This window comes from Paenibacillus psychroresistens (genome assembly GCF_009728935.1).
Taxonomy (GTDB): Bacteria; Bacillota; Bacilli; order Paenibacillales; family NBRC-103111; genus Paenibacillus_AC; species Paenibacillus_AC psychroresistens.
Genome location: NZ_CP034235.1, coordinates 7,332,844 through 7,390,514, shown reverse-complemented (window position 1 = coordinate 7,390,514; position 57,671 = coordinate 7,332,844). Strand labels below are relative to the sequence as shown.

Annotated in this window: 57 protein-coding genes (1 of these 57 running past the window's edge); 36 read left to right on the top strand and 21 right to left on the bottom strand. The window is 42.1% G+C overall.

Annotated features, from left to right (window positions below):
- On the bottom strand, positions 1-45 hold the start of the coding sequence (locus EHS13_RS33280) for a hypothetical protein (RefSeq protein WP_155704528.1). 597 nt of this gene lie to the left of the window's left edge; only the first 45 of its 642 coding nucleotides appear in the window; its start codon is at positions 43-45; its stop codon lies off the left edge, out of view.
- 17 nt (positions 46-62) lie between these two features.
- A complete protein-coding gene (locus EHS13_RS33275; protein WP_155704527.1) occupies positions 63-851 on the bottom strand; it encodes a hypothetical protein in 789 nt (262 codons plus the stop codon).
- 238 nt (positions 852-1,089) lie between these two features.
- Here EHS13_RS33275 and EHS13_RS33270 point away from each other — a divergent pair, with 238 nt between their 5' ends.
- Positions 1,090-2,838 (top strand): methyl-accepting chemotaxis protein, encoded by a 1,749-nt coding sequence (locus tag EHS13_RS33270; protein ID WP_155704526.1) that lies wholly within the window; start codon positions 1,090-1,092, stop codon positions 2,836-2,838.
- Positions 2,839-2,922: 84 nt separating this feature from the next.
- Complete coding sequence (locus EHS13_RS33265) at positions 2,923-3,804, top strand: sulfurtransferase (protein WP_155704525.1); 882 nt, start codon at positions 2,923-2,925, stop codon at positions 3,802-3,804.
- 351 nt (positions 3,805-4,155) lie between these two features.
- On the opposite strand, the gene EHS13_RS33260 is transcribed toward EHS13_RS33265, so the two are convergent.
- Positions 4,156-6,468, bottom strand: coding sequence for an AAA family ATPase (locus tag EHS13_RS33260; RefSeq protein WP_155704523.1), 2,313 nt, complete (start codon positions 6,466-6,468; stop codon positions 4,156-4,158).
- A 421-nt stretch (positions 6,469-6,889) separates the two neighbouring features.
- Here EHS13_RS33260 and EHS13_RS33255 point away from each other — a divergent pair, with 421 nt between their 5' ends.
- On the top strand, positions 6,890-7,345 hold the full coding sequence (locus tag EHS13_RS33255) for a hypothetical protein (RefSeq protein WP_155704522.1): 456 nt from the start codon (positions 6,890-6,892) through the stop codon (positions 7,343-7,345).
- Positions 7,346-7,976: 631 nt separating this feature from the next.
- Positions 7,977-11,462, top strand: a complete 3,486-nt coding sequence (locus EHS13_RS33250) for a beta strand repeat-containing protein (RefSeq protein ID WP_155704521.1) — start codon at positions 7,977-7,979, stop codon at positions 11,460-11,462.
- A gap of 623 nt (positions 11,463-12,085) precedes the next feature.
- Here EHS13_RS33250 and EHS13_RS33245 read toward each other — a convergent pair.
- Positions 12,086-12,784, bottom strand: a complete 699-nt coding sequence (locus tag EHS13_RS33245; RefSeq protein ID WP_155705611.1) for an ArsR/SmtB family transcription factor — start codon at positions 12,782-12,784, stop codon at positions 12,086-12,088.
- A 96-nt stretch (positions 12,785-12,880) separates the two neighbouring features.
- On the opposite strand from EHS13_RS33245, the gene EHS13_RS33240 reads away from it, so the two are divergent.
- Positions 12,881-13,744 carry a DMT family transporter gene (locus EHS13_RS33240; protein ID WP_155704519.1) on the top strand — a complete coding sequence of 288 codons (864 nt, stop codon included), beginning with the start codon at positions 12,881-12,883 and terminating at the stop codon, positions 13,742-13,744.
- 21 nt (positions 13,745-13,765) lie between these two features.
- Complete coding sequence (locus EHS13_RS33235) at positions 13,766-14,665, top strand: DMT family transporter (protein ID WP_155704517.1); 900 nt, start codon at positions 13,766-13,768, stop codon at positions 14,663-14,665.
- Positions 14,666-15,238: 573 nt separating this feature from the next.
- On the opposite strand, the gene EHS13_RS33230 is transcribed toward EHS13_RS33235, so the two are convergent.
- The 4 genes from EHS13_RS33230 to EHS13_RS33215 all read right to left on the bottom strand — a co-directional run bounded on the left by EHS13_RS33230 (position 15,239) and on the right by EHS13_RS33215 (position 17,931).
- On the bottom strand, positions 15,239-15,619 hold the full coding sequence (locus tag EHS13_RS33230) for a retropepsin-like aspartic protease (protein ID WP_155704515.1): 381 nt from the start codon (positions 15,617-15,619) through the stop codon (positions 15,239-15,241).
- The gene (locus tag EHS13_RS33225) at positions 15,620-15,862 is read right to left on the bottom strand and encodes a hypothetical protein (protein ID WP_155704514.1); all 243 of its coding nucleotides are present in this window, start codon (positions 15,860-15,862) and stop codon (positions 15,620-15,622) included.
- A gap of 541 nt (positions 15,863-16,403) precedes the next feature.
- The gene (locus tag EHS13_RS33220; protein WP_155704512.1) at positions 16,404-17,150 is read right to left on the bottom strand and encodes a VOC family protein; all 747 of its coding nucleotides are present in this window, start codon (positions 17,148-17,150) and stop codon (positions 16,404-16,406) included.
- Positions 17,151-17,166: 16 nt separating this feature from the next.
- Positions 17,167-17,931, bottom strand: coding sequence for a MerR family transcriptional regulator (locus EHS13_RS33215; RefSeq protein ID WP_162463378.1), 765 nt, complete (start codon positions 17,929-17,931; stop codon positions 17,167-17,169).
- An 88-nt stretch (positions 17,932-18,019) separates the two neighbouring features.
- On the opposite strand from EHS13_RS33215, the gene EHS13_RS33210 reads away from it, so the two are divergent.
- The 7 genes from EHS13_RS33210 (at position 18,020) to EHS13_RS33180 (ending at position 23,275) form a co-directional block, all read left to right on the top strand.
- The gene (locus EHS13_RS33210; RefSeq protein WP_155704509.1) at positions 18,020-18,352 is read left to right on the top strand and encodes a hypothetical protein; all 333 of its coding nucleotides are present in this window, start codon (positions 18,020-18,022) and stop codon (positions 18,350-18,352) included.
- A gap of 24 nt (positions 18,353-18,376) precedes the next feature.
- Positions 18,377-19,348 carry a right-handed parallel beta-helix repeat-containing protein gene (locus tag EHS13_RS33205; RefSeq protein WP_162463376.1) on the top strand — a complete coding sequence of 324 codons (972 nt, stop codon included), beginning with the start codon at positions 18,377-18,379 and terminating at the stop codon, positions 19,346-19,348.
- A 673-nt stretch (positions 19,349-20,021) separates the two neighbouring features.
- A complete protein-coding gene (locus tag EHS13_RS33200) occupies positions 20,022-21,623 on the top strand; it encodes an LTA synthase family protein (RefSeq protein WP_155704505.1) in 1,602 nt (533 codons plus the stop codon).
- Positions 21,624-21,764: 141 nt separating this feature from the next.
- Entirely contained in the window at positions 21,765-21,917 is a 153-nt protein-coding gene (locus EHS13_RS33195; protein WP_155704503.1) for a hypothetical protein, read from the top strand.
- 154 nt (positions 21,918-22,071) lie between these two features.
- On the top strand, positions 22,072-22,548 hold the full coding sequence (locus EHS13_RS33190) for a MarR family winged helix-turn-helix transcriptional regulator (protein WP_155704502.1): 477 nt from the start codon (positions 22,072-22,074) through the stop codon (positions 22,546-22,548).
- A 32-nt stretch (positions 22,549-22,580) separates the two neighbouring features.
- Positions 22,581-22,907 (top strand): luciferase domain-containing protein, encoded by a 327-nt coding sequence (locus EHS13_RS33185; RefSeq protein WP_155704500.1) that lies wholly within the window; start codon positions 22,581-22,583, stop codon positions 22,905-22,907.
- Entirely contained in the window at positions 22,904-23,275 is a 372-nt protein-coding gene (locus tag EHS13_RS33180; protein ID WP_155704498.1) for a VOC family protein, read from the top strand. The genes EHS13_RS33185 and EHS13_RS33180 overlap by 4 nt, the downstream gene beginning before the upstream one ends.
- A gap of 189 nt (positions 23,276-23,464) precedes the next feature.
- On the opposite strand, the gene EHS13_RS37660 is transcribed toward EHS13_RS33180, so the two are convergent.
- The 4 genes from EHS13_RS37660 to EHS13_RS33165 are packed head-to-tail and all read right to left on the bottom strand — an operon-like array spanning position 23,465 to position 25,736.
- Entirely contained in the window at positions 23,465-23,650 is a 186-nt protein-coding gene (locus EHS13_RS37660; RefSeq protein ID WP_227013661.1) for an SH3 domain-containing protein, read from the bottom strand.
- Positions 23,651-23,660: 10 nt separating this feature from the next.
- Complete coding sequence (locus tag EHS13_RS37655) at positions 23,661-23,921, bottom strand: MBL fold metallo-hydrolase (RefSeq protein WP_227013660.1); 261 nt, start codon at positions 23,919-23,921, stop codon at positions 23,661-23,663.
- A gap of 16 nt (positions 23,922-23,937) precedes the next feature.
- Positions 23,938-24,858 (bottom strand): alpha/beta hydrolase, encoded by a 921-nt coding sequence (locus tag EHS13_RS33170; RefSeq protein ID WP_155704496.1) that lies wholly within the window; start codon positions 24,856-24,858, stop codon positions 23,938-23,940.
- A 38-nt stretch (positions 24,859-24,896) separates the two neighbouring features.
- Positions 24,897-25,736, bottom strand: coding sequence for an SDR family oxidoreductase (locus EHS13_RS33165; protein WP_155704495.1), 840 nt, complete (start codon positions 25,734-25,736; stop codon positions 24,897-24,899).
- A gap of 182 nt (positions 25,737-25,918) precedes the next feature.
- Between EHS13_RS33165 and EHS13_RS33160 the strand changes: the two genes are divergently transcribed.
- The 5 genes from EHS13_RS33160 to EHS13_RS33140 all read left to right on the top strand — a co-directional run bounded on the left by EHS13_RS33160 (position 25,919) and on the right by EHS13_RS33140 (position 28,544).
- Complete coding sequence (locus EHS13_RS33160; RefSeq protein WP_155704493.1) at positions 25,919-26,296, top strand: MerR family transcriptional regulator; 378 nt, start codon at positions 25,919-25,921, stop codon at positions 26,294-26,296.
- Positions 26,297-26,317: 21 nt separating this feature from the next.
- Positions 26,318-26,797: a GAF domain-containing protein gene (locus tag EHS13_RS33155; RefSeq protein WP_155704492.1), complete on the top strand. Its 480-nt coding sequence runs from the start codon at positions 26,318-26,320 to the stop codon at positions 26,795-26,797.
- Between the two features lie 548 nt (positions 26,798-27,345).
- Positions 27,346-27,684, top strand: a complete 339-nt coding sequence (locus EHS13_RS33150) for a DUF1801 domain-containing protein (protein ID WP_155705610.1) — start codon at positions 27,346-27,348, stop codon at positions 27,682-27,684.
- A gap of 33 nt (positions 27,685-27,717) precedes the next feature.
- Positions 27,718-28,047, top strand: coding sequence for an ArsR/SmtB family transcription factor (locus EHS13_RS33145; protein WP_155704490.1), 330 nt, complete (start codon positions 27,718-27,720; stop codon positions 28,045-28,047).
- A 2-nt stretch (positions 28,048-28,049) separates the two neighbouring features.
- Entirely contained in the window at positions 28,050-28,544 is a 495-nt protein-coding gene (locus tag EHS13_RS33140; protein ID WP_405083534.1) for an SRPBCC family protein, read from the top strand.
- Positions 28,545-28,887: 343 nt separating this feature from the next.
- Here EHS13_RS33140 and EHS13_RS33135 read toward each other — a convergent pair whose 3' ends face one another.
- From EHS13_RS33135 to EHS13_RS33125, 3 genes are all read right to left on the bottom strand, one after another.
- Entirely contained in the window at positions 28,888-29,268 is a 381-nt protein-coding gene (locus EHS13_RS33135; protein ID WP_155704486.1) for a hypothetical protein, read from the bottom strand.
- Positions 29,269-29,646: 378 nt separating this feature from the next.
- Positions 29,647-31,260, bottom strand: coding sequence for a hypothetical protein (locus EHS13_RS33130; RefSeq protein ID WP_227013659.1), 1,614 nt, complete (start codon positions 31,258-31,260; stop codon positions 29,647-29,649).
- Positions 31,235-31,951 (bottom strand): ABC transporter ATP-binding protein, encoded by a 717-nt coding sequence (locus tag EHS13_RS33125; RefSeq protein WP_155704483.1) that lies wholly within the window; start codon positions 31,949-31,951, stop codon positions 31,235-31,237. The genes EHS13_RS33130 and EHS13_RS33125 overlap by 26 nt, the downstream gene beginning before the upstream one ends.
- Before the next feature lie 215 nt (positions 31,952-32,166).
- Between EHS13_RS33125 and EHS13_RS33120 the strand changes: the two genes are divergently transcribed.
- On the top strand, positions 32,167-32,517 hold the full coding sequence (locus tag EHS13_RS33120; protein ID WP_155704481.1) for a hypothetical protein: 351 nt from the start codon (positions 32,167-32,169) through the stop codon (positions 32,515-32,517).
- 42 nt (positions 32,518-32,559) lie between these two features.
- Here the strand turns inward: EHS13_RS33120 and EHS13_RS33115 are convergent, their stop codons facing one another.
- Positions 32,560-33,180, bottom strand: coding sequence for an NAD(P)H-dependent oxidoreductase (locus EHS13_RS33115; protein WP_155704480.1), 621 nt, complete (start codon positions 33,178-33,180; stop codon positions 32,560-32,562).
- 167 nt (positions 33,181-33,347) lie between these two features.
- Here EHS13_RS33115 and EHS13_RS33110 point away from each other — a divergent pair, with 167 nt between their 5' ends.
- The 3 genes from EHS13_RS33110 (at position 33,348) to EHS13_RS33100 (ending at position 35,818) form a co-directional block, all read left to right on the top strand.
- Positions 33,348-34,037 carry a helix-turn-helix domain-containing protein gene (locus EHS13_RS33110; RefSeq protein ID WP_155704479.1) on the top strand — a complete coding sequence of 230 codons (690 nt, stop codon included), beginning with the start codon at positions 33,348-33,350 and terminating at the stop codon, positions 34,035-34,037.
- A gap of 75 nt (positions 34,038-34,112) precedes the next feature.
- Positions 34,113-34,775: an HD domain-containing protein gene (locus EHS13_RS33105; protein WP_155704478.1), complete on the top strand. Its 663-nt coding sequence runs from the start codon at positions 34,113-34,115 to the stop codon at positions 34,773-34,775.
- Positions 34,776-34,921: 146 nt separating this feature from the next.
- On the top strand, positions 34,922-35,818 hold the full coding sequence (locus EHS13_RS33100) for a VOC family protein (protein ID WP_162463375.1): 897 nt from the start codon (positions 34,922-34,924) through the stop codon (positions 35,816-35,818).
- A 120-nt stretch (positions 35,819-35,938) separates the two neighbouring features.
- Here the strand turns inward: EHS13_RS33100 and EHS13_RS33095 are convergent, their stop codons facing one another.
- A complete protein-coding gene (locus EHS13_RS33095) occupies positions 35,939-37,291 on the bottom strand; it encodes an extracellular solute-binding protein (RefSeq protein ID WP_155704475.1) in 1,353 nt (450 codons plus the stop codon).
- A gap of 196 nt (positions 37,292-37,487) precedes the next feature.
- On the opposite strand from EHS13_RS33095, the gene EHS13_RS33090 reads away from it, so the two are divergent.
- The 8 genes from EHS13_RS33090 (at position 37,488) to EHS13_RS33055 (ending at position 44,144) form a co-directional block, all read left to right on the top strand.
- A complete protein-coding gene (locus EHS13_RS33090) occupies positions 37,488-37,931 on the top strand; it encodes an NUDIX domain-containing protein (RefSeq protein WP_155704474.1) in 444 nt (147 codons plus the stop codon).
- Between the two features lie 76 nt (positions 37,932-38,007).
- Complete coding sequence (locus EHS13_RS33085) at positions 38,008-38,127, top strand: helix-turn-helix domain-containing protein (protein WP_155705609.1); 120 nt, start codon at positions 38,008-38,010, stop codon at positions 38,125-38,127.
- Positions 38,128-38,309: 182 nt separating this feature from the next.
- Positions 38,310-38,843, top strand: a complete 534-nt coding sequence (locus EHS13_RS33080; protein ID WP_155704472.1) for a sigma-70 family RNA polymerase sigma factor — start codon at positions 38,310-38,312, stop codon at positions 38,841-38,843.
- Positions 38,830-40,119 (top strand): hypothetical protein, encoded by a 1,290-nt coding sequence (locus tag EHS13_RS33075; protein WP_155704471.1) that lies wholly within the window; start codon positions 38,830-38,832, stop codon positions 40,117-40,119. The genes EHS13_RS33080 and EHS13_RS33075 overlap by 14 nt, the downstream gene beginning before the upstream one ends.
- A gap of 95 nt (positions 40,120-40,214) precedes the next feature.
- Complete coding sequence (locus EHS13_RS33070) at positions 40,215-41,069, top strand: type II CAAX endopeptidase family protein (RefSeq protein ID WP_162463374.1); 855 nt, start codon at positions 40,215-40,217, stop codon at positions 41,067-41,069.
- Positions 41,070-41,294: 225 nt separating this feature from the next.
- Positions 41,295-42,179 (top strand): helix-turn-helix transcriptional regulator, encoded by an 885-nt coding sequence (locus tag EHS13_RS33065; RefSeq protein WP_155704468.1) that lies wholly within the window; start codon positions 41,295-41,297, stop codon positions 42,177-42,179.
- 62 nt (positions 42,180-42,241) lie between these two features.
- Positions 42,242-43,408: a hypothetical protein gene (locus EHS13_RS33060; protein ID WP_155704466.1), complete on the top strand. Its 1,167-nt coding sequence runs from the start codon at positions 42,242-42,244 to the stop codon at positions 43,406-43,408.
- A gap of 478 nt (positions 43,409-43,886) precedes the next feature.
- Positions 43,887-44,144 (top strand): hypothetical protein, encoded by a 258-nt coding sequence (locus EHS13_RS33055; RefSeq protein WP_155704465.1) that lies wholly within the window; start codon positions 43,887-43,889, stop codon positions 44,142-44,144.
- Positions 44,145-44,323: 179 nt separating this feature from the next.
- Here EHS13_RS33055 and EHS13_RS33050 read toward each other — a convergent pair whose 3' ends face one another.
- Positions 44,324-44,683, bottom strand: a complete 360-nt coding sequence (locus EHS13_RS33050; protein WP_155704463.1) for a winged helix-turn-helix transcriptional regulator — start codon at positions 44,681-44,683, stop codon at positions 44,324-44,326.
- 141 nt (positions 44,684-44,824) lie between these two features.
- On the opposite strand from EHS13_RS33050, the gene EHS13_RS33045 reads away from it, so the two are divergent.
- Positions 44,825-45,178 carry a DoxX family protein gene (locus EHS13_RS33045; RefSeq protein ID WP_155704461.1) on the top strand — a complete coding sequence of 118 codons (354 nt, stop codon included), beginning with the start codon at positions 44,825-44,827 and terminating at the stop codon, positions 45,176-45,178.
- A gap of 64 nt (positions 45,179-45,242) precedes the next feature.
- Here the strand turns inward: EHS13_RS33045 and EHS13_RS33040 are convergent, their stop codons facing one another.
- The 3 genes from EHS13_RS33040 to EHS13_RS33030 all read right to left on the bottom strand — a co-directional run bounded on the left by EHS13_RS33040 (position 45,243) and on the right by EHS13_RS33030 (position 52,291).
- On the bottom strand, positions 45,243-45,926 hold the full coding sequence (locus EHS13_RS33040; RefSeq protein ID WP_155704460.1) for a type 2 periplasmic-binding domain-containing protein: 684 nt from the start codon (positions 45,924-45,926) through the stop codon (positions 45,243-45,245).
- A 24-nt stretch (positions 45,927-45,950) separates the two neighbouring features.
- Entirely contained in the window at positions 45,951-46,580 is a 630-nt protein-coding gene (locus tag EHS13_RS33035) for an ABC transporter substrate-binding protein (protein WP_155704459.1), read from the bottom strand.
- Positions 46,581-47,083: 503 nt separating this feature from the next.
- A complete protein-coding gene (locus EHS13_RS33030) occupies positions 47,084-52,291 on the bottom strand; it encodes an S-layer homology domain-containing protein (RefSeq protein ID WP_227013658.1) in 5,208 nt (1,735 codons plus the stop codon).
- A 253-nt stretch (positions 52,292-52,544) separates the two neighbouring features.
- On the opposite strand from EHS13_RS33030, the gene EHS13_RS33025 reads away from it, so the two are divergent.
- From EHS13_RS33025 to EHS13_RS33005, 5 genes are all read left to right on the top strand, one after another.
- Positions 52,545-53,174: a 2OG-Fe(II) oxygenase gene (locus tag EHS13_RS33025; protein ID WP_155704457.1), complete on the top strand. Its 630-nt coding sequence runs from the start codon at positions 52,545-52,547 to the stop codon at positions 53,172-53,174.
- Between the two features lie 321 nt (positions 53,175-53,495).
- The gene (locus EHS13_RS33020; protein ID WP_155704456.1) at positions 53,496-54,533 is read left to right on the top strand and encodes a tripartite tricarboxylate transporter substrate binding protein; all 1,038 of its coding nucleotides are present in this window, start codon (positions 53,496-53,498) and stop codon (positions 54,531-54,533) included.
- Between the two features lie 401 nt (positions 54,534-54,934).
- The gene (locus tag EHS13_RS33015) at positions 54,935-55,300 is read left to right on the top strand and encodes a carboxymuconolactone decarboxylase family protein (RefSeq protein WP_155704454.1); all 366 of its coding nucleotides are present in this window, start codon (positions 54,935-54,937) and stop codon (positions 55,298-55,300) included.
- Positions 55,301-55,324: 24 nt separating this feature from the next.
- A complete protein-coding gene (locus EHS13_RS33010) occupies positions 55,325-56,674 on the top strand; it encodes an LLM class flavin-dependent oxidoreductase (protein ID WP_155704452.1) in 1,350 nt (449 codons plus the stop codon).
- Between the two features lie 17 nt (positions 56,675-56,691).
- Complete coding sequence (locus tag EHS13_RS33005) at positions 56,692-57,528, top strand: sulfurtransferase (RefSeq protein WP_155705608.1); 837 nt, start codon at positions 56,692-56,694, stop codon at positions 57,526-57,528.
- The last annotated feature ends 143 nt before the right edge of the window (positions 57,529-57,671 follow it).

Genomic DNA, 57,671 nt, shown 5'->3' with positions numbered 1-57,671 from the left:
CATGATTCTTAGAATACTAGACACCATTTCTGATTTAAGCTTCATTGGAATGATTCCCCTTATTATGTATTTAAATTACTTAAGTATTGCAATGCTTCCTCTAAACTAGCTACTGGAACGACAGTCAGCTTTAAATTTAAACTATGGGAAACCTGTTCAGCTTCTTCCTCATTACTCAGACCGACATAGGCAAAGGTTTCTTTATCTTTCGGTACAAAAAAATAATCAGTACTGAATTTCTCAGCTGTCAGAAGCTTGTCATGAATGGATCCAACTGATCCTACTGAATGATCTGCTTCCATAGTGCCTGTACCTGCAATGACAATCGTACCGCTTTTAGAAAAATCCTCATTCTCTGCTTCTTCCACCAAACCTATTCCAAGCATTAGCCCAAACGAATCGCCATAATAGCCGCCGGTTTCCTCAATAAGTGCGTCTAGCTTTTGATCAAAATCATTTTGATCATTTTGTGATACAGCCTCAGTAGATTGCTCCTCAGCCGAGGTAATGGCATTAAGTATGGTTTCATTACGCGACTCTTCTCCAGTTTCAATCATATCCGAGTATTCATCTTCAACAGAAGCATCTGCTAGTTCAAATTTTGCATCTGGAATGGCTCTCCCTATAACCCAGCGTTCATATAAATTTCGAGTAACACCTTCACGTACGTAACAGAAATTTACACTGCCTTTTAATCCGATATCTCGGACGGAAACAATTTTGCCTAATGCAGTAAACTGATAGTAACGCGGGAGAAAGAAGAAAATGGACACAATAAGTGGGATGAGTAAAAGTAAGAGGGCAATTGCAATGTCAGGACGGAATCTCCGTCTGGTTGCCGGTTGGATCATGTGAAACCTCTTTCTAGAATTGTAACTTTTGTGGGTCTTAGATAATTCGCCAATATGCGCCTATTTTCCTGCTTAATAATTTACAAAGAATACCAGAATAGGGTTGGTTGAGTGTATTCAATAGTCCATAGAGCCTAAAATGTGAACAAAATAATATATTTTTCCGGTAAATACTTGTCATTTATTGTCTCAGCTATATTATAATCATAGTCAAAACATACATAGAGGTGGATGAGGCATGAACAACAAGAGTCTGACTAAATTAACGATTCGTAAAAAGCTGCTTTTATTTTCGTTGTTTCTATTGATAGTTCCTGTCTTAATCGTGGGAACCATTAGTTATAATGCTTCTACCAGCGAGACAAATGCCCTTATACACAAGAATATTCAGAACAATGTGCAAATGGCGTTAGCTTTGATTGAATCACTTAACCAGGCCGTAGAAAAAGGCGCTATGACTAAAGAAGAAGCCCAGGAAGAAGTGAAAAGGGAGCTTCTTGGCGGCAAAACCGATGGTAAACGCCCGATCAATAAGAAAATTGATCTTGGAGTAAATGGGTACTTTTTTATCCTGGATGAAAAAGGCAATCTACTGGCTCATCCTTCCTTGGAGGGACAGAATATTTGGGATAAGAAAACGAGCGATGGTACTTTCTATATTCAGGATATGATTAAAACCGCATTGAATGGCGGAGGTCTAACCAGCTACATGTGGCCATTGCCCAATTCAGAGGAAGAGGCACTCAAGGTTGCCTACAGTGCTTATGAGAAAGATTGGGGCTGGGTGATCGCGGCTGGTTCCTATATGCAGGACTTTAATCAAGGACAATCACGTATTCTTAAGAATATTATCTATACATTAATTAGCTGCTTTTTAGTAGGATTAGTTTTTGTTATCTTATTTGCCCGACATATTTCCAATCCATTATTAGTGCTGTCCAAACAGTCTTCACTGATTGCTGCAGGTGATTTGTCTGGAGAATATATTAAAGTTAAGAATAAAGATGAAATCGGGAAGCTAGGCCATATTTTCTTACAGATGAAACAGAGTCTCCGTAAAATAGTTACACAAATCAGCACGAGCTCGGATCAGGTCTCTGAGAAATCGATTGAATTGTCGCGATCTATTGAAGAGGTTTCACAAGCAGCCAAGCAAATTGCAGATTCCGTAGAGCGGATTTCGCTGATTGCTAATACTCAAGCCAAGAATACAGAGGAAAGCTCCAATGCCATGGAAGAAATGGCGATAGCGATCCAGAAAATTGCAGAAACCTCATCCTATGCATTAGAAGCTTCACAAGATACTGCAGAAGATGCAGAACGTGGAAATCAATTAATCGATACGACCACAGAGCAGATGATTTCATTAAGAGCGACAGTAAAAGATCTGGCTACTATTATTGAAGTTTTAAGTGATCGTTCGCTTGAAATCAATTCTGTTGTACAGGTTATTACGGAAATTGCTAATCAAACGAATCTTTTGGCATTAAATGCGGCAATTGAAGCAGCGAGAGCTGGCGAATCGGGTAGAGGGTTTTCAGTAGTAGCTACAGAAGTAAGGAAGCTTGCTGAACGTTCGAGTGAATCTGCCAATCAAGTTTCGGAATTGGTGCTAGCGATTCAAGACAACATTACTTTTGCGGTAGCTGAAATGAAGCGAAGTGAAGGTGAAGTGGATAACGGAGTTAAGAATGTTCAAGAAACAGGCGAAGCTTTCAAACGCATTTTCGAAGCTACACGAAATGTCGTGAATCAGATTCAAGAAGCATCGGCTTCTTCGGAGCAGTTATCTGCTGGATCAGAACAGATAGCAGCATCTTTGCAAGACATTTATCAAATGTCTAAGGAAAACGCAACGGAGGCAACATCGATATCTGGATTTACTCAGAACCAAATTAAGTCCTTTAATGACGTATTGGAAGCAATGAACACGATTAGCGAAATGACGTTGGAACTACAACGGACAGCTCATCAATTTAAGCTGTAAGAAACCGGTAGGCTTTTCTAACATTATCATTTCAATAATAGTTCGCAGACGTGTATAATGAAAATAAAAACGGATGTGGGAAAAATGTCAACAATCGTAAGCTCAGAATGGCTGGCGGGACATATAATAGATCACGAAACTAAAGATGTTATGGCACCATCCGAGCTAATTATTGTGGATTGCCGCTTCATGCTGGGCCAGCCTAACGCTGGTCGAGAAGCCTATACACAGGGGCATATCCCGGGAGCGGTATATCTCGATTTGGAGCAGGATTTGTCTGGCCCGATTAAAGAGCATGGGGGCAGACATCCCTTGCCGGATCTTGGAGCTTTTACATTGATGTTGGGCAAAATTGGCATTGATGATACTGCCAAAGTTGTAGCCTATGATGATCAAGGCGGAGCTATGGCTTCGCGTTTCTGGTGGATGCTGCATTTTCTTGGACATACCCATGTATACATACTGGATGGCGGCTTCTCGCAATGGAAAGCAGCGGGCTATCCTACAGATAATTTAATTCAACCTATCTATACAAGACCCGACCCACGGGAGCGTTCTTTTAAACCTCGGGTACAGAGTCATCTATTGGTAAGTGTAAATGATGTAAAGGCAAGACTAGGTAACGCCGATACGATATTAATCGACTCTCGCGAAGAGCGTAGATATTTAGGATTAGAAGAACCCATTGATAAGGTTGCCGGACATATCCCAGGGGCAATTAATGCCTTTTGGAAAGAAAGCCTTAATGATAAGGGGCAATGGAAGACTTCGGATGAACAAGCGGAGAGATTTAAACAATTGCCAAAAGATAAAGAACTGATCGTATACTGCGGATCAGGTGTCACAGCCAGTCCTAACTTTGTTGCGCTTAAAGAAGCAGGCTTCGACAATGTTAAATTGTATGCGGGTAGCTGGAGTGATTGGATTAGTTATGAGGAGAATCCGGTTGCGACGGGAGAAGAGTAGGTACCGAAGACGTATAGAAGTCCAACGATTTAAGTGCAGAACACGGCGAGATAACCGCCGTTGCTCTGTGTTTTTTTATGCTCGAAGTCAACATGGAGTCAACACGCGGTTCCTGAAAGTGCATACAACAAGGTGATACATCGAGCGAATACTCGTATCCACTGTGTTAACATAAAAAAAGGCCAGATTGCCTAGTCAAAGGGTTCTGACCTTTACGATTGTAATTGGTGCTTTGTCAGTGGGCGGTCGAGCTGACCATTTAGCTTTTTAGAAGTCAACATTTTAAGTAGGTGTGAATTAAATCAACACGAAGTCAACCTATCAGAGGAATTCACTTAATAACAATGTACTTTATACAGTTGTAACGTTGTGTACACCTCGAATAATATCAAGGGTTCGCTTTACAAATGACTCTAATTCAGTTTCATTTATTGGCTCGGTATGTGCAAATGGGTCTCGATCATGATGGAATCTCTTACTGTAGTCATTAATACTTTCAAGCTCTGAGAGGTAGAGCTTCATTTGAATTAGAGGTTCTGATATTGCACCCCTGACTTTTCCAATGAAATCACCTAACCATTCATTACTCTTAAAATCTTTTGGAAATCTGATTCTAAGATTTCCTTCAATTAGTGGGCGAATACTCATTGCGACGGATCTTAGATTATCGGATTTGCCTTCTAGAAATTCTGCAAGTGTGAAATAGCCCTGGTAATAATCTGAACGAGTCTCTTCTTCAACATTCCAAATATCAATTGTACTATCTGATATACCATCCCGTTTTATGCAAAGCTGGCTAAGAGAAGTGCGCTTTTCGGTATACATTTCCCAAAGTATTCTGGCGAAAAAAATATCGTGTGTAAGTACGATCACTTGGTTGGCTCGATTTGAGTAACTAAGTACTTGATCAGCCGTATATCTTTTTCTGTGGTTATCAAGGCTTGAAATGGGGTCATCAAAAACAATGATTTTATTATCGATTCCTTCATCAGTTTCCAATTTAGCTAAAAAGAAAGCGAATGCCAAACTACTTTTATCTCCTTCACTCAATGTATTGCGAAAGGAAGCTGTTGTTTGAGGAGTTTTCTCGGTTCCAAGTTGAACAGACACATTATTTATTGTAAGAGTGAAATTACTACTAGGCTTTCCACCTAGAAAGCTTGATTTGAAGTCGGTTACTTTAAAGCTGGCTCCACAATTGGTTAGATGAAGATTTATTCGATGTTCATATTTCCGAAAAGTTTCCTCAGTATATTCTTTTAGTTCTTCTCGAATTTTTTCTTTATTGCTAGTTAGGATTCGGGTTGTCGAGAGGAGTTCATTATATTTCCTGACTAACTCTACTTTACTTATTTCATATCTTAGCTTGGTGTTTTTATGTCTTTGAAGAGTAACTCCTAAATGTTGAAGAGTAGTTTGGTTTAATGATGCTTTCCGTTCTTCGATTAGTTTGTTCATTTCAATAACATAAAGATTGTAGTTGAAAATAATACCTAATATTTTCAGGTAATCTTCAATTTTTTGATTAGCGTAATCGTTAATCTGTATTTTTTCGAAGGGAGAAAGCTTTTTAGTTTCAATCAGCCCTTTTATAAGCAGGGTAAATTTTTGCCAAATATCATTTATATCATCAAGATCAATGGTTACAGTTTCTGGTAGTGTAATATAGTTCTGCCAAAAAGCATGTAATTCATTATTTATATGTATAGTGGTTTGAAAAGAGAGTAATTTTTCAATGCTGCATTTTTGGTTGAAAGCATTCAATAAGTTTTCGACGACTTGGATTTCTTTTTTGTATTCGTCACTAAAGAAGGACTTGAATGCTTTTACAATTTCAACATTAGCGACGTTTTGTTGGCAGAATGGACAAGCTTCATCTGTGATTTTATCCACGCCGTATTCAAGCCATTTCTCGCCATTTACATCCAATCTGTGCTGAATGTGGTTCTTTGTTACTTCTTCCGCATTGTCGAGTATGTTGTTTAAAGTTCGCCCAGCTATGTTAACTTCAAATTTTGCTTTATCAAAAGATGGAAGATCAGCTTGGGATAATATAGATTTACTTTTTATCTCTGCTTCTTTAGAATGTACTAGTAGTGACTGTTGGCACATTTGAATCTCTTGATCCAGATTTTCTTTAAAGGGGAGTTTAATAAAATCTTCTACTGATAAAATTCCATCAATTCCTAATTTTATAGTTGTTTCAAGTTCCTTTTTGGTGTTGTTTGCGTTTTTGATGTCCGTATCCAATTGATCAAGCTGTTTGGCTTTTTCAACTCCTGGTTTACCGATTGTGAATAAATATAATTGCTTTTTTTGATCATGTTCTACAAATTTAGAGTAAACGTTCTCACTAACAAATAGAGAATCGAAGATTTCAATTTCGGATTCAGGCTTATTTAGCCAAGTACCATTTTTAAACTGGTACTTTGTAGAATCAATCAGAATATCTATGGCTTGTTCTCCTACGCCTCCTAGTGTCTTCCTACCCACAACAAGCTCATTATTTTGTTCATTTAAGGAACGAAAAATATTAGAAAGGGTGGTCTTTCCTTTACCATTCTCTGAATATACTATGTTAAGTTTGTTGAACTGGACATCACTTTTTGCTGTGAACGCTCTGAATTTTCCAGTATTCTTAATGTTGATAATCTTCTTGATCATAAGCTACCCCCTAACAATGTAATTAGATCTAGAAAGGGGATTCGACATAATTTCTGGAAATCCTTCTATATATAAGCTAGTCTTAACAAAAATAAGGAGTCAGAAAATACCTTGTCGAAATAAGGTCGAAGAACGATCGGCGGCTCCGAATGCCAGGCTCAACTTCGGGCTGTATTTCATGCGTTCGAACAACTTCCGCGCTCTCCCATTCTATGTCACTTAGGTTTTTCCGCACGGCTCTTGCATTCTAAGCTTTGGTAGACATTATGACTCTAGGGCTATCTAATATAGTCACGAATACAAAAAGTGCTAAGGAAATTAAACAATGTATACGGATGGGAAATGCATATGATCGAGGTTTAGGTAATATGTATTTATAAAATGATTGTAGAAATAGAGAACTTAAGGAGGCTGATTAATATTGAACCGCCATGTAGATGATTCTTTTTTGGATATTTGCTATGAATTTATTAACCTAAAATTCAAGTTAAAGGACTCAGGGAAAAAAGACAGTATTCAAATTTATTTTCCGGAAATGTTAGCAAAATATTACGACTACTATAAGCAAGTAGCGACTATTCAATTTATGGGTCCAAGTTGGATGCGACCAGGATATACTTCAATTGAGATACGCTTTTACTTGAATTCATTTAAAATTGCAAATCTTGACCAAGTTCTTGAAGCCTATTCTAGCGGCCGAAGTTTTAAGCAGAATGGTGTCAACCCATACTATCACTATAATATTAATAAATCTAAATACATCAAGGAGCTATTTACTAATATATCTAAAAGGCTAATTAATAATCTCGGCGAGTTGTTTAACGATATTGAGACCCCCTTGATGCCAGCTACTATTGATGAAATTCCAAGGTATTAATCAAGTATTCGATGCGTTTCAAGAGGGACTCCTTTGGTGTCCTCACTCTTATTTCAATGTAGATACTGAAATTATTTACAAACGTATCCTCCAGCTGGAGTGATTGGATTAGTTGGCAAGATAACCCGATAGCCATTGGGATAGAAGCAGAACCGAAAGACGTATAGCAGTATACAAATGGTGAATATATCACCATGTGAGGCTAGTGCCTTGACGATGTACCCAAAATGGTTAAAAATCAACGTGAAGTCAACACGTGCTTCGTGAAAATACTTTCATGAACCCTCAAACTAAACGCGCGCTCTTATGGCTCCCAATGCCCTGTACAATCAAACTAACGGCCGATTAGCACCTTGTTAAAGGTGTCACTCGGCTTTTTCTTTGCAAATACGGATACTAAAAGTGACACCACATTACTTATTAAATCTGTCTGATTCATATTGAAAAATCAACAAGCGAATGAGTCAACAGAAGATGCTGCAAACGGAGCTGTGAAAAAAATATAATAATAAGTCCGATATTTTGGCAATTTAGCCTTTTTTGTCGGAGTTTGTCATTTTGCCGTCATTGGGGTGTGTTATGTTTACTGCAATCATGAATAATAATATGGAAAATTGAAGGGGGAAAAAGAATGCGCGCGATTATTAAGAAGGGAATGTCCATCATTTTGGTAATGCTGGTGGTGTTTGGTGGATTGAATGGGTTGTTTGTTGGAGGAGGCAAAGTGTCTGCGGCTGGTGCACCGAATTGGGAAATTGTAGGAAACGCTGGCTTCTCAGCGAGTAATGCTTCTAGTATGTCTACATATGTTTACAATGGCACTCCATTTGTGGCTTATGTCGATTTTGGGAATGACGGTAAAGCCACGGTAATGAAGTATGATGGAAGCAATTGGGTGACCGTGGGCAACGCTGGTTTCTCGGCGGCGCAAGCATCTAACACATCTTTATCCGTATACAATGGGACCCCATATGTGGCATATGTGGATGGTGGGAATGGCAATAAAGCCACGGTAATGAAATATAATGGAAGCAATTGGGTGATTGTAGGCAGCGCTGGCTTTTCGGCGGGGGATGTATACAAAACGTCCTTATCCATATACAATGGGACACCATATGTGGGTTATACAGATAATGGGAATGGCAGTAAAGCCACGGTAATGAAGTATGATGGAAGCAATTGGGTGAGCGTAGGCAGCGCTGGTTTTTCAGCGGGAACTGCATTTAACATGTCCATATCCATAGACAATGGGACCCCATATGTGGGTTATACGGATGGTGGGAATGGCAATAAAGCCACGGTAATGAAGTATAATGGAAGCAATTGGGTGACCGTGGGCAACGCTGGTTTCTCGGAGGGGTTTGCATCCTATCCGTTCTTTTCTGTTTCTAATGGGCTCCCGTATGTAGCTTATATTGCAAATTCAAAGATCACGGTGATGAAGTATGATGGAAGCAATTGGGCGACCTTGGGCAACGCTAGCTTTTCAACAGGCTCTAGTGATGCCCCGTCCATGTATGTAGAGAGTGGTACCCCTTATCTGGTCTATTCGGATATGGCTAATGACGGTAAAGCCACGATAAGCAAGTATGATGGAAGCAATTGGGTGACCGTGGGCAGCGCTGGTTTCACGGCGAGTGGTGCATCTATCCCGTCCATATATGTATACAATGGCACTCCTTATGTGGGTTTTATGGATGGGGCGAATAGCTATAAAGCCACGGTAATGAGATTTTATGTGCCGAGTTCGAACGCAAATTTGAGTAGTATTGGTTTAAGCAGCGGAGCGTTGAACGAGACGTTTGCAGCGTCCACTACCAGTTATACGCAGAGCGTATCGAATAGTATATCAAGCTTGACAGTGACACCTTCTTCATCAGATACAACGGCAATTGTAAAAGTAAATGGAACAACCGTTGCCAGTGGTAATGCAAGCACAACGATTCCTCTAAGCGTAGGCGCGAATACGATTACGGTGCTAGTCACGGCAGAGAATAACTCGACAAAAACCTACACCGTCACAGTGACGCGCGCTGCTGCAAGTGCGAACGCAAATTTGAGTAATATTGCTTTAAGCAGCGGAGCGTTGAACGAGACTTTTGCGGCGGCAACGACCAGCTATACGCAAAGTGTAGCGAATAGCATAACGAGTCTGACAGTGACGCCGACTGCAGCAGCTGGAACGGCAATTGTAAAAGTGAACGGAGCAACCGTTGCCAGCGGTAATGCGAGTTCAGCGATTCCACTAAGTGTAGGAGCGAACACGATTACGGTGCTAGTCACGGCAGAGAATAACTCGACAAAAACCTACACTGTTACGGTGACACGCGCCACTGCAAGTGTGGTGGCAAGCTCGAATGCAAGCTTGAGCGGAATAAGCGTAAGCAGTGGAGCGTTAAATGAGACGTTTGCGACGGCGACAACAAGTTATACACAGAGTGTAGCGAGCAGCGTGGAGAGTCTGACAGTGACGCCGACTGTAGCAGATGGGAAAGCAAGTGTGAAAGTGAACGGAACAAGCGTTGCCAGCGGCAGCGCGAGCTCAGCCATTTCGCTAAGTGAAGGAGCGAATACGATTACTGTTTTAGTAACAGCAGAGGACAGTTCGACAAAAACGTATACCCTTACAGTGACACGTGCGGCAATTCCTAGCGTAAATTTGGGAAGCGACTTGATCTCACTAGATGCGGCGAAGTATACAATCGGTGTAGGTGACTCACATTCAACCATAGTTTGGTCGAATAACAAGGACAACAGCTCTAGTGTCCTCACGGCAAGCAACATAACCTTTGCATCCTCAAGCTCGGCAATTGCAACTGTTGATGCAAACGGCATTGTAACAGGCGTAAATAAAGGAACGGTAACGATCAGTGCTGTGTACACATCGGACAATACGGTGTATAAGCGCTATGCAACGGTCACTGTGGATGCTAAAGCGCCTGCGTTCTTGACAGCGAGCAGCACGGTAACAGGGGCTGTATACCTTAGCATTGTCGGTCCAGACGGAAATCCGGTGGAGAATGCAGCTGTAAAAATATCGCAAGGCACCAAAGTATGGCCGCTTGCCAAAACAGACAGCAATGGAAGAGTACTGGCGTATGTTCCGGCAGGTAAATACAATGTGCTGGTATACTCGACAAACGGATTAACCATGAAAAATTACGCATTTCAGAACTTATCTGTGGCAATTGGACAACGCAGCGAGCCGCTTGTTCAGCCGCAATTCAATTTAGGCGCAGTATCTCTGTCCGTCGACACTGTTAATGGTGGGGTTAAGAAGATCACCGGTGCTGCTTCGAGCGGGTCAACGATCATCGTACGCGATGGCCTAACATTGCTTGGTACAGCAAAGACAGATAAGGCTGGCAAGTTCTCGATTGCTCTAAAAAAACCACTCTCAGGCAACGCGATAATTGTAACCGCAATAGATGCAGATGAGAGTGAGAAGTCCGTGCAAATACAGGTGCCATTAGTTGCACCAGTTGTACTGACAGCCGCAACGAAACTGAATGATGTTGATCATGATACGGTGATCACGTTCAAAGATACAATAGGACTATTAATTGGAAGTGTTACCGCGGTAACCTATGATGGGAACGTGTTAGTGAAAGATACACACTACAAGCTCGCAAGTGGCAAACTGACGATTATAGCAGGAGTGATCAAGAACGCAGGATCGCATACTATCGTGGTGAAATCGAGTGCATATGATAATGCGCAGGTAACTCAAGTGATCAAGGCAGGTGTGGCGGATGCAACACAATCGAGCTACTCGCTAAATGGAACATTGACAGAGGGAGGATCAGCGACAGCGACGGTGATCTTGAAAGACAAGTATGGCAACTTGACTGAAAGTAAACAGGTGTATGCGGATATAACCGTTACGAACACGACGAGATTAAACGCAGAGAAATATACGATTGGCACCCCAACATACAGAGCAACCGTTAAAGGAGTGAAGGCGGGAGTAGTCACGGATCCAAACGGATCAACGGCGATTTCTATAGCGATTCCAGCAAGTGTCGATATTGGCGACGGCGTATCCATACAGCTGCGTACGGGTACTTCGGTTAAGGGCACAACCTTCATCGGTGATTCTCTATCCTACACGAAATAACAAGTATAATAACATGTACTGCCTTTTATTCTCTAAAGCTCCAAAGATCATACGATCTTTGGAGCTTTAAATTTATTATATAGTCATAAGTCACGACGATGTGCCTGACGAATTACTCTACATACCTACAAATCTCGGTACTTCTGGTCATATCCCGCTGTACGCCTTGAAACCATTTGCAGAGAAAATCCTCCAGTTGGAGTGATTGGATTAGTTATGAGGAGAATCCGATTGCTACGGGCAGAGAATGAAAGTCGTGAAGCCCCGTCCTAAAAAGGAACGGCGTATTTGATATGAGGGGTAAATTAGCCTGTAAAGCGTGCTCTGAGTGGTTCTAAATCAACACGGAGTTAACAATCACTCACTGAAAATGAAAATACTTACAAGAACCTTCGAACCAAACGCTCGATCTTATTACTCCTAATGCTCTGTACTGACACAAAAAGCCGGGAACTTCCACTCTGGAGGTATCTTGGCCTTTATTATGTATACTCTCAAAGATTACAATATACGAGGCCTTAATCAACGAGAAATCAACAAGATTTACCTTCATGTAAATGATAAAGAATAAAACTCCGAAAACGGGAAAAACCCCTCGATGAAGTGTCGAGAAGTTTATTAAGTCAATTAAAGGGGTAATGAAGCCCGAATTCGCCTGCTAATCCTTGGATTCCCTCGTTTGTTACACGAACAGCCCGACCGTTAGGTATCCGTTCAATCCACTTTAGCTCGAATAGCCTTTTGGTTAACTCGGCTCCCAAGCTTCCTGCTAAGTGGTGCCGCCGTTCGCTCCAGTCTAAGCATTGGCGAGCGTAATGTCGCCGTTTCCGGGGGTCTTCTTCAACCTCAACTCCGAAATCCCTTAACTTTTCCTTACCTTCTAAGCGCAATATATAATCATTCCCCGATTCCTCTAATAATTTCATATCAAGTAATCGGTCCGTAAGGGCTACTCCAATCTTACCGGCCAGGTGATCATAGCAAGTTCGAGCGTGACGCAATGTCTTTAGTTCGTCGGATTCACGGAGTGAACGCACGGATTTGGGCGGTGCAATGGTAATAAGGGATTCAAGGGCATGTCCTACTTCATGATTAGCAAGTCGAAAATATTTATGTCGGCCATTTGATTCGTGAAGGAGCAGACCGCCCTCTACCATCTTGGCTAAGTGAGAGCTGGCCGTTTGCGGAGATATCCGAGCTGCATGGGCTAAGTCCCCAGCGGGTAGAGCTTTTCCTCCTAGCAAACTCATTAGCATTGCTAAACGTGATGGATCGCCGATAAGAGATGCAATGACTGTGACATTCGGATTTGAATCCGTCATCATAACTTTTCTTCCTCCTTACATTTACGATTCGATTACCACCGAAGTATTCACATGTTAACATAACGATATAAACTTTAGCCAGAGGAGCAAATCATGAACCGTTATTTATTCGGAATACTAGTGTTACTTGCCACTTCGCTAATGGGCTCTTCTTTTGCAGTAGGAAAGATTGGTCTATCCTATATCTCGCCCTTACTACTCGTAGGCATTCGATTTACGATGGCAGGTTTAATTATGGCCTTAATGGTAAGGAGTAAACGACTGCCTGCATCCTTTAAAGATTGGACCAAATTAATCATTATAGGATTTTTTCAGACGACAGGAGTTATGGGGTGTATCTTTCTGAGCATGCGTACAATTCCGTCTGGAGAGACCTCCATATTGACCTTTGTTAATCCACTAATGGTCGTGATTTTGGGAACAGGGTTTCTTGGTTTGAAGTATCGAATGTCGCAATGGCTTGGGGTAATCGTAGGATTTGTAGGTGTATTCGTAACACTAGGATTCCACTTGCAATTAACGACTGGGTCTTGGTTGGGTCTAGGATCTGCGCTTTCATGGTCGATCGCTACTGTTATGGTGAAAAAATGGGGTGGGCTTTTTGAGACTTTGGTAATGACTGCTTATCAAATGTTATTCGGCGGTTTACTTCTGTTATTGCTGAGCATGGTGTTGGAATCACCGCATCTTGTCATCAATGCAACTTCTTTAGGGGTTGTAGTCTATCTAACTCTCATGGGCTCAATAGTGCAATTCGCAACATGGTATTATTTGCTGAGTCGTGGTGATCCTGGGAAAACAAGTGCATTTTTGTTCTTAGCTCCGTTCTTCGGAGTCCTGTCGGGATGGTTGATCCTTGGAGAGCAAATCCATAAGTATGTTTATTTAGGAGGACTTTGTATCTTCATTGGAATATTCCTAGTCAATTGGACTAAAGTCACCAAGAAGCTTTTATAACACTAGAAAGAAGGGCTTTATATGCAACGTCTGTTAATTACAGCATTAATCTTGTTAAGTCTCATTTGGGGAGGGTCATTTTTCTTTATTAAGCAATTGTTGCAAGATTTTGGTCCGTGGACGATTGCTTTCCTCAGATCTAGTTTAGGTTTAGTTACTATAGGGATGATTATGCTCATTTTGCAAAAACCTTTTAGATTTAGAAAAATTCCATGGAGTCCAATGGCTGTTATGGCCTTAGTTAATACTGCAATCCCTTGGGCTATCATCGGATTTAGTGAAACGAGACTGACCAGCGGCATGGCATCTATTTTAAATGCGACTACACCTTTGTGGACAATAGTTGTGGGAACACTATTCTTCCAGACAATCACGAACCGGATGCAATGGATCGGCATGGGAATAGCCTTTATCGGTTTGATTGTTTTACTAGGCATAAATCCCAAATCGATTATATCGGTGGATTTTTTGGGATTTATTTGTATGATTACAGCAACGTTGTGTTATGCGGTTGGCTCTCAGTTGTCCAAACGGCTGAAAGGGGTATCCATGTATCAAATTACATTCGGAACTTTGCTCTGCTCAATGCTTGGTAGCGGTAGTGTTGCCTTTTCAGTTGAACAAATCTCATTGCCAAACCTGGCATCGTTGACGAATATCGTTATGTTGATTGGATTAGGTGTATTCGGCTCAGGTATCGCCTACATTCTCTTTTATTTTATGGTTCAAAAAGGGAGCCCTGAATTTGCTACTATGGTTACCTATTTTATTCCGGCAAGCGCAATTATCTGGGGAAGCACACTGCTGAACGAGCAAATTCATTGGAGTTTATTGATGGGACTAGCATTCATTCTAGGAGGCGTATTCTTAGCAAGCAAAAAACGTCCCCAACAAACGGCTGCAACACGTAACGAAACTTAAAAGGGAGTACTTGCTGGGGGCAATCCGATAATTGGAGTGATTGGATTAGTTATAGGGAGAATCCGGTGGCAACGGGTAAGGAGTAAGAACCGTGAAGCAGTGTGGGATGGGCACTTGGGGTGCATGGAGCTTGCTTGGAGTTTTCCAAACACTTCATATAAGGGCTCTATTAAGTCAACAAATTTCTGATGTTTGACACGTAGTCAATGAAGAATCAACAAATCATTTTTTATTTGATTCTTTTGTTAAATGAAGAATTTCTTCCGAAATCAACATTAATTATTTTTAAAGTGGATTCCTCTGTGGTAATACACTTCAGTGTTGATTATCTGTTTAATCATATATGTATATTTAGGAATTAATCTTTCAAGTACAAAAAAATGATTATATTTATGTGCTTTATAGTTAAAATTGTTGTCACTGCTCATTAGTGCGATACCAAAGTTACAACCTTGTGGAACTGTATCATCCCATTCTTGTAATGTTCCTTCTTCAAATGGCTTGGAAATATTGATTTCTATATGATCTTCATCATATGCCCAACTCCAATTATTCTCATTCTCTAATGTCTTTTTAGCATTGACGAAGTAATTTCAGGTTGTTTAAGTCAATGTTGAACTTTCCATTCAGTAATATATCGAGTCCAAGCAAACCGTTAATGTTATGATATTTAAATGAAGTGAAATCTAATTGGATATCTCTTAGAATAAAATCACCAATTTCTATAGATTGAACTGTTTTGGAAAAGGCATGTTCCTTGCCCCCTATTCCATAACTTGTAATAATGTCATCTTCTAAGGTTACTTTAATTCCAATATCGTCAACTTCGTCTTGAGAAAGTAGAGTGTGGCTTGCTCCAGTGTCTATTACAATATTGTTAATTACTTTCGTATAGCCATTAAAATGAATAGTAATCGCTGTAAATAGGAGACCATCCCTGTATTCAATATGCATCTAAAGAGTTCTCCTTAAGCTGTTACTCTTACGAATCTTCACGATAATTTGATCTTTAGAAGTATGATAAACTAGAGTGTTTTCTTTACTATGAAGTAGTTCATGAGTTGCATTCTCGTCTTTAATCGGTCCTATAACAGCTACTTCATCAATTGTTTCTTGATTATCTATTTCTTGGGAGTGTAGAATTTCAAATTTAACAAATTGATTTGGATAAATGTCCCGTACTTCTTGCCATTTCACATTTAATCCCTCCAAACAGTTTTGATTACATTATATCATTTAATGTCTTTAAAATCCTTTAGGATCAATGGTATCTTATCTGATTGTTGCAATCATCAGTACTTTCTCTTTGTACAACCTTAATATCTTTGCAGAAAACACTTGCATGCAAAATCCTCCAGTTGGAGTGATTGGATTAGTTATTCGGAGAATCCGATAGCGGTAGGAGATGAAGAAGCGCCGAAGGATGTGTAGCAGTACTTAATCATAGAATACATCGCCATGCGGTTCTTACGCCCCGGCGATGTATATTTCTATATTCCGAGTCAACGCCGAGTCAACAAACTGCCGAAGAAAACATTTTCATTTTGGCTCGGACCGAACGTACACTCGAATGCTTCTCAATGCGCAGTACAGATAGGCAAAATGCCGGTCTAGCCCACCATAGCGGCGCTGCTATCACTGGTCAATGTATGGAAGTCAACAATCAAGAAAGCCATTCAACGCAAAATCAACGAGCATATTCTAGAGAAATGCTGTCGAGGCGTGACTGTCCTTTCTATTAATTTCTTTGCAACAATCCGAACTCATTACCTTCCATATCGTAAAACGTAAACATCTCTCTACCGCCTTTTTCTGTCTTACCGTTCACTCTTACGCCGTTTGACTTAAGGAACTCGTAGTCGGCAGCGATATTCTCGGTATAGAAGTCGCAGATGCGGTAGCACACTTCACCGTGCGGTGATTCTACGAGCGATACGGGTATGCCGTCGTAGCAAACATGGCGGGCAGCGGAAAGCTCTAGCGTCGGAAAGGTGAAATCGTAAATGACGTCTGCGCCGAACACCTCGCTGTACCAAACGTGGGCACGCTCGATATTCTTAACCCCGATGAACACGCCGTCGAATTTGAACACGTTGTTCGGCGTGTCTGGCCACGCAGGATCACTGATGACACCAAGCGCGTTAGCATCTAGATCACGCACGTTAAAGTCGGTATAATGATGAAACTTTGTCGGCTCACTCGCAACTACAGCCGTCCGATCAAGCGATTGATGGAACTTTAATGCATCATAAGCCTTGAAACCGAATGGCACGGCATCGTAGCGGTTTAAACGCCCGACTTCGACTAGAGTCAATAATGAACCCTCCTGCAAGGTTAACGTTTCTTTTTCATGTTGAGAGCTTATGCTCTCCATCCCGAAATGTCGCCGATACCAAGCCACCGACGCTTCCGCGTTCGTAACTGGCAAGTAGATCTCGCTAGGGCTTGGACCACTAATGTGTAGGTTTTGTTTGACTTTGGACATTTGGATAATCGCTCCTTTAACTCGGTGTTTGCAGCATAACTGGAATTAGCAGCGTATATCGGTCTTTCCGCTCAGCCGAATATTGGCGCAAAAGTGTGCCCACCGGCTCGAAGCCGCATTCCCGGATCGACGCGAACACAGGTTGGCAAGGCGCAGACCGATCGGGATTGCACTCGATTGCCACAAAAAGGGTCTGCGGATGCTTGGTAACCGTGGTTCTGCCTAGTAGTGGCTCCTTATCTCCGAGCATCTCATATCCGATTTTTCCGTCGAATCGGCCCTGCGTCTCTTCGTAGTGAACGTAGCAGGTACGAATCGTAGCGCCACCGCTCAGAGCGAGCCGGTCAATGAGACCGTTATTCGGATCGAACATACGCGCAATCGAAGTTCCCATTTCTTTTGGCAGAGGAAACCAGGCGATCTTCTTCGGTTTTTCCCATCTAACTAGGCGCAAATGCCTCGTCCGTGGATGAAAGCCTTGCAGAAACTGTCTTGCGATTTGCAACGACAGCATTCGCGCCTCTGCTTCTTCTCGCCAACGCTGCAACAACTGGTCCTGTTCCGACCAGTCACCTGCCATAAAACGCCGAATATCGGCGATTCCGACGTCCGCTTGGCGCAAGCTATGAATGAGAAGAGCTGATTCGATCTGGTTGTCCTCGTATTGCCGGTAGCCATTCGCTGCGCGAACATTGGGGACAAGCAAGCCGATTTCTTCATAATAACGCAACGTCTTGGGCCGTAAGCCGGTTTGTTCGCTGAAAACACTGATCGTCATCATAAGGGGGGCACCTCCCTCCGGTCCATTTGGGCCGGTTAACGTCATTATAGACGTTCCAGTAACTGGAATGTCAATAATTTATTTTTCGGTGGGAAAAACAAACGTCTGCACCGAAATCCTTGAAATTGGAGTGATTGGGTTAGCTATGGGGAGAATCCTATTGCTGCAGGGGAAGAGTAAGAAAATAGAGAAGACATGGGATGGGCACTTACCTCTCGTGTTGACGTTGATAGCCGGCATTGGTCCTGTTAATATGTCGGCTATTTCGGCATCTCTTGGCGCAACGATTTTTGAAGAATGGTTCTCTCGCGGACCTCATCTGCAAGCCATAATAAACACACTGTTCAAAAAAGGCGAAGCGCCTTGGTCAGCGGGTGGTACTTTGTTGCACTCACAAGAATTTACTAATACCAAGCAGTAAATCTGACTTGCAGGGGTGATAGAATTGGCAATCATTAAGGTGTTTCCCAACAGTCCGACGGCTATTCAAGACGCGGTTGCTTCAGCGAATGAGGGGGATGTTATCCTGGTACATAAGGGCATCTACCATGAAAATGTGAGAATTCAAAGTGATAAAAACAATATTCGCATTGTAGCCAAGCAAAAGCGTCGCACGGTTCTCGACGGTAGGCGGGTTTTGCTGGAGGCATTCATTTTGGATGGCGTCGCAGGCGTGGAAATCGATGGATTCAAAATTAAAAACTACATTTTAAGCGGCATTCGAATCATGAACGGAAAGTCCCACCGCATCCTGGAGAACGAAATCAGCGAAATAAGAGGTATCAAGGGGAAGGTTAAACCTTTTGGCATAATCATTAATCAATCAGTGGGGAATCTGTTGATGAGGAACAAGATTAAAAGGATAGGCAGCGTTAAGAAGGGGAGCGGTATTCAACTTAGCTCGTCAATGGGGAATTGGATCGTTGGAAATCAACTGCTGAACAATTCATTATGTGGTATAGAAGTCGATCTCGGTTTTCATAATGCAATCGTAGGAAATCGGATTTCCGGCAATAAAAGTGAGGGAATCACAATTAGCGAATCGAACAATACCCTTATCTTAGAAAATATGCTTAATCATAACAGCAAGAACGGAGTGTTCGCCCGTAGTACGAATAATTTCATTATAGACAGCAAGATCAAAGACAATCATGGAAACGGCCTGATATTCACGCTTAATAATAATATGGCATTCAATAATGAAATCAAAAACAATCATCAAAGCGGCATAGCGATTTTATCGGATTTCAATGACATCCAGTGTAATAAAGTCGAGAAAAACAAGAATAACGGCTTATTTATCCATGCCCCACATACGGCTAACTTCGTGTTCGAAAACCGATTCAAGAGCAATAAACCGCAAAATATCAAGGATCAGGGCACGAACAATAATATCGTTCAAAATAATAGGGATTAACTTACGGTTGCAGCTTGTAAATGAACCACAAAAGGAATCCCCAACTGGAGTGATTGGATTAGTTATGGGGAGAATCCGGTGGCCACCAGCAAGTAGTAAATGCCGAAAGAAGTATTGTAGTATATATTGAATTAATATACAGAGCATAGCGATTTTGACTTCGCTGCTCTGTGTTTTTTTGTAAGAAGATCAACGTGGATCCTCTTCTGAGAACTCTGGTCAATCCTATTTATTATTTGTGTTGCTACTAGACTTGTTCTAGAAATCCACATCCGAGAATCCCAATCCGTTCTTATAGCAATCAACACTTTAAGTATGTGTGAGTGGAATCAACATACGAGTCAACAAGTAATGTAGCACAAACTTGGATTTTCAATTTTGTTTTCTTACAAATGGCTGTCAGCGTGAGGAGGACGGGTGATATTTTTGACGCCAACAAATACAATATCACCAATAATTTGGTATTTTTTATTTTATGTTGTCTTAAATGGTGTCTTATGGCAGGGAAATCTCATTTACTGTAGAATTATTCCAAATAGAAGAATTGAAGAGATTACTAGATGCTTAGGATGATAGAAAGTATATATTCCGTAGCTATTTTTAATTAGATGATTCTCTTTCGTGAAGTGAAGAAGAGAGATTCCAAGTCGAGCGAATTGAGGTGAGATTTGCCGTGAAATTTTTTTTAGTTATCGCGACGGTACTTGCGATGCTGCTGACGGGAAGCGGATGGGCGAAAGAAACCGCGACGGTGAACATAAATAAACCGAAACCGAACTTAATCTTCATTCAATTGGAAGCGTTTCAATCTTTCGTCTTGAATAAAAAAGTTGCAGGCCAAGAAATAACGCCGAGCTTAAATAAGTTGATTAAAGAATCAGCTTATTTCCCGAACTTCTATTTACAGAACGGAGCCGGCGTCACGTCCGACGCGGAGTTCATGTCGAACACGTCGCTGTACCCGGCAAACGGCCGCTCGATAATCGCAAGGGATTTGGCTGACAAGGAATATCCTAGCTTGCCTAGACTGTTGAAGAAGAACGGCTATTCCACGGATACGTTTCACACAAACAATGTGACTTTTTGGAATCGCAAAGAATTGTATTCCGCGCTCGGTTTCGAAACCTATTACGATAAAGAGTACTTTGGCACGGACAAAGCGATTGCTTTCGGCGCGGACGACGATATTCTGTACAAAAAGAGCATGGAGGTTTTAACGAAACAAAAAGAACCATTTTACGCACAAATCGTGAGCATGTCGAGCCATTATCCCTTTCGCCTTCCTGCTTCCTATCGCACGCTAAAGCTACCCGCGATCTATGAAGGCAATGTAGCCGGAGATTATCTGATAGCCGCGCACTACGCGGACGCGGCGCTCGGACGCTTCCTAGAAGAACTGAAAAAGAAAGGGTTATGGGACGAAACCGTGATCGCGATCTACGGCGATCACTCCGGGATCACGGCGGACATGGTGAAAGAGAAACAGGCTGTTGCTTTAACGGATTTGATGGGAAGGCGTTACGATCAAATCGACGCACTCGGAGTGCCATTTATTATCCATGGACCGGACGTGAAAAAGGGCATTTACGAAGCCGTCGGCGGCCATATGGACATCATGCCGACCTTGCTCGGTTTGCTCGACGTACAATCGGAACATCGGATGTTCGGTTACGATTTGTTCCGTAACGTGGAGCACCCCGTCGCGGTTCGGGCTAATTTCGGTCCGCCGGGGTCTTTCGTCTACGGGAACGAATACTACGATTCGAAAGCCGGAACAATAACGAACGTGAAAACGAGAAAGATCGGCGACGCCTCGGATCGCTTCTTGGAAATAGAAGAAGAGCAGCTAAGCCGATTCAAAGCGTCGGACGAGTTGATTGCGATGTTGCCGGAGAAAAAGGATTCTTTCGGCATACAGATCCAAGTTACCGAAGCGGTCAAAGCTTATAGCCGCAAAGACGTTTCGTACGCCCCAGTGGAGGTTTTCCCCGCGAACGCCCGCTTGGATACGTTCGAAAACGACGGGGATTGGTACCGGATCGTCGGAAAAAACGGTAAAGCCGAATGGGTGAAAACCGCCAACCCGATTACGGAAACGTTTAAAAAAATATATAATCCGGTCAAAACTAGAGCTTACGTCGAACCCGACCCAGCGTCCAAAAGCCCGATCGAAATCGGAGTGCAAGATCTGTTCGTACTGAAAGAATGGAAGGGCATGGGTTGGTATCAAGTTTCGAATTGGACGGGCATAGATTTATGGATCCGGATTAAGTAGACTTCTAAATACGCAAAGGGGATGGACACATCTTACTTGTTTGTCTTTTGAACAAGTCAACAAATTATTGACATGAACATATTGAATCAACACGAATTCAACAGAAATATTAGCCTAATAGTTTAAGAAAGAGAGGATTCATTGAAAAGGCGCAGATTAATTATACAAGGAGATACTATTGAATTTATTAAATTGCCCGAACGGGTAGAGAAGATTGAGGTTTATGAAATATATACTCGCGAACAAGAGGAGCTTTGGGGAGCGCTTGGGATAAGAATAAGGCTGATTGAATAATTTGGAATTGAATGCGGTTTAATTTAAAGATCCGTTTCGTTCAGTTGTCTTGCATTATGTTTTTTCTGACTGTCAAAAATAGTTGCAATAGCATTCTATGTCATATATACTCAAATTAGTTGCAATAGCATACTATAAAAAGGAGTGAATGTTAATGGATGACGATTGCTTTCGATCCCCTGAGGACGCTGTGGAGTCGTATGGGAAGTATATATCGGCTATTTACCGCCATTTGCAGATCCTCATAACGACCGAGCTTGCTCCGTTTCGGATAGGGAGTGGGCAGTACATCTTTCTGATTGCGATAGCGGGCAAAGAAAGAACGACACAGAAAGCGTTAAGTGAGGAGTTGCTCATTGATAAGACAACAACCGCAAAGGCGATTGCCAAGCTTGAGGCAGAGGGATATGTACGAAGGGAGCCCGATCCCACAGATAACCGCTACCATTTGCTGTATCTTACAGAAACGGGCAGAGCAGTAGTTCCGAAGGTTCGCGAAGCATTAGATGATGTAAGACTTAAAAGTAGCATAGGCATTAGCGGCGAGGAATACACATTCATGCTGGGTATACTGAAGAAGGTGCTCCGCAATGTCAACGAACAGGTACGAAATAAGGGAAAGCAAACTTAAACCAGCGTCATTAATGATGGAGGTATTGATCCATGCAGACAGATCGAAAGGCAATACTTACTGATGAATTGCTTACTTGGTTAGGTGTTACGATTCAACCTCACAGATTCGGCGGAATTGAATTTTCAGTGGAAGGCAAAGAGATTGGTCACCTGCATGGAGATCATCTCGTCGACATGCTTTTGACGAAATCCAGACGCGATGAACTGATTGCTACCGGAAGAGCAGAGCCACATCATATTTATCCGGAGTCGGGCTGGGTGTCCGTTTATTTGAGATCAGAGGCAGACGTTCTCAATGCAATTGAGATATTACGTACCAAATATAAGCATATGAATAATAGGAGGTTGATTATATGACAATCGCAAATCCTTTTGTCGTGGTAGACAATTGTAAGGAAGAAATCGAGTTTTATCGAAGCGTGCTTGGCGGTGAGATCAAAATTTTAAGAAAACAGGACGATAACGTGTTAAATGCTGAATTGAATTTCGGAAGCACAAAGATCGTCTTCGCCGATACAATCGCAGCTAAGCCGTCTCTGAAAGGGGACTATATGAAGGTCATCCTGAGGCTCGAGACTGAAGAGGAATTTCACATGGTCAATGAAAACTTGGCTGCTGGCGGACATATCAATATTGAGAAGTATGAGGCTCCCTTTAACGGGTTGCTTGCCGCCATCACTGATCGAAACGGGATTGGCTGGGTGCTTTCATATTATAGAAGTTAACCCGATTTAGAAAATGAGGTTGCTGTAAGCTGCCTTTCGTTCTGCAAACCAATGTGGCTGACATTTTGCAACATGGCACTTACCCTCTAGCCAATCAAAATGCGGGTCAACCCAATGTTTTGGATTTATATCATTGGAATGAAGCACAAGAAGCTCGGAAGTAGTGGGATGGTAATCACCTAAATAACTTCATATTGAAAAATTTCTCCACCAAGTGCTCGTCGGAATTTCCTTAGCAGCTATCACAACCGTTTCTCCGATTTTAGGTGTTGCGATGTTGATATTTTGTGCTGAAGCAGCTTTTGTGACCCGTTCAATAGGATCAGTGCATAATTGAAAGGCAAGCGTGAACGCTGCCCAATGAATCGGCATCAATAGCTGCCCTCTAAGCTCGGTTGCCTAGCATCGGATCAAAAAGCAGTCTTTTACCCTCGATTTCCAGTAGAAAAGCCGAATGGCCAAACCACGTTACACGTGCAGCATGCTGAACCGTAATAGTATCAGCTAACCGAAAGGTCCCTACATCAATATTAGCTGCGGGATTTCGTTTCGCTCTTCCTTTTAGAGAATCTCTTAATAAACTGAATATAGTCGTCAAACTCATGCTCATATCGGTCGGAATTTGATTTTCGTATTTTTTCATCATTTGTGTATGGCACGCTTTACTCATTGTATCCTTTTACGATTCTCTGGCTGATCTCGGCAGCAGGAAAGTATTCTTCAAAGCCGTGAAAGCATCCGGGATATAAATGAAACTCGGTTGGCACACCGGCCTGCGTTAGCCTTAATACATAATCGATTGTTTCATCACGAAATGGATCTAAGTCACCAACACAGGTGTAAGTGGGTGGAAGTCCTGACAAATCGGTTGCACGTGCTGGAGCTGCATATTGCGATACTTCACCTTTACCACCTAAATACATTTCCCATCCAAATTGGTTTTTTGCTTGATTCCATACTCTTCCATCTGTGATTTCATTACTGGACTTGGTCATGCTCCGATCATCAATCATGGGATAGAGAGGCATTTGGAATACTATAGCAGGACCCTTACGATCTCTTGCCAAAAGGCAGACAGCGGCTGTTAATCCACCACCGGCACTCGGACCCACTACTGCGATTCTAGCAGAATCAACCCCCAGTTCTTTAGCATTTTCAGAGAACCATTGGAGTGCAGCATAACAATCATCAAGTGGAGCTGGATAAGGATGTTCTGGAGCCAGTCGATAATCCACTGAAACGATGACGCAATTGAGTTCGGATACCAACTGTTGCAAGGCGGGGTCCATCATATCTGCAGAACCAAGAATATAGCCGCCACCGTGAATATATAGAACACCTGGCAGGGTTTCATTCTTCACTCTTGGTTGATAAATTTTGATCCGGACATCTGGATCTCCATCTGCCCCTGGAACAAGTCTCTCTGATGTTAGAACTGTATCATTAACAGGCAACGATCCAGCTATACCCGCAAACATCTCACTCATCTCGTTTCTTTTGGCAGCTAAATTCTCTTGGGTATAAATGACTTCTGGAATATATGAAAATATTTCTTTAACTTCCGGGTTTATTTTACTCTCCATAATTCAACCATCCTTCGTCTATTAAAATCCTTACTTTCTTACCTATTTCGCCAAGCTGTTTGCCCCAACAGGTCGCGCATAGTAGTCATGTACTTTTCTTCCGACCCTGACCATCGCAGTTTAGCGGTTTCTTCCACATCCGGACCTGCGAGAAAACGCAGTCGGTCAGACTCATCGTTGGCAGCAGTGTAAATCTGATTGGCAACCTGGTTCTCATCCGCATTCTCAAATGGATAGTTCATCATCGATTGCAGCATGTAATCATAATAAGGTTTGTACGATTGAGGAATGGACAAGTCTTGAGTAGCGGACATGGTGTTCGACGTGAAGCTTGTTGTTAGCATGGCTCCTGGTTCCACAAGCTTGATCGAGATATTTTGCGATTCAAGCTCGTACGATAGCGATTCTGATAGCCCTTCGATTGCATGCTTAGTCGCGATATAGATCGCTAGAAGCGGGTTTGACGCAAAGCCCATATTCGAGGTGATATTCACAATGGTTCCTTTGCCTTGTTCGCGAAAATATGGCGTAATCGCCTGAATGACATTCATAACACCGAAGACATTGGTCTCGAAAATCCCGCGGATAACATTCAAAGGTGTTGCTTCAAAAATCGAGAGGATGCTGACTCCAGCGTTATTCACAACAGCGTCTATCTTCCCGAACCTAGCGATCCCTGCCGCAATCGCCGCCTCGATACTGGCGGGCTTTGTAACATCAAGCTCCGTTACGAAAATTCGTTCAGGATTTTCCGCTGCCAAGCGCTGGTCCGGTTTGCGCATTGTCGCAATCACATTCCATCCCTCTTTAGCAAATTTCCTGGCTGTCGTATTTCCCAATCCAGTCGAACATCCCGTAATCAAAACCGTTTTTATCATTGATCTATCTCCTTTTAATAACTTTTTGTTGTTCTATCTTAGCTTAGCAGGTGGTAGCGGCTCTAAGTCAATTCCATCTATCTGCTCCTTATTGGTAAAGGATTTGTTTGACTAAACGCAAGTTCGGATTGTAAAATACATTAGAGTAACTCTAACCATCAACGGGCGGTGAATGATATCTTATGGCTTATACAGTTAAGGAAGTTTCGCAAAAAACGGGGATAACTCCATACACACTGCGTTTTTATGAGAAAGAAGGCGTGTTGCCCATTGTTGACCGAGATGCGAATGGGGCGCGCATGTTTAATGACCATTACATCGATTGTGTTGAGACGGTACAAGCTCTGCGTTCAACAGGTTTACCTCTGGCGGAAATAAAGCAATATGTGGAATTATACAAGAATGGGAATAGTACATTGCAACAAAGGAAAAAGTTGCTGGTAAACCAGAAAGACAAAGTAGAGGACCAAATATCATTTCTAATGAAAACACTGGAAAAAATCAATTACAAATTGGCGTTAATTGATTCCCAAGATAATAAATTTGAAAAATTGCCATAAACAAGAAGGTGGAGATTGTTCATGTTTAAGCCAGAAAACTATATTGAGTCAAGAGAAGAGAACTATCAGCTTGTCATTAAGCAGCTATCCGCGTTACTGGACGGAGAAACTGATCGTGTGGCTAATTTAGCAAATGCGTCCGCTTTACTAAAAGGATTTCTTCATGAAGTGAACTGGGTGGGTTTTTATATTCTGCAAAAGGACGAGCTCGTTCTCGGTCCATTTCAAGGACTACCGGCTTGTGTACGCATCCCTTTGGGAAAAGGGGTCTGTGGTACAGCAGCGCAAACAAGGAAAACCATTCGAGTAGAAGATGTTCATCAGTTTCCAGGACATATTGCTTGTGATGAAGCATCGCAATCGGAGATTGTTCTGCCCATACTTCAAGGAACTGATTTAGTGGGCGTGCTGGATATCGACAGTCCCGTTAAGAATCGATTTGATGCGATAGATCAGCAATATTTAGAGAAGTTCGTTGAAGTATTGGTTGGATACGTATAAGGGGAGAGATCAAGCTTGGAAAAAAGCTACGTTTACTCGCGGGACGAAGAGAAGGCTTAATCGGCATAATAGTATATAACTTTAAGTACATCGCTCATGTGGCGATGTACTTCTTTGCGTTGTGCTCAAGCGTGTAGATGTCAGCCGTTATTTCGTGCAGCAAATGTGCGACAACGCGATCATCCACGAAAAGCTAGGCTGCATCAAAATTTTGACAGTCTGAATACCGGCTTCAAAATCTTGCATAAACCTGACGGCTATATTCATAGGAATTTGATCTCCCCTCGTTAGAAATACGCTTAGTTTTAAACAATATTTGCGCTGATCTGTCACCGAGATTATGTATAAATAAATCATAATACTTTATAGACCTGAATTGGACCAGAGTAAAAGCCGTGAAGTCGTGCAGGACGGGGACTTAGAATATAAACATCAGATTTAATAATAAAATCCTCTATTTATTTTAAAAATTCCTTTACAGGAATATTCCTCATATGGTATATTTCATTTATGGAAAAAATTTATTGAAAGGAGTTGATAAGGAAGTGATGAACGAAGAAGTAACTATCTATATCGAGAAATTAGGAGCAGCATGGCAAATTGAACTTTCAATGCGACTGAGAGAGATGGTTCACGAAACCATCACATCGGTTGAAGAACGGATTCAATATAAGAAGCCCCATTTTCTGAAAAATGGTCACTATGCTGCGGTGATTTCACCCTCGAAGGATGCCATTGCCTTCATGATCATGAACACAGTGGGGCTGGAATTTCCAAAGGGCTTCGAAGGACCGCCGGAACGCAAATGGATCAAAATTAAAGAGGGAGTTTCTCCAGACTACACTTTGCTTTCCTCTCTACTTGCTCAGGCCTCCCAAGCTCTCTAATGAAGAGAAAGCCTTGGGTTGGAGGAGAATGAGATGAATCCGGAAATCCTCCGTGCTTTAGCAGAGCCAACCCGATTGCGAATTGTGGAGCTATTGCGCAATGGCCCTATTACCGTAGGGGAGATTGCGAGTAAACTCCAAATCCGGCAGCCACAAGCATCCAAACACTTAAAAGTGCTTAACGAAGCACAAATCGTAGATGTGGATTCGGTTGCTAATCGTCGATTCTACAAACTAAGATCCCAGTCTCTTCAGGAGATGGATTACTGGCTTAGCACGTTTCGTAGTCTGTGGAAAAATCAATATGATGAGTTAGATGAGTATCTAACTCAATTTCAAAACCAAAGAAGCCGGGAGGAATAGAAGTGGAAAAACATGAAGTGTTGTTGACTCGTGAATTTAATGCACCGCGCGAACTCGTATTTAAGGTGTGGACGAAAGCTGAGCATTTTGGCAAATGGTGGGGACCAAAGGGATTCTCACTTGAAATAAGTAAGATGGATGCTCATTCAGGGGGAATGTTTCTCGGTTGTCAGAAATCCCCTGATGGGATGAGTATGTGGGGAAAATTTGTTTATCAAGAGGTGAACGAGCCAGAGAAACTTGTGTTCGTTCAATCGTTCAGTGATGAACAAGGGAATACAGTACGTGCTCCATTTAACCCGAATTGGCCGCTTGAGATAATTAACATCCTGACATTTACGGAGGATAATGGAAAGACCACAGTAACATTCAGCGGCGGTCCCGTGAATGCATCAGAAGAAGAAGTGGCAGTGTTTGAAGCCATGAAGCCGATGGTCAAACAAGGGTTCGGCGGTACATTCGAACAGTTGGACCAATACTTAGCCAGCCAACAATAAAGAGTAAAAGCGACGTTCCAATTACGGGATGTCGCTTTTTTTAGTTGGCTCGCTTTTATGACTCCCAATTCTATTTTGTTGATTATTGGTTCGGGTTTCGAAGATTACTGCCAAAGGTTTCTCATCTCAAGAATAACTGTGGATATTCTCCACAGTTATTCTCATTGCTCCTACTTCTTGAACAGCGGTTTGCTGCTTAAGGCCAGGTGGCACCTTATTACAGGTATCCCGGGCCTTTTTGCTACATTATTAGCATTTCTATCGGTATTGAGCAATATTGGATCCAGAAATCTAGATATATATTGAAGCTATTCGGGAGCGTGGGAGATGGTCGCCTAAAGACTTATCTCTGCATTTCAAAATTTTCTTCCCAAATCAACCATTCTCCACTTTCATTTGGTCCTATTATCGTTGTATAGGGACTATTATATTTATATAAAGATGAATATCTATTCGCTGTAATCTTTACACGATTATTCTCCTCCATTGCATAATTAATATCTGAATAAATATCTAAATCATTCTTATCTTTGGCAATAGGCATAGCAATAATTATTAGTTCTTTGAATTCTTTACCACTATACGACATAATCTTTTGATTGCCTGATTGAACCACGGTAAACTTGATTTCTGCTGAATCGGAATATAAATTAGTTATTTTATCATTAAATTCTTGAGACAAAGTTTGATATTCTTCAAATAAATTCTTCGCTTTCTGGATCATTTTATTTTCTTCATTCGATTTCGTACACGCAATTAGAAACAAACAACTCAAAAGCATGATTATAATTATAAATTTTAGGAATTTCATAAGAATATACTCCTTTTGTTAAATGTAGTAATTCAGGATTATACGGATAGTTATACAAAAATTGCCAAAAATTAACTATATCATGAAATAGTTCAATTGAATAGTACTATTTACAATAAGTCAAAAAGAACATACAGTCGTAAACTCTATACTCAGAGTTATATCTGCATGTTCTATATAGAGTTTCTTTATCGGGCTCTTTTGGGCACTGCATACTTGCGAAGTATATCAAGTCATCGAGTTTCGAAGTAATATGGATTAATAGATACTGTTTTTGTAAAAAAGCGTCAGTCATTTCACCCTGAAGATGCGATGACCGAATCTGCGTACGAGAATGAGCGCAGCGGCCAAGTAAACGAGTGTTATAATCACGACTGCAATAGTAAATGGGAGCGCTGGGGCTTTCACTACTATACTGATCCCGGATGCCGAGGACACCACAATGTTCACGAGATAAAAGAAAGGATTTTTCACATTCAGTTCGGTCGAGTAGGGCTGAAAGATATAGTACATCAACAGATGATGGACGGAGAAGAAAACGGACAGCACCAACACGCACACCCACAGCAGGAGCAAATCCAAGTTTAGTGGCTCGCCGGCTGCTAGGACAATCAGCGTCAGCGCAGCTCCGAGAGCAGCGGCGATCGTCAGATTCAGCCCAATGATTCGGTACAGGCGGATGCGGAAATGCTGGTTCGCGGCGTTCCGGTAGAAGCTGTAATGCAGCAGGCTGAGGTCGCAGTTGTAAAATATGGCGCGGCACACCTTTTCCCCTACAGTCAGGAAGTTCAAAATTAAAACCAGAAAAGGAAGGACAATCCCCAAGTTTGCACTCAAAAGGGTAGTAGGTTGACTGTCCAGCGCTGCAAAGACTATGCCCGCAACGCTTACAACGCCAATGATTGCTAGTCTTTTATAGACCGGTTGCTTGATCAGGCTGCGATGCCGTGCGAAAAAAAGTGCATTCAGATAAGCATAGCCTTCCTTTGTTTTGAACTTGTCGGCCTGTATCGTCGCCGAAGCGTAATCGCTATCTTTGGATCGGACACTCGTTTTCTGTGCATCTGACATCATGCGCCCGATATCCAGCAGTGGATCGTCCCGTTTCGTTGCAACGTCTACTGCCGTTCGGTAATCGGGATACCGCGCCAGCCGCACCGCAGCGAAAATGCCCAATGCCGTAATGACGAGAACAGTAGGCAAACCAATTAGCAGCGAGCCGCTATTTGGCGTCCAATGGAGGAGTAGCGGCGTATAAGCGGCCGTATAGCAAAGTCCGATGATTAACCAAATAATCAAGTTGTTTCGGATCAGCACCACACCGGTTTTCTCAAACAACTTCAGATGCATATACTCGCAGAATACCCGCCAAAATGTGATTGTCAGAGCCAACGCCAGCGCTTGCGTGATAGAGGCGTCCAGCAAGGAAGTAAAGATTAGCAGTGCAGGAATATAATAGACAAAATATGTACAGTAGCGGTAACTGAGCGAAGTCCGCATATACGTGGCTGGCGAAAGTCGCATTAGCTTCACGGCGATATATTTCTCCCGTTTCGGCTCTAGCACGGAGGCAGAGGTAATACCCGCCGCGACAAAGCTAAGCAGCAAGAAAATGTGCAAAAACAGCTGCAGTTGATCTCCCTGAGGCAGCGACCGATTCAGTACAACGGCAGGCAAGTAAACGAACAGACCTGTATATGCTACCTTGGAAAACAGTCCCCAAAGGACATTCAGAATGAGTGCGATGATGGTAACGGTTTTTTTGACATGCAATTTGGCGTAGACGGTGTCCGGTATCCGTCTGCCGATCAGCGGAAGCTTCTGCGCGTAATAAATAAACCGGTTGGCTGCCGAGGATGTCCGGATGGCAAGCAGCGTATTAAGCGTTCTCAGCATGGTGATCATCCTTTAGCAAATGGATAATGCGCTGTTCGAATTCCGGACTGTGCAACAGCTCGGCTGGAACGGCGGACAGACGGCCATTGTTCAGCACAACAAGCTCATCGCATAAATCGGAAGCAAGCTGTAAAATATGGGTGGAGAAAATGAGAATATGATCACGCTTCATCTCACGCAACATATTTTTCATCTCTAACGCCACGATGACGTCGAAGGAGGTTAGCGGCTCGTCGAGCAGAATAATCGGCGGTTTCGTAATCAGGAGCAGCAGCATCTGAATTTTATTTTTCATCCCGTGGGAGTAACTCTTGATCAGCCTGTGCTGGTCATCCTTCGCCATGCTTAAGATCTCAAAATAAGTATCGATGCTGGTGGCAGGCTGCCGTTTGTCCTGATTAATATCCATGAAGAACTTAATGAATTCATAGCCAGTCAGAAACTCAGGCAAAATCGGCAACGAGTACACATATCCGACGTCCTCTTCACGGAGCTCCCGTACAACGCCATTTACCTCAAGATGAGCTTGTCCCCCATCCATTTTCGTCTCGCCGCTCAAACAGTTGAACAGCGTCGTCTTCCCGACTCCGTTACGGCCGAGCAGTCCATAAATCTTTCCTTTCTGGAATCTGAATTCAACGCCTTGAAGCACCTCTTTGTCGCCGAATTTCTTGATGATGTTGTCCAGAGTCAATTGCAAGTGTAACGCCTCCGTTCGCTTCGAAATGTTGTGCTTTTGTTCTTGTACGTTGGAAATAGCGGATAGTTACGGACGAGGTTAAGAGAAGAAGAATTGCGAAGAAAAAAACATAGGGGAAGATCGTGATGCAACGATATGCTATAATTGGATTTATTTTACTGGAGGTACAAGTTCAAATGAGATGGAGTTCATTTACGCTAGGAATCCTATTTATTATGTCAATTTTAGTATCTGCATGCACGGGCGAAAAAACAGTTGGCGATTTGCCTCTCATCAAGGAAACGGAGCATGGTCAATTTTATAGTCCGGATTCGAATGCGGATAAAAGACAAGCGATATCTATGCTAGCAGAAGCATTAGAAGCAAATTACATGCGAATCACTAACCTATTTCAATATGAATCTGCGAACAAGACGTTAGTCCACGTATATACAGATAAAGCAGAATTTCAGCAAATGATCGGTCGAGACACGGAGGGAACTTATGTAGCCTCAGAAAATATCATTAATGTGTATGCACCTGCAAGCCTCTATATACAATGGAAGACAGATTTGCAGAAGGCGTAGGTAGCTGGAGTGATTGAATTAGTGAAAGTACTTACAGAACCCTTAAAGTCGAGCGAACCGCTGCTCTGTCTTTTCAAGATATAGCATTCTTGTCTCTAAGCTGCGATCTTCCATGCCAGTATAATTATACCAGCGGAGATTGCGGCGGATTCCCATTTTGCGAAAAGTACCACGGAATAGAATCTTGGTGATTGGATTTCCAAATATCCAGCGATAGATGAAGTCCGGAGTGCTCATTACTGTCAACAAGGTAACCCCTTTAATGTTAGGAAGCAGACTAATAAATGGACGCCCCGGTTTAGATTCCTTATAAATAATCCCTTTAACGAATACCTTATCGAGGAATCCTTTAGTAAGAGCAGGCATTGATTCCCACCAGATCGGGAAGAGGAAGACGATATGATTTGCTGCAATAAGACGTTGTTGGTAATCGGATATGAGAGGATCGTTGGTCTTCTTTTGCCGCCATGAGGCAAGGTCTTCGGCAGACATAACTGGATTAAATCCATCGGTATATAAATCAATAAGATCAATCTTGTGACCCTTTGTGGTAAGGCCACGCATCACAGCGGCCAATAAAGCCGCGGAATAACTCCTGTGGTTTGGAACATTGTCGGAAGCGGACGCCCCATACGGATGATCGAAGATAATTACAATATTCATACACACACCTCATCGTTAAAATATTGTTTCCAAGAAATAAAATAGTAACCTTGGAAATAATAATACATTTATGTTTCCTTGCTGTCAATATTGTTTCTAAGAAACTTTATATCTTTTATGGTTTTTGTTACACTGAGTATAAGATGAGCTTACAAGGAGACTGTTCAATGATGCACTCTTTTGAAAATTTGCCTGATAAGGATTTTTTAATAAAAAAATTGATGGAGACCATTCCTAAATTACAGAAGCGGTTTCAATCGGAGGATGACGAAGAGCAGGTCTGGTTGATCCAGAACTGCAGCAATCCCGTTATTATCGATTTTCTCAAAGAGTCCACGGTCATGATGCTTCATGTAATAGATGCTATTGGACAGCTGGAGCCGGTGAATGGTACTTCCATCTCGAAGCAATTTGGAATTCCAAAAGGCAGTGTGTCCAAGATCACTAGAAGATTAGTTCAACAGAAAATTATCGGCACAGAATTTCTCTTAGATAATAAAAAAGAAATTCTCTTTCACACAACTCCTTTGGGAAAAGAAATATTCGATTTGCATCAAGCCCTGCATAAGCAGATGGGTATTGGAATAAATCGTTTTCTTCAGAGATATGATACGAATGAATTGTTATTCCTTATCAAAGGCCTTGAGGATACCTTGGAGGCGTCTTGGGTTAATTCGGAATTCGTTCCTGCAAAGTCTGAGGAAGAGAGTTCAATCCACATCAAGGAACATCCGGGATCAACGGAAGGCGAGGAAATGAATGATATCGTAGATATGCTTAAACAACTGGATACACGGAGCCTTAAAAAAGCTAAGTTGATTCTTAAGGATGTTTTCTTCACCTCTTTTGATGAGTAAAGATGTTCAAGAGCAAAGGATGATTAGTGCACCTAAAGGGTTCTAATTAATTAGGATAAGGATGTGTAGATTACAGTGGATCTTCGACTAAACGAACAAGAAGAAATAATAAGTGCGGCTGAACGATTTTGTAGATCAGAACTGGAAAACGATCCGACTGGCCATGATTGGTGGCATATCCATCGTGTAGTACAGATGGCGAAGAGGTTGGCTCAAGAAGAAAGCGCGGATGCTTTCATTTGTACGATCGCTGCGCTTCTACACGATGTTGCGGACGAGAAGCTCAATGACTCGAAGGAGAGCGGACTTCGCAAAGTACGCGAGTGGCTCGAGGGACAACCCACGTCAGATGAGGAGCGCCAGCACATTATGGAAATCATCTCTACCATGTCCTATAATGCCGGGACAAATCCGCCAATGCGTTCATTGGAAGGTAAAGTGGTGCAAGATGCTGATCGACTCGACGCTATCGGCGCGATAGCGATTGCCAGAACGTTCCTATATGCCGGATGGATAGGTCATCCCATTCATGACCCGCAGTTACCACCTCGGAACTCAATGACAGCTGGGGAGTATCGGCATGATAAGAGTACGGCTATTAATCATTTTCATGAAAAGCTTCTAAAGCTCAAGGATCGTGTAAATACTTCTTCTGCTAGACGAATTGCTGAAGAGCGGCACCTTTATATGGAGCAATACATCGAGCAGTTTTACAAAGAATGGGAAGGGCAAGTGTAGATTCGGCAAGGTAGCGAGGTGGACAGGCAATTGGCCTGGGTTGAGTTATTCCCTGGGGATGATCATTCAGCAGTTTTGAATTACATGTTTGGTTTGGAGGATAAATATCGTTTCTTATATTGAATTCAAAAATGAGGGGGAGAAGTATGGAATTTACCTTTCGTCATGAACAAGATAAAATAATGCGGTTGCTTGCGATTCATTTGCCGGTAATGGATCTAACGGCTTCAGTAATTTGGTACACGGAGTATCTAGAATTAAGCTTATTGAAGCAAACTAACTCTAGTGCGGAACTAGCGGTGTTGGAAAATGGAATAACTGTTCACCCAACTCTGGTTTTAACAAGGACAGAGTCTAGTCATCGGTTGAATTACGAAAAGGATGGTCGTTTACGCAGCATGGTAATGATGCACGCATCCAATTTGGAAGGGATTAGGGATAAGATGATACATGCGGGGGTAAATGTCACGTTGTCGCATGCTGATCAAGAGGATGATGGGTGTGGTCGTTTCTTTGAGGCAACGGATCCCTCTGGCAATATTATTCAAATTCAAGCCAATGATGGAGAGTCACCTGCTGATCATGAAAGGGTTGAAGCGATTTTCAATCTTGAAATTCCCGTATCAGATGTACATAAGTCCGCACGGTTTTATACGGATGTCCTGGGATTTCAGTTAATTCGTGAGCCTGATGATCAATTAGCCATTGTAAAAACAGGCCCGTTTTACAAGATCAGATTTGGTTACTTGGATGTGCAAGAATTTGGTTTCTTTTTGTTTCGTCATGAGAGAAGTACGGCTCTGCATTTCAAGAATAACGCTGGTCAAATACGAGAATGCCTTGTTCTACAAGCCAATGATACTGCCGCTCTGCATGAGCATCTTACAAGTAAGGGCCACATAATCATGGAAACGGAAGGTAAAACGGATTCTGGTCAAATGAGCTTCCAAATCATTGATCCTGATGGAAATCGTATTAAAATAGTACCTTGGGAAGAGAGTCCGTTTAAGACAAATATCATAAAACAATCCGTTCAATGCTAGTAAGATGTTGTAATGTTCTTGCCATATGACTGAGTATATAAACCAAAGGCCGGGAGGCACCTTGTTCTAGGTGTCACCGGCCTTTGATCTGCATATATAGATAAATCTACTCAAGGCCATTTACTTATCGTCCTTTACAGGAATATTTGTATTGTTTGTTTGTTGATCATCACTAACACTGTTAGCTTTTTTAAGCGCTTGGTCAATTTTCAATGCAAGTTCGTGAAGTTTTGCAGGGATATCTTCATCTTTTGTCGTAAGAAGCTTTTCAAATTGTTCCGTTAAATCTTTATCTTCATTCCATGTTTTGAAAAAACTGTAGTCCGTTGAAATCGTTGCATAGCTAAGCTCACCAACGTAAACACTTTTGACCGGATCTGAGTTTTGACCTACAGCTTCAGCCATTAGCTTGCTTGTTGCCAAAGTTCTCCCTGCAAACTTAATTGAATCAGCATTCTTAGATAGAGTGAGATACTTAATGAATTCCCAAGCTTCCTGAGGGTGCTTGCTGTTCTGAGATATCCCGAATCCAATAAAAGATGTTGGGTTGGCGCGCTTTCCATCTGCGAAATGAGGCAAGGGAGCAACGCCTAATTTACTTGCATTATCCCCCATAAAAGTAGAAAATGTAGTACCCATGCCACCGAGAATCATCCCGATTTGATGACCATCAAATTGCGGAAAGATACCTCCATTGATTGGTGTAATCTGTCCACTATCATGGTAATAAGCATTTAACCACTGAATGGTACGAACTGCCTCTGGACTATCTAAATACCCAACTGAAGTCGTTTTATCGGGTGATAGCAGCCCTTTTTCCAGACTTCCTAGCAGTAAATCAAGAGTGTCAATCGTGTAATTTAATAAAGGTCCTTTTGTTGGATTGACTACCTTCGAAATTTCTCTAAATTGTTCCCAGGTCCAATTACCTTGTGGATAGGGTGTGTTTGCTGCATCGAAAAGCTCTTTATTAAATAGAATAGCACTTGAATGGGCTGCAAAGGGTATTGTAAGCAGTTTGCCATCTCGCGTTGCTAGTCCGAGTATCTGCTTATTAATATCTATTTTTTCTGAGCCAGATATTTTCAATAAATCAAATAATAGTCCTTTTTTATCTATTACTGAGAGGTCGGCCAAAGAAATCCCAAGGATATCTGGTGATTCCTTGCTTTCAAGCAACTTTTCAGTATCATCTGGCAAGAACGAAAAAAAAGTTCCTTGTTCTGTTCTCTTAATTATCGACTCAGGTAAATAATCGAGAATGACTGTAATTAATGGGTTTATCGTGTGGAAATTCTCAACTGCATCGGTGTAAAACGTAGCATCAGGCCCTAAAGGAACTAAGCTTTTAGGAACGTCAACCAAGAAATGAATCTCAACGGGCTCTGTTGCTTCCTTAACTTTGTTGCATGCGGACGAAGTGAAAGCAATTAAGAGTATGATAATAATCACAACCATTTTTTTAATCTTCACTTTGTCTCATCCTCTTTTTTTAGATATAAATAAATCATAATCTATTAAAGACTTGAGATATAGGAGCATTTTGTTAGATTTAGTGTTTATTTGTTAGCTAAATGTCTTATGGACGAAAGGTTTATATATTGTTTCTAAAAAGAAGGAAAACAATTAGAATATAGTTAAGAATCGTATGCTAACAAAGGAGGAAAAAATGCTACAACCACTACATGGTATTTTCCCTATTGATAAAAGAATTGCTGGCATACATAGTATTCCAATTACCGATGATGGATTAATTGTTATGGTTTGGGATAAGAATGAAAAGGCTCTAACTACAGTTGGAGGAAGAATAGAAAATGATGAGGATATCCATACTGCTTTAGATCGCGAGACAATAGAAGAAGCGGGTATTATTTTAGAATCGCTGAGAATACCCATTGCTTCATGGTACTGGGAAAGTACGGATACATACACTATCTTTGTTATGGCGCGAGTAAAGAAATATACAAAGATACCAGAAGGTTTTGAGACGACTGGAATGGTTAGGATGAATTTTGAAACAGCTCGACAAATTGTATTTAAAATGGAAGGTGAAGGACTTCGCACTGAGCTCTTAGCGCTAGCTGAACAAGTATATCTTAAGTTTTTTGAATAAAACGGGCAATGTAGAGAGAGTAGGATTCTAATGAAACGAATTGAACAAATAATTATCGGAGGACAAACGTTATACCATTAGTGAAGTGGCAACAAGCGTTGCCTATTATGATGCCTACTATTTCAGCAGGCTTTTCAAAAAACATACTGGATATCCGCCAAGTCAACTCAGGCTTAACAATAAAAAGCTTATATAAACTGAACACAAATAGGATCGGGGTAACCTTTTTACAGGTGGCCACGGTCCTTGTTTTATTTAATAATGTTAATAGGATCATAACGTCAATCTTTATCGTGTTAAAAAGTTTATTATAGATATTAAAGCTAAACATCCAGTTAATTGCGTCTAATCGGTATAAGAGTAAAAGCTAAGTAGGTGATGAAGATTATTGAATTGGTGAAAAGAGCACAACAAGGCGATGGAATCTCGTACTTAGAACTATTTCAGCTGTATGAGGAAGATATATACCGTACGGCTTATGTTTATTTAGGCAACCAGGAAGATGCGCTTGAGGTAGTCCAAGAAACAGCATACCGGTCATATAAATTCATCGCTAAGCTTAAGGAGCCACAGTACTTTAAAACCTGGCTCATCAAAATAGCCATCAGCTGTTCCTTTGACCTGCTTCGTAAACGCAAAAAAGAGGTTCAATGGAATCCCGAATACTACGATTCAATAACAGCGATCGACGAATTTGATATTCCACTGGCATTATCATTACAGGATTTAATTGAATTGCTGGATATTGAGGAAAAGCAAGTGATCATTTTGAGATTTTACTATGATTTTACGATTCGTGAAGTAACAGAGATCATGAGCATTCCACTCGGAACAGGAAAGACTTTGTTGTATCGAGCATTAAGGATACTGCGGAAGCGGGTAGAGGAGGAGGGCGTTTATGAGTCCAAATAATCTTAAACAGCAACTCCAAGCAATTCCTATTCCTTCTAGTTTACGTCAAAGAAGCCAGTTGGGTATTGAACAAGCTATTATGGAGAAAAAAGAAGTCAATCATCGAAAAAGCATTTGGATTAAGCGAAAATTAGGTGCTATTGTTGCTGCACTTGTTTTATTATTGCTGTCAGCAGCTCTCATGAACCAAAATTATGTGTGGGCCGCGATACAAAAAGCACTGCAATTCGTCCCAGGTATAGGCATCGTCAAAGAAGAAGGTTCATCGTCCGAACGGTATGTTTTGAAGCAACCAATTTCTTTGAGCGTAGGGGAAGGGTCTATTATCATTACCGGTATCTTATCAGATGAAGAGATGACTTATATCACAATGGCGGGAAATAATACACCGAGGTTCGAGTATGTTACGCTAGTAAACGCACAAGGAAACGAATATAGATTAGGAAGTACCATCGCCTCATGGAGTTCGAATGATTGGACGTCGGGATTCTGGTATAAAGGAAAGCTGGATACTAGCGGCAGCATAAAGCTGGTCATTAATTTGGAGCCTAAAATCGAAGTGCCTGTAACTCTCACGAGAGCTGAAACATATTCAAGCTACCCTGAGATGGGTGAGACAGCTACGGTAAACGGCGTATCCATTACCGCTATTCCTGACAGGGTTGGAGATAAGGCGAGAGTCTCATTAGTTGCTCGTCATACCGAGGATTTTTACATTAGTGATTACGGGATATATGGCGTGTATATGCACGATGAGAGTCATAAATTAAACGTATTAGATGACACAGGTAAAAAGCTGGTAATAGAAAATATTCGTGGAGTTAGCAGTCCTGCAAGTGAGTTTTATTTCAAATTGTCGGAAAACGCGCGGAACCGCTATTCCTTAACATTGCCCGAAATAAGTGTAACCTACAAAAGCGAGGTTTCTATCCGGATCTCGACTGAAGCAAAAGAGCATATCAATCAAACATTCGAAATAGCAGGATTCCCCGTAACGATCACAAAGACCGAAAAAGTAAAAGAAAAAGGACTTAGAGTGTATATGGATTTTCATTATAATGAGCAAGCCGCTGCATCCCTATTTAATATCAACATTGAAGGGTTAAGCAGCAGCGCGAAATTAAATGAGAGAACCGGTGCCATTGAATATATGGAATTCGAAGTCGAACCAGGCAGCAAGCAAGTGAATTTAAAGCTGATTAGACCAGGAGTAATTATTAGGGGGCCTTGGCAATTTGAACTTTCGGAGGAGAATTTTAAGGCGGGTAACGCATAATTTTATTTTCATTGTTAAATTGAAAGTAAATATATTATGCATAATTTATAAATAGATCTAGTAGACATGTCTTATAGAAAAGAGGAGATGAAACCTTGAAATTTAACAAGACGTTGAGGAATGTGATTATATTTTCGCTCGTTGCGTTAAGCTGTGGTTGGATCGGACGGCTAATAGATTTACAAGTTGGAACGGATGAGAACGGCAGCGTTGGACAGCTGATTTGGTTAGTTTCACCCTTCTTGTCCATTGTGATAATACGCAGTTGGATGGGAGACGGGTGGAAAGATTTCGGGATCCACTTTCGAATGAAGGGAAACATTCTTCTCTATGTTTTTAGTGTTTTTTTCTTTCCTTTGATGGCATTCGTGATTGTGGGAATCAGCTCTGGCCTAGGATGGACGTATATTTCCCAGTCATCTTCTCCATATTTAGCGGCATTCGGTATGGTTCTTGCACCGAGCTTCATCAAAAACATATTCGAAGAATTTGCATGGAGGGGCTATATGGCTCCGAAGCTATTCAAACTTGGCTACAACCGCCTTCTCGTTCATATAGCCGTTGGAGTGATTTGGAGCGCGTGGCATTTTCCTTATTTATTTCTCTTCATAGATACCACGGAAAGCATGAGCACCTATATCCCCCGAATGATGTTGGGTGTGATCGTCTTGGCGGTTTTATATGGAGAGATTCTATTGATGACTAGAAGCGTATGGCCGGCCGTTGTCATGCATACAATGGGAAATGCTTTCATCGATACGCTGATTTTGAAAAAATTCATTCATGTAAATGAAGAAACAAGATACATGGCTATGCCCAGTCCGGAAGGAGTTATGGCAATTGCATTAACAGGGCTTGCCGGTCTATGGATATATAAGAAAAGGAAAATAATGATACCTCGGCAAAGTCATTCAGGGTTTTCTACAAAGGGGCTCAATCATATTTCCTGAACGACTGCTAAAGAAAAATCATTGCTGGCATAAGATTTAGTTAAAGCTTCCACAGCTATTTCTAGCTGTGGAAGCATTTTTAATGCGCCGTTTAAGCTATATTATGAATAAAAAAGGAATATTCTGGTTTAACAACGAATAACACTATGCACGATATATAAACGGAATAAAATATATAGGGTTTCTCAATCATACAGAGTGAATAAATGGATAGGAGCAATCATTATGAGTAGTATGCATCGAATTGTTTGGATCGATAACGAGATTCGTCAGCATCATTATCCAAGCTGTGCCGCAATTGCAGAACGGTTCTCGATTTCTGTACGTCAAGCTGCTAGGGATGTGGAATATTTAAAGGATTCGATGTGTGCGCCAATTGAATATAGTCATAGTCATAAAGGCTATCTATATACAGAGGGTACTTTTATGCTGGGTCATGTAGTGATGACTGAACAACAAAGGCATGGTTTAACGTATTTAGCGAATCGCTATGCGCAGATGGAAGGGGAGCATGCTACCCATTTGGCACGCCTTTTTCGACGTCTGATTGATGAAAGTCCCACCGAATTTGCTGATCAAGCGATACCACTGTTTCCTCTAGAACCGCGGCAAATGCATATTTTTGATACCATGCAAGAAGCGATATTATCCTCAGTTAAGGTGGAGCTTCACATTCTGGATGAGAAGAGCTCGGTTAAATTCTCTCCATATAAGATCTATACTTTTCGTGGAGAAAATTACGTTGTTGGCTACTATGATTCTATACAGAAAATCCGATTTTTTAGTTTCACAACAATAAGCAATGTCTATAGATTAGAAGAGAAGTATGATTTGACACCTCTATTGCGTCAAGCGGAGATTATGCCTGAGTTAACTTATGAACCGGAAGTGGCTGTAGTACATTTTGATGTAGCGGATTATGCATGGACGTTTCGATACAATGCTAAACAAATGTCTTGCGGAAAATTTCAGATTGAATACGATGATCCCAATAAACTAATAGCGGCTTTGTTTGTATGTCCTTGTCTTAGCAGCATAGAATCTCCGAGGTGGTTACGAAACAAATATCGACATGAATTAAAAAGAAAATTGGGTCTGCCTTTACAATGACATACTATGTCCGACTCCTATGATACGATTAAGAAAAAGAAGTTGGAATAGGGGATGATAAAATGAAAATCTTAAATGAATTAAATTTACAAGATGGTTGGAATTCTCGGATTTTTTCGTTGGTTAGCTGTGCGAGATTTCTAGGGAATCAAGAGTCAGATGCCTGGATAATCGGTGCTACAGGATTTGCTTTTTCCTTGCATATTAATAAAGTATGCTCTGTTGGAGGCCCACAAATTTGGAATGCCCAAGGGAACTATAATGTTGGACATAATCTTGGATTTGCTACGTACGGAGAAAGTGGAATGGTGCATGATGCTGATTTTAAGCTGAAGCAGAGCAGAGCTTTCGAGAATACAAAACGTGCAATAGATCAAGGTTTTCCTTGCTTTGGCTACAAGTTAGGCGTCCCCGAGTATTATGTGGTTAAAGGGTATGATGAGGAAGGATATTATTTTTCGGGATTTGGTACGGATCCTCTTGAGGTTGTTGGAGAGATCTCTGATCCAGAGATTCAGGAGATTCTGAATCGTGTGGTGGGTATAGTTGAAGATAAAGAAGATGAAGAGAAGCTTCGGTTGTTTGCAAAAGCACACGGACGCGGGTTAATTGGACAGCTAAGAATACACGGCACTCCGGGCTCTATTCGGGAGATTATCGGAGAGAATATGATGTTTACAGTTCGCGGTAAAGGCTTTATGCCATGGGAGCATCTCGGATTAGGGCATATCGGGCTTTTGGAAATGTTATGGGTAGAGCCATGTGAACGTACTGAGGATCGAGATACAGTGTGTGAAGCCTTACAGTTCGCTCTACGTTTTGCAGAAAGTCCATCTCGTTGGGTGTACGATGGATATAAAGCTGGAGCCGCAGCGTATGATAATTGGATTCAAGCAATAAAGAGCGATGAACCAGATGGAATGGGATTATCTTATAATGCAGAGTGTTGGGCGGAATGTCGTCAGAATGCACCGTTATTCCTAAGGGAAGCAGCCGAGCGTCTCGGTGGAGAACCTGCTAAATTACTTAATCAAGCAGCGGGTATATTTCAAGATGTATCTTTGCATCTCAAAGCTGTTGCAGCATTATTTCCTTTCGAATCATGGCAGCCGCCTCATTTGAAGGAACAGGATCGACTGGATCAAATGATTACCCATTTGGAAGCAGCTAAAGGTTTAGAACAAGAAGGCTATCAATTGATGAGGCAGATCGTGGAATTGCTCAGTTGAGGTTTAGGGTGAAGAATAGCAGTATGTAAATTTTGAATACGTCGCAAATTAGGGAATGCCTTTTGCGATGTATTTTTTATGCCTTGAAGTCAACAGGGAGTTAACCATTATTGAGGTAGTTGAAGGTCAAGCGTAATGAACCGTTTCATAAGTAAGGTAAAAGAACTTAAGTAGAATTCTGGACGTCCAAGCGTCCGTTTAATATGTCGAAAAATGAAGAAAGTAGAAGTGTAATTTCCCTTTCTATAAAGATTGATACACATCAAGTCGTCAATGTTAAAAAGAGGAACCCATAGACTTGGATAGTAAGCATTGAATTAATAAACGAAGATGAATAATGAAGATTGAAGTATAAATATTGAATAAAAGGCAGAAAGAGATGACTTGATTTATTGTACGGTCTTGAGTATAAATCAAAAAAATAGCAAGAATATTTATGATATAAAAATCTATTAATATTCATTTTGGAGGTGACGTGATGCGCTGGGAAGAAGTACAAGAACGATTCCCCAATGAATGGGTGGTACTTGAAGCAATAAAGGCACATTCTAGTGAGGGACAACGATATATTGAGGAAGTTGTGGTCATTGATCAATTTGATAATTCCATTGCTGCTATGAATAAGTATAATGATTTGCATCGTGAAGAACCTCACCGAGAATATTGTTTTTTTCATACTACCCACCCATCATTGGTTGCTCGTGAAAGATATGCGGGTATTCGGGGGTTAAGTTGAAATTGGTAATATGGAATATGGAATGGAGATTAACGGAATTATTGGTTTTGATTCCGACAGTTCGGATAAGTAGATTAATAGAAGAATACAAATAAAAGGACAACCAACAATAAATGGGTTGTCTTTTCTTTTATTCATAAAATCACATTTAAAGTGGTAGCCCTTCACCACGATTTTCATCAGTTACGTTCTACAGGTTCCGTCGACTGCGCTTCCCCATATAGCTCGTTCAAATGTGCCAAATGAGCCATTCCCCAGTCATTCATGGTCTGCAATAAAGGGGCCATGCGTTGACCGTATGCGGTAATGGAATATTCGACTTTAGGAGGGACTTGGCGATAAACTTCGCGATGGATGATATCGTGATACTCCAATTCTCTTAATTGTTGAGTGAGCATTTTTTTTGTGATGCCCGGGAGAGCTCTTTGAAGCTCGCTAAATCGCATTGTGCCATTTGAAAAAAGGCGAAGCAGGATAACAGGCTTCCATTTCCCAACAAAAATTTCTAACGCCGTTTCAAATTTACAATAAGTAGCCATTAAATACCTCCGATCCTTTAGTTTCCTATGGTATGTTTTTGTATACTATGTTTATTTTAAGTGCCTACTTCCAAATAATTACCCTGCAATATATTATATGCCTAGGTGTTGAAGCTACACAAGATGAGGGGCTAATGAATCATGAATATCGTGTTATGGATTGTACAAGGAATTTTAGGATTAGGATTTATTTTTTCAGGTTGGATGAAGGCATTTCAGTATGAAAAGGCAAAAGCGTCCTGGCCTTGGGTAAAAGAAGTTTCGAGAGGATTGGTTTTGTTCATTGGGATAGTGGAGTTGTTTGGGGCACTTGGGTTGATTTTACCTCAAGCGACGAATATCGCACCTATTTTGACGCTGATAGCCGCAATCGGGCTTGCCGCAATTGTTCTTTTCGGAGCCTTATTCCATATTAAGCGTAAAGAATATCGAGAAATTGGCGTAAACATCGTTTTCTTTGTGTTAGCCGTATTTGTAGCAGTGGGTCGGATGTGAGTTTACATAAAGACTAAATAAAGGCCGGGAAACACCGTTTTACTGGTGTCCCCGGCCTTTGTTATTACGGCGATGTACTGTTTGTCTGTTGATTGCTCAGACTGTCCTGATTTTTAAGGGATTGATCAAGTTTCAAGGCAAGTTCGTGCAGTTTCGCAGGGATATCTTTATCCTCCGTAGTAAGAAGTTTTTCAAAGTGAGTTTTTATATCCTTATCGGCAATCCATGCATTGAAAAAGCGGCGTTCTGTTGATTTTGTTGCATAGTTAAGTTCTTCCACGAAGATGCTCTTGATTGGATCTGAGCTTTGACCTGTCGCTTCAGCCATTAGCTTGCTGGTGGGTACATAAGATTCGGCTAATTTAATAGAATCTTCATTATTAGTTAAAGTAAGATATTCAATAAATTTCAATGCTTCAAGGGGGTGTTTACTTTTTTGAGAAATGCCATAGCCATCAAAAGATACCGGATTCGCACGTTTTCCGTCCGCGAAGTGAGGTAATGGAGCTAGACCTATAATGTCTTTGTCTTCCGTATTCCATTGTAAACTAGGGCGACCCGTAACCATCCCTACTTGATGGTTTCCGAATTGTTGATAGGTATCAATTAGAGACTTGGGTGTTTTTAAGCCACTGTCGCGATAATAAGCATTTAACCATTGCAGCAAACGTATCGCCTCCGGGCTATCCAAATAGCCGACTGAAGTTTTTCCATCAGGTGATAATAATTTTTTTTCTAAGCTTCCCATAAGTGTATCGAGATTGGAAATATGTTAAGTTAACATAGGTATAGGTGTTGCTCCTAGCTTTTTCGAAACATCCCTAAATTCTTCCCAAGTCCAATCACCTTGCGGATAGGGTATATGTGCTTCGTCAAATATATTTTTATTGAAAAATATGGCATTTGGGTTGGCTGCATAAGGTAGTGTAAGCAGTTTACCGTTTATCGTTGCCAAATCAAGTATCTGTTTATTAATATCCATTTTCTTTGCTCCAGAAATTTGCAATAAATTATACAAGAGATCTTTACTCTCTGCTAATGGGAGATCGCCTGGTGAAATACTAATGATATCGGGGGGAGCATTGCTTTCCAACAGTTTTACCATATCTTCAAAGGTGAACATAATGCTAGTCATGGGTTCTCCATTTACATCTATTTGCTTCATCAGAGACTCTGGTAAGTAATCCAAAATAATCGTGATAAGAGGATTTAGTTTGTGGTAATTTGCAATAGCGTCATTAATTGGATCACCCATAGGCCCTCCGCTACTCATGCTTTTCGTAGATGTACTCTGAAAATGAATTTCAATAGGCTCTGATAATTCTTTCGTTTTATTGCATGCGGATGTGGTAATGACTAGCAAGATAATAATTATAATCCAATGCATCCTTTTTATTCTCATTTTATCCCCTCCGCTAAAGCTTTATATAAATAAATCATAATCTATTAAAGACTTGAGTTATAGGAGTGTTTTGTTAGATTTAGTGTTTATTTGTTAGCTGAATAAATTAAAAAAGCAAAGGAAGGATCTCGCTACAAGATCCTTCTTTGCTTATTGTAAAAAAATAACATATCAGATATTGGCCATCTAATTTATACTAATGTTAAGTCCTCTATATCTTCTTGAGCTTGGTATTTGTTCCAAAGACGATTAAGTAAACCACAATTTTCCATCGTTCTCGATCTGCATAGAACCAAAGTTGTTTGAACATATAAATCTATTCCATACCAGCCTCTTTCAAACTATTAAAGCATAGTGCTTCAATTCTCAATCTCTATTTTTCCACAAATTTACTATATCATGTCATGATTTGATTGAATATAACAAGATGTAACAAACCGAAAGAAAGGAAAGAGCACCTTACGACCGTATGTTCGGCATAAGATGCTCCTTCTGGAAGACATTTAATTGGAAAATTTATTAAAATTAGAGATGATTGCTACACATTCTGCCCGAGTCATCATTCCTTGCGGGATAAATTGATTATTTCCCCGACCACTGATCAAACCGAGCTGTTGCGCTTTTCCTACAGCGTCCTGAGCCCAAGGACTAATTCTCGCATAATCTGCGAAGGAACTCTGATCTCTGATGGAAATATTCTTGCCCTTCTGCCATTCGTAGGCTCGAACAATCATTACCGCCATCTCTTCTCGAGAGATCTTCTCAATAGGTGCGAATAGATTGGCGCTTCGACCTGTTACGATGCCTGATTCGCTAACGGCTGAGACTGTATCCGCATACCATTGCGAAGAACTTACATCCTCAAACTTGGATTCGCCTTTAGCACTCAATCCTAGCATTCTTGCAATCATGGCTGTGAACTCAGCTCTCGTCACATTCCCTTCCGGTACGAATGTAGCGTCGGTCACACCTTCGATAATGTGCTTCGCAGCTATCTTGTGAATAATTCCGCTTGCCCAATGGGTCGAGCTCACGTCCGTAAAATTCTTATTGTATTCCAATACGGCATATTGACTAAAATGCGTTATGGAAACCGTCATCACTCCGTTTGCTAATGTGCCACCCACATACTGGATCACTCCATCCGCCGTAATGTAATAGACTCCCAACAAGTCGGAGTTCACACTCGGGTTGACTTTGAACGTTAATGTCAATGGTTCCTTGAACGACGTTATAGGAATGTTGGTGCCATCCTTAGTTACGACGTTCAAATGGAAATCGTAAACATCACTTCCCATGGCTAGAGCGACTGACCTATCTTGTCCGGTTTGCTGGATCAGATTCGCAGTTTCAGCTTGAGATACTTCGGTCGCTGAAAAACTAATCGTGGCTCCGTCCACCTGATCGCTTGGGACCAATGCCTCGATACTCTTCAATGTGTCCTTAGTAAATTTGATCGACATATTTTTATTGACTAATGTTAATGAACTGTCCCCGACAAGATCCGCGATCTTGATAGGAAGCAATGTAGAATTGGTGGCATCAGGGATTTGAAGCGTTACGTTGCCCCCTGTAGATTTTGCCAAATCGACATCCTTAACAATGAAAACTGTTGCTGTTGCTGTTGCTGTTGCTGTTGCTGTTGGTATCGGTGTTGCCGTTGGTATTGGTGTTGTAGTTGGCGTTGGTGTTGGCGTTGGTGCTGCTGGTTTTGTAACTGCCAGTGTAGTTATATCAAATAAAGTGCCTGATGACTCATTGCCCGAAATATCAAAAGCAGTAACCCTAAAATGATACGTAGTAGAGGGTAATAATAGGTTACGTAGGTAAGGAATATTTTCAAAGCTGACTGAATCTACATGATCTACTAACACATCATTTTGGTATAAATTGAATCCTTTATAATCCGCAACAGCATCAGATCTTGTAACGGTAAAAGCAGCTGAATCGGTCGCTACATTACCCAAATGGTAAGTAGGACTTTGTGGTGGTGTTGTATCTGGCAAAGGTGTTGGTGCCAGTGTAGTTATATCAAATAAAGTGCCTGATGACTCATTGCCTGAAATATCAAAAGCAGTAACCCTAAAATGATACGTAGTAGAAGGTAATAATAGGTTACGTAGGTAAGGGATATTTTCAAAGCTGACTGAATCTACATGATCTACTAACACATCATTTTGGTATAAATTGAAGCCTTTATAATCCGCAACAGCATCAGATCTTGTAACGGTAAAAGCAGCTGAATCCGTTGCTACAGTACCAACATGATAAGTAGGACTTTGTGGTGGTGTTGTATCTGGCAAAGGTGTTGGTGCCAGTGTAGTTATATCAAATAAAGTGCCTGATGACTCATTGCCTGAAATATCAAAAGCAGTAACCCTAAAATGATACGTAGTAGAAGGTAATAATAGGTTACGTAGGTAAGGGATATTTTCAAAGCTGACTGAATCTACATGATCTACTAACAAATCATTTTGGTATAAATTGAAGCCTTTATAATCCGCAACAGCATCAGATCTTGTAACGGTAAAAGCAGCTGAATCCGTTGCTACAGTACCAACATGATAAGTAGGACTTTGTGGTGGCGTTGTATCAGGCATTGGTGTTGTTGTCGGCGCTTTATAGATCGTGAAGATCAAATCCCGGTCGCCGTTATTTTCTGCAATCCAGGTATTTCCGCCATCGGACGACTTAGCCTCGAAACCGCCAGCATACGGATTGCCATCGGCGTAGGCGAACCCGTACTTGTTATCGGTAGAGCTGTCATCGATAGTGTTTGGCGATCGAAGAACAATACCGTATTTCTTTGTCGTATCGAGGCCAGTTAGCCGCGGATAGAAGGAATACGGAGTGGGATCGCCCGGTATGTTATTGGAAGCCAGCGCTGCTGTGAACAGCTTCTGCAATGGCTTATTATTCTCATCGAGCTGCACGATATCGATGTAGTAATTATCCGCAGGAACAGCATTCGTGTAGCTTTCATAGAGGTAAAAATCAATCTTCGGCAAGCTAGAAGAAGTAATGGAGAACGTCTGCATCCGCTGAGTATTCGCTTGAATATCCGAGTACTTCGAATAGGAAGCTGAGCTATCATCTTGGTCGATAACGTATCCAGTATTGCCGGGCACGTTATATATTTCCAGCTCTTTGATAGACGGAAGGAACCGGCTCTTATTCATATATAACCGGATCTTCGAGGTCGAGACGGTTGGGAAATCAATAATTCGCTTGTCTCCCAGTGTATAGCCTTTGGTGATGTCAACGTAATCGGTGCCGTTCCAATACTGAAGCCTGTAGGTCAAGTCCGGGAAATATTGGTCGCCGCCACCGTATTCCTTGATGATGACGCGGTTGACATCCTTCACGGCTTCTAAGTCGATCGCAAGCCATTGATCATTTACCTGTCCGTCCGCAGCGCTCCAACGCGTGCTTTCGTCTCCGTCTCTCGCATTCCACGCGGCATACCAATACGGATCGTATTCAGAAGATGCGGCAGCTGGTTTCCCTTGCGCAAGATTCTCTGGCGGCGAAGGAAGCAAGGAGCTTGTCGTAGAAATCCGCAGAATGATCGATTCGCCTGACTGCTGCGCCCGAGTGTAGCTACCCGTGAACACTCCGAGATTCGTGCTGCTGTAAAGCTCGGTAATTGTGTACGACTCCGTCGGGCTTAAGCCGAGATCGGCGAAGGTAACCGTGTTCGTCGTCGATCCGTTCAAGTTCCAGTTGGACATGCCGACAAGCTTGTCGCCGTTATTATCCGTTGAATAGATAACGGATGGAGAATGCTCCAGCTTGTTGTAAAAGTTCGTCATCGATACCGGTCTGGCCGCTTTGCCTTGCTTGGCAATATCGATCAATGAAGGATTAAGGTAAGCGTTAAGTCTATCTTCCGAGATGAACGGAACATTGTCCCCGAGAATCAGGTGCCCTCCTTCCAGGAAATCGACGGTCGACTTCAGCCGGCTTTCGTTCAGCGTATATTTGGTAAATCCGTTCGCGATGTTTTCCGGAAGCGCCATGTCGGGGTCGTTGTACTGGTACAGCGTTCCGTTCGTCCACCAAGAGGCGGCCGCATTCAGCGCCTGGCGCTCGATTCCCGAGTAAAGATTATTCTGTAGCGGAATAGTTGTGTCAATACCCGATCTTCTGCCGTGAGCATAACCGGATGGAAGAAGTGGAGCAATGGACTCGTCGATGAAGATATCACGATCAGCCGATAGCAGCTCGTCACGGGCGACCTGCATGCCAAGCCGGTAAGCCTGGATGCCGTTTTTGGTTGGGTCGAAGTGTTTCCCCTCGAATATGCCGAAATCGAGAAAGTCCAGCTTGACGTAATCGAAGCCCGTATTGACGAAGTAATAATCCATCATATTTTTGATGAAGGCTTGTCCGCCGGGATGGGTGGCATCGACGATATACGTATTCAAATACGTTTTAATCGGAATGTCATTATCGTCCTTCAACGCAATATCTTGGTAGGTGTATTCAGGGGCACCTGAAACGGGGTCTGTCAGCTCACCCCAAATTGCAAAGGGAACCTCATAGCCGCCCGCTTTCATGCCTTTACAATGTACATAGTCGGCAAAGTTCTTATAGTCGCCGTTCGTTCCTGTGCCGGAGGGTCCTTTGTAGCAGCAATCCAAATTCATGTAGTTGTAGCCAAGCGATTTAAGATGGTCGGCAAAATAATCAATCGTCGCATGCATAGCCTCGTCTGTTGGCATGTTGTAATAGGTGTAATAGGAGTTGTAGCCCATCGGAACCCCGTTGGTCCATGGGAGCTTCGGATCGCCGATGGCATACGTACTGCCGAATTGCTCCAAGCCATCTCGGTAATCGTTATAGTAGCCCAGGAAGAACAGATCGGAATCTACGGAAGTCCCGCTTTGGGTGCCGCCGGAGTTGTAGACGGAGAAGCCCGTCAACGGACCGTTAGCGGTCGCAGCTTGGCTAAGATGCTCCATGCTCTTCCACTTGAACGTCGTGGCGGCTCCCGCTATAAAGCCTTTTTTGTTCGTGTTGTCGAACATTGCGGCAACCCAATAACTCGTTCCGTTAAATGGAGACCATGTCGTTGCCAATTCGGCTGGACGGTCATAACCGTTCTCGCTGTTGCCAAAGTCATTGACCGGAGCAACTCCGAAATCGGTATTATTGTTGTAGGGAGCGGTATAAATGCGTTTATCCGCACCGGCTCCAATATCTAAGTTATCCGCCGCGATGGGCTCCATTAAGTTGATGGTCTGATAGGTAGCATTGTTCACGGTCATACTTGCGAGTGCGAACGGCTTACCCTCGTAAAGGGTCAGATTGAGAATTAGGTTAGAGCCTGAATCCAAGGTATTCGTAATGGTTAGTACTTGGCCAGTCCCGTATTTATCGGTACCGTCGGTACCGACATTGGACCAAGTAGCCGTTCTTGTGCCAGCATCGTAAGAGTTGATGCGCGTCAAACTGCCATCGAGACCGTAATCTGAATAAAAATTGCTCATGATGATCGTCGTGCCAGCGTTGAAGTTCCCTTTGCCTGTCAACAAATCATAAGTAATTGTCAGAGTTCCGTTTGTTGCTGTAATGACATCGTTAGACTGCTCGATCGTTACTGCCGTGTTCGATACCACCGTCGCGAATGCCGCCGTTGAATCGAGTTGTAGCAATCCTGTAAATAATAATGGTACTAGCGTAATTGCTTTGAGCCACCTTATAATCACTGAAATCCCTCCGATTAACAAATATGAGCACATACAAGTGTACTCGGAGATCATTATAACTGCGGAACAAAGCGAGAGTAATTCAATAATTTGTGCAAAGCATGTTCAATATCTTGCCGAGCACCTAAACGATAGATTATCATGACAAGAAAAATATGGAAGGTATTTCAGATCCTGTGAAGAACTATGTAACTCAACAGATATAATGCAAATTCGATTACTTCCTCAGTAGTCAATATTAGGGGATGCAACGATGATCATTAAAGAGCAGACGATTGTAGATTCATTGGGAAACAAAATTATAACAACAGATAAAGAAATTAGGATAGTCGGCAGAATAGATGAACCGCTTATTATGATATTGGAAAATGTATTAAGTTTCGCGGAATGCGAGGCTCTGATTGATTTAGCCATAGACAGGCTGCAGCGAGCGAAAATCGGTAAATCGCACCTCGTAAGTGATATTAGAACCAATAGCAGCATGTTTTTCGAGGAAAGTGAAAATGATTTAATACATAAAATCGAAGCTAGAGTATCCGGTCTGATGAATATACCCGTTTCACATGCTGAACCGCTGCAAATTTTACATTATAAAACCGGAGATCAGTACCAGTCTCATTTTGACTATTTTACGTCCGGAAATGTTATCAACAATCGTATTAGCACGCTGGTTATGTATTTAAATGATGTGGAAGAGGGGGGAGAAACGCACTTCCCTTCGCTTCATTTTTCAGTAACTCCTAAAAAAGGCAGTGCCGTCTATTTTGAATATTTTTATAACGATATTCGTTTGAATGCACTCACTTTGCATGCAGGAAATCCCGTCGTAGTCGGGGAGAAATGGGTCGCGTCGCTGTGGATGAGAAAACAAAGGTATCGTTAGAGCGTCTGAAGTCATCTGTACAGACAAACTAAAGGCCGGGATACACCTTGTTGCTTGTTACAAAAACATTACATAAAGACTTTTGTCCAAGACCCTAAACCGCCTAGCTTCTCAGGCGGTATTTTGTGTTGTTTTATAGGAAGAATTCGCTTTTTTCGATAGTATGTATTCTTTATTTCAACTTTACTTATTTACAGCTAGCTCATATAATCATATTATTCCGAGTGTTATACAGAGTATTATTTCCAAGTAAGCAAAGGGCATCAAACCCTAAGTGCTAAGGTTATAAAGGATAGCCGGAAAAATAAGGAGGAAAAGAAAATGAAAAGTAAATTTAAGTATGCTGTTCTAGGTTTGTCCATTCTATTAATCACGGTGTTGACGGCTTGTGGGAAAAAGGATGAAACTCCGAGTAGCGCGGCACCAGCCAGTGCAACTCCTGTTGTAAGCGCAAGTGCTGCCCCAGCAGCAGGCGGAACAGATTATCCGACTAAACCTATTCAGATTCTAGTGCCATTCTCTGCTGGTGGTGCAACAGATTTAGCAATAAGAGCTTTAGCTCCCAAGCTTTCTCAAGTTCTGGGCCAATCCGTTGAAGTAATTGACAAGCCTGGTGGAGGCGGCGCGATTTCAATGAATGAGGTCGTACATGCTAAACCAGATGGTTACACAATTGGTTTCACCTCAGTAGGTCCTGGAATCATTACACCTTTATCTTCTGATGTTGGGTATACTATCAATGATTTGGATGCAGTTGGCGGATTTATGGACAACCCTTATGCGATTGCTGTATCGGCGAGCAGTAAGTATAGCAAGCTTCAGGATTTAGTAGATGATATTAAAGCCAATCCAAACAAGATCAAAATAGGCAGTACTGGACCAGCTTCACCTTCTTTTATTGGCTTGCAGCAATTCGCAGAAACACAAGGCTTGAAGGTTCAATTGATTCCATTTAATGGTGGTGTTGATGCCGTTAACGCGCTATTGGGCAATAATGTAGATGCCATTGTAAATGTAGATTCAGAGATCCTTTCGTATGTTAAAGACAATAAATTTAAAGCTCTAGCTATTGTAACGAAGAAACGCTCAGCAATTCTTCCAGATGTTCAAACTTCAGATGAGCAGAATCTTACAGGTTTAACATTTGCACCGCCACCAGGTGGGCTAATTGTTCCCAAAGGTACACCTGCTGATGTTATCGCCAAGCTTGAGGATGCATTAAAGCAAGCAACGCAGGATGCGGATGTAAAGAAATCCTTCGATAATATTTTTATTGAACCGATCTTTGCTTCGGCCGTAGATTTCCGCAAAGCTTATGATGATGCCAATACTTACTATGCACCTAAACTAAAAAAATAATTACAAACCAATAAACATTTAGCAGCTCCATGGGGGTGCTTGGAAGTGAAACATAACAGCTTCCAGGCGCCTCGAATGTTTGTAGAGGGAGTGACCTTACCTTGAATTCTACTAGATTTTACGTTGTTTCCAAAAGCGCTGTCCCATTCGTTTTGGGACTGTTTTTTTTCTTTTATTCGAGCCGAATGCCTTTCGGCAGCTTAAGCAACCCGGGTCCAGGTTTGTGGCCTGTTAGCTTGAGTTCAATCATCATGATAGTTTCTATAATCCTGTTTTTTTCTAACGAGAAAACGGAAGAGGAGGAGTCGTTTGCGTCGCCGTTTCCAAACCAACCGAATAATCGAGTAAGCTATTAGGCATGCAACTAACGATAGCAATCCACCTGAGAGCTCTATAATGGAATTAATGCACTAAATGTATTTGCAGAAAACCCTAGTGACGAGCTTTATACGGCTTCCAGCCTATCAGTAATCGAGCAATTTGAAGAGATCAATGAGCAGCTGTATACCTCCTTTTTGGAGTTCAGCCACCGTGTATTAACGCCAAACCTTGTCAGTAAAAAAGAGAAGCTGGTTGTTGCAGTTGCGATTTCACATATAACAGACAATGCCTACAGTATTGAGCATTTCACCAGACTTGCCAAGCAAGAGGGAGTTACGATTGAAGAGGTTACCGAGACGATTCTAGTTGCTGCTGCTCTTAAGGCAGGCTCGGCATTGGCCCATCGGATTAATACGTATAATGCGTTCGTGCGGGAAGACAACTAAAATTCATAAGGCAGGTGAGCATACATGGCGGATAAAAGAATGAGGCTCGGAGCTGCATTGCTTGCAACCGGGGAGCAAATGGCGTCCTGGCTGTACCCAAGCACACCAGCTGATGGAGCAATCAATTTAGAGCATTACAAGCAAATGGTTCAAAAATCGGAAGAAGGCAAGCTCGATTTTGTTTTTATTGCAGATGGGCTGTTTATTAACGAGGTCACTATGCCTCAGTACCTAAACCGCTTAGAACCAGTAACCACATTATCCGTTTTATCTGCGTATAGCTCGAAGATTGGTCTTGTCGGTACGATTTCGGCAACGTATAGCGAGCCTTTCACGGTTGCGCGTCAATTTGCTTCGCTGGATATTCTTAGCAAAGGGCGGGCTGGCTGGAATTTGGTTACTTCAGCGCTTGACGGGGCGGCACTTAATTACAGCCGCGAGCAGCATCCGCCCCATGACAAACGCTATGAGCTTGCGGATGAGCATTTAAGCGTTGTGCGCGGATTGTGGGATTCTTGGGAAGAGGATGCATTCATTCGCGATAAAGAAAGCGGAGTTTTCTTTGATCCGCAGAAAATGCATAAGCTGAACCACAAGGGTGAGCATTTCTCCGTGCAAGGCCCTTTGAACATTGGCAGAACTCCGCAGGGGCAGCCAGTTATCTTTCAGGCAGGCTCCTCAGACGCTGGAAAAGAACTCGCAGCCAAAGGGGCAGATGCGGTATTCACAGGTATTGGCGGCGTAACTACGGTTGAAGAATCTAAGCGGTTCTATGATGATATCAAGGGACGTCTTGCTAAATACGGCAGAACTCCGGACGAGCTGCTTATCCTGCCAGGCATCTCGCCGGTTGTTGGCGCAACAGAAGAGGAAGCTTTGGCTAAATATGAGAAAATCGCCGGATTGATCAGCATCGAGAACGCTTTGCGCTATATGGGGCGCTGGTTTAATCATCATGATTTTTCACAATATCCGCTAGATGAACCGTTTCCTGAGCTTGGAGATTTAGGCAGCGAGAATTATAAAAGCGTAACAGACCGCATAAAAAAATATGCCAAAGATGAGGGGCTGACCTTGCGTCAGGTAGCTCTGCGCAATGCAACGCCAAAAGGTACTCTAGTCGGAACTCCTGTGCAGATTGCAGATGAGCTGGAGCGTTTCTTCCATGCTGGCGCGGTAGATGGATTTATCCTTCTGGGGCATGTGCTGCCTGAAGGCATAAGCGACTTTGTTGATCATGTGGTTCCTATTCTTCAAGCACGCGGGTTGTTCCGTACCGAGTATGAACATGATACGCTGAGAGGGCATCTTGGCCTTAAGGTACCGGTTAATCGAAATGCAACTCGAGTTGAAAGTGATTCTAATCTGAAGTAAGGGAAGGAATGAGGGAATTGAAGCATATCGTCTCAATTGAATGGCTGAAAGCTAACCTGTTCGCATCCGATTTAGTTATTGCCGATTGCCGATTTCAGCTTGGGCATGTGGATGCAGGACGCCAAGCTTATGGAGAATCGCATATACCCGGGGCGGTATACTTCGATTTAGAGCGGGACCTGTCCGCACCGATTGGCGAGCACGGTGGCCGGCATCCACTGCCAGACTTGGAGCCGCTAGCTTTGAAGCTTGGACTTGCGGGGATAAGCAAGGACACGCGTATTGTCGCTTATGACGATCAGGGTGGAGCAATGGCCTCCCGTTTTTGGTGGTTGTTGAAGTATTTGGGCCACGAGGATGTTTTTGTGCTGGATGAAGGCTTTTCTGCTTGGAAACGGGAGGGACAGCCTGTTGATGCTTTGCAAGAAACGCCAATCCCGGCAACATTTATTGCTAATCCTCAATCGGATTTGCTTGTCGATGTGGCAGAAGTTCGGGCCAAACTTGGACAGCCGGGAACCATATTGCTGGATTCACGTGAAGCGCCACGTTACCTAGGTGAGGCTGAGCCTATAGATAAAGCGGCTGGGCACATTCCCGGTGCAATCAATAAGTTTTGGAAAGGCGTACTGGACGAGCAGGGCAGAGTGAAGACAGATGATGAGCTCATCGCGAATTATGCTGAACTTCCTAGAGATAAGGAAATCATCGTGTACTGCGGCTCGGGTGTTACGGCTACTCCAAATGTATTGGGACTGAGCGAAGCAGGTTTCACGAATGTGAAGCTTTATGCGGGCAGCTGGAGTGATTGGATTAGTTACGGGGAGAATCCGGTTGCGACTGGCAGAGAATAAAAGTCGTGAAGCCCCGTGCTAAAAGGAACGGTGTATTTGATATGATAGGTAAGTTAGCCTTTAAAGCGTACTCTGAGTGGTTCTAAATCAACACGGAGTCAACAATCACACACTGAAAATACTTACAAGAACCCTCGAACCAA

Coding starts and splice junctions, on each gene's coding strand:
- EHS13_RS33065 (WP_155704468.1), top strand. CDS start 41,295: ATGAGTAGTATGCATCGAATTGTTTGGATCGATAACGAGATTCGTCAG.
- EHS13_RS33055 (WP_155704465.1), top strand. CDS start 43,887: ATGCGCTGGGAAGAAGTACAAGAACGATTCCCCAATGAATGGGTGGTA.
- EHS13_RS33220 (WP_155704512.1), bottom strand. CDS start 17,150: ATGTCCAAAGTCAAACAAAACCTACACATTAGTGGTCCAAGCCCTAGC.
- EHS13_RS33260 (WP_155704523.1), bottom strand. CDS start 6,468: ATGATCAAGAAGATTATCAACATTAAGAATACTGGAAAATTCAGAGCG.
- EHS13_RS33020 (WP_155704456.1), top strand. CDS start 53,496: ATGAAAAGTAAATTTAAGTATGCTGTTCTAGGTTTGTCCATTCTATTA.
- EHS13_RS33145 (WP_155704490.1), top strand. CDS start 27,718: ATGAATCCGGAAATCCTCCGTGCTTTAGCAGAGCCAACCCGATTGCGA.
- EHS13_RS33170 (WP_155704496.1), bottom strand. CDS start 24,858: ATGGAGAGTAAAATAAACCCGGAAGTTAAAGAAATATTTTCATATATT.
- EHS13_RS33035 (WP_155704459.1), bottom strand. CDS start 46,580: ATGAGAATAAAAAGGATGCATTGGATTATAATTATTATCTTGCTAGTC.
- EHS13_RS33275 (WP_155704527.1), bottom strand. CDS start 851: ATGATCCAACCGGCAACCAGACGGAGATTCCGTCCTGACATTGCAATT.
- EHS13_RS33190 (WP_155704502.1), top strand. CDS start 22,072: ATGGATGACGATTGCTTTCGATCCCCTGAGGACGCTGTGGAGTCGTAT.
- EHS13_RS33025 (WP_155704457.1), top strand. CDS start 52,545: ATGATCATTAAAGAGCAGACGATTGTAGATTCATTGGGAAACAAAATT.
- EHS13_RS33060 (WP_155704466.1), top strand. CDS start 42,242: ATGAAAATCTTAAATGAATTAAATTTACAAGATGGTTGGAATTCTCGG.
- EHS13_RS33270 (WP_155704526.1), top strand. CDS start 1,090: ATGAACAACAAGAGTCTGACTAAATTAACGATTCGTAAAAAGCTGCTT.
- EHS13_RS33080 (WP_155704472.1), top strand. CDS start 38,310: ATGAAGATTATTGAATTGGTGAAAAGAGCACAACAAGGCGATGGAATC.
- EHS13_RS33165 (WP_155704495.1), bottom strand. CDS start 25,736: ATGATAAAAACGGTTTTGATTACGGGATGTTCGACTGGATTGGGAAAT.
- EHS13_RS33185 (WP_155704500.1), top strand. CDS start 22,581: ATGCAGACAGATCGAAAGGCAATACTTACTGATGAATTGCTTACTTGG.
- EHS13_RS33235 (WP_155704517.1), top strand. CDS start 13,766: ATGCAACGTCTGTTAATTACAGCATTAATCTTGTTAAGTCTCATTTGG.
- EHS13_RS33010 (WP_155704452.1), top strand. CDS start 55,325: ATGGCGGATAAAAGAATGAGGCTCGGAGCTGCATTGCTTGCAACCGGG.
- EHS13_RS33045 (WP_155704461.1), top strand. CDS start 44,825: ATGAATATCGTGTTATGGATTGTACAAGGAATTTTAGGATTAGGATTT.
- EHS13_RS33050 (WP_155704463.1), bottom strand. CDS start 44,683: ATGGCTACTTATTGTAAATTTGAAACGGCGTTAGAAATTTTTGTTGGG.
- EHS13_RS33040 (WP_155704460.1), bottom strand. CDS start 45,926: ATGGGAAGCTTAGAAAAAAAATTATTATCACCTGATGGAAAAACTTCA.
- EHS13_RS33160 (WP_155704493.1), top strand. CDS start 25,919: ATGGCTTATACAGTTAAGGAAGTTTCGCAAAAAACGGGGATAACTCCA.
- EHS13_RS33090 (WP_155704474.1), top strand. CDS start 37,488: ATGCTACAACCACTACATGGTATTTTCCCTATTGATAAAAGAATTGCT.
- EHS13_RS33250 (WP_155704521.1), top strand. CDS start 7,977: ATGCGCGCGATTATTAAGAAGGGAATGTCCATCATTTTGGTAATGCTG.
- EHS13_RS33215 (WP_162463378.1), bottom strand. CDS start 17,931: ATGATGACGATCAGTGTTTTCAGCGAACAAACCGGCTTACGGCCCAAG.
- EHS13_RS33120 (WP_155704481.1), top strand. CDS start 32,167: ATGTCAATTTTAGTATCTGCATGCACGGGCGAAAAAACAGTTGGCGAT.
- EHS13_RS37655 (WP_227013660.1), bottom strand. CDS start 23,921: ATGATGAAAAAATACGAAAATCAAATTCCGACCGATATGAGCATGAGT.
- EHS13_RS33130 (WP_227013659.1), bottom strand. CDS start 31,260: ATGATCACCATGCTGAGAACGCTTAATACGCTGCTTGCCATCCGGACA.
- EHS13_RS33075 (WP_155704471.1), top strand. CDS start 38,830: ATGAGTCCAAATAATCTTAAACAGCAACTCCAAGCAATTCCTATTCCT.
- EHS13_RS33240 (WP_155704519.1), top strand. CDS start 12,881: ATGAACCGTTATTTATTCGGAATACTAGTGTTACTTGCCACTTCGCTA.
- EHS13_RS33100 (WP_162463375.1), top strand. CDS start 34,922: ATGGAATTTACCTTTCGTCATGAACAAGATAAAATAATGCGGTTGCTT.
- EHS13_RS33265 (WP_155704525.1), top strand. CDS start 2,923: ATGTCAACAATCGTAAGCTCAGAATGGCTGGCGGGACATATAATAGAT.
- EHS13_RS33155 (WP_155704492.1), top strand. CDS start 26,318: ATGTTTAAGCCAGAAAACTATATTGAGTCAAGAGAAGAGAACTATCAG.
- EHS13_RS33245 (WP_155705611.1), bottom strand. CDS start 12,784: ATGACGGATTCAAATCCGAATGTCACAGTCATTGCATCTCTTATCGGC.
- EHS13_RS33230 (WP_155704515.1), bottom strand. CDS start 15,619: ATGCATATTGAATACAGGGATGGTCTCCTATTTACAGCGATTACTATT.
- EHS13_RS33180 (WP_155704498.1), top strand. CDS start 22,904: ATGACAATCGCAAATCCTTTTGTCGTGGTAGACAATTGTAAGGAAGAA.
- EHS13_RS33150 (WP_155705610.1), top strand. CDS start 27,346: ATGAACGAAGAAGTAACTATCTATATCGAGAAATTAGGAGCAGCATGG.
- EHS13_RS33110 (WP_155704479.1), top strand. CDS start 33,348: ATGATGCACTCTTTTGAAAATTTGCCTGATAAGGATTTTTTAATAAAA.
- EHS13_RS33115 (WP_155704480.1), bottom strand. CDS start 33,180: ATGAATATTGTAATTATCTTCGATCATCCGTATGGGGCGTCCGCTTCC.
- EHS13_RS33135 (WP_155704486.1), bottom strand. CDS start 29,268: ATGATCCAGAAAGCGAAGAATTTATTTGAAGAATATCAAACTTTGTCT.